Raw genomic sequence first — 41,609 nt, forward strand, 5'->3', positions numbered from 1 at the left:
CTGCCGCAAATCGGAAAAAAGCCAATTGGATTAGATTCCACATAGTTGTTGCCCTGGCCACGTCTGGTTCTTGAGCTCGGATATAGGGCTGAACCTCCTCCGAGCGGCTGTTCTAAAAGCGGGAAATTCTATCACGGAGCCGCTCGAAAAACAGAAAACCGTCCGTTAACTCAGCGGTCATCTTCTTGTGTGGGCCAGATGACAATGGTACTTTCCTGCTCTGCATTCCACTGATTGGATTCTTCCTGTGTCAGCCAAACTCATCGCCCTGTCTTTTAGCTTATTGTCCCAACTCAGTCTGCGCTGGGCACAACGCATTGGCCGTTTTCTCGGGGGTGTTGTGTGGAAGCTTGGTGGGCGTTCCGTGGAAACCACGCGTAAGAACCTTCGTGCCTGCTATCCGCATTTAACAGACTCAGAACGGGAAGAGCTGGGAAAGCAGAGTCTCCGAGAAACCGGAGCGACAGCGATGGAAATTCCGTTGATGTGGGAGTGGCCTGTTGAACGTTGTTTAGGTTTGATCAAGGAAATTGAAGGTGAAGAGCTACTTGATGACTACAAGGCCGACGGCAACGGATTGCTCCTGCTAGCACCGCATTTGGGCAACTGGGAACTGGCGGGGCTATTCTTCGCGTCCCGCTATAAGATGGCCGCGCTTTATAGCCCACCAAACCGTCCGGAATTTGAAACCTATATTAAAAATGTCCGTAGCCGCAGCGGTTCCGAGCTGGTTGCAACCGATCGGCGGGGTATTATGCGTCTACTTGCCATCTTACGCGGCGGAGGCGTGGTAGGCGTACTGCCTGACCAGACACCTAGACAAGAAGGCGGTGAGTTTGCGCCGTTTTTTGGCATTCCTGCGGTCACTATGACTCTCGCATCAAAGCTGATCCACAAAACGGATGCGCACCCGCTAATTACCTTTGCCCAACGGCTACCCAACGGTGAGGGATTCAAGATTGTTATCAAACGAGCGGATGACGGCATGATTTCAAAAGATATGGGTGAATCGCTTAGTGCACTGAATCGCTCTGTAGAGCGCTGCATTGAATTGGCTCCGGCCCAATACCAGTGGGAGTACAAACGTTTTCGCAGAACAGCGCCCGGCGAAACACCCGTATACTGATCAGGCCCCGCGGTAACCCGTCATAAATTCCTGCCAGAACTGATCACGCACGTTGCTATCCAGTTGCCCTAAGCACTTGTTCACTGAACGTTCGAGACGGCGGATGTTGCCTTTCTTCCAACGCTCTCCGGCGTGTTCAGGCATTATGCGGCCTCGGTCAAAATCAATCAGGTACACCTTATCTGCAACCAGAATATTCATGCAATTGAGATCGGCGTGGTACACACCTGCGTGGTGAAAGTTGCGCACACAGCTACCTGCTGCGCGCCAGATTTCTCCGCTCGAAGCCCCGACACATTCTGCGATAGGCTTTGCATCGGGAATCCGACGGACAATTAAAGACGCAGTGTAGAGCAGGGGCCCACGCATACGATAGCCTGCCGCGATGGGCTCAGGAACGGGCAAACCTTGTTTTAAGAGATGATTTAATAATCGGAATTCAACGACTGACCGAACGGCTTCCTCACGAGTAAACACGTAACCTCGCCGTATAAAGCGCCCGGGTAACCCACCACGGCAAAAGTGGCGCAAAACAAGCTCGCCACAAGGCGCGTGAATAAACCAGGCAGCGCCTCGACCACCTTGAGTAATTAAAACCGCCTGCTCACCCCAGAACTCCGGATCAAACCATTCTTCCCGGAAATGCTCTTTGGCGGCGAGGGACACCAAATAACCTCCGGTGCCCCCTTTATGCTGGATATAATCCGCCCCCACTGGGCAACTACCGCACGTGTGTCAGCCAGTCACTATGCTGCGGCAGCTTTCCCTTCACTGCGTCAAAGTACATAGCCTGCAATTTCTCGGTCACCGGCCCGCGCTTGCCAGCGCCAATCGCGCGGCCGTCCAGCTCACGAATGGGAAGAACTTCAGCGGCTGTACCGGTAAAGAATGCCTCGTCTGCGATGTAAACTTCATCACGTGTAATACGGCGCTCTTTTACCGGAATATTCAATTCTGCTGCGAAATCCAGAATAGTTTGGCGAGTAATACCTTCCAAACAGGAAGTTAGTTCTGGAGTATGCAGTACCCCATTGCGCATAATGAAGATGTTTTCGCCGGAACCCTCGGCCACATAGCCTTCGTTATCCAACAACAGGGCTTCTTCACAACCGCTGGCGATAGCTTCGTTCAGCGCCAGCATGGAGTTGATGTAATTACCATTGGCTTTGGCTTTACACATAGTGATATTAACGTGGTGACGGGTGTAGGAGGAGGTCCGCACCTTAATACCGATTTCCTTGGCTTCCGGCGACATGTAAGACGGCCAGCTCCAAGCTGCAATCATCACGTGCACTTTTAGGTTGTCTGCTCGCAGCCCCATGCCTTCAGAGCCCAAAAACGCCATCGGGCGCAGGTAGGCTTCATCCAGATTATTCTCACGAACTGCGGCACACTGGGCATCGTTCAACTCTTCCTTGGTGAACGGCATTTTCATATTCAGAATATGAGCGGATCGGAACAAACGGTCGGTGTGATCTTTCAGGCGAAAAATAGCCGGGCCATTCGCAGTGTTATATGCGCGCACACCTTCAAAACAGCCCATGCCGTAATGCAAGGTGTGGGTCAGGACATGGGTTTTGGCATCACGCCAGGGAACCATTTCTCCATCAAGCCAGATAACGCCATCGCGATCAGCCATCGACATGCTTCGTTGCTCCTAAAAAAGCGGTTTTGAGAGAGCTTGCATTCTAGCAGGAAATTTTGACGAAACGACAGCAGACACGCTATACCGCCATGACTTTCTGCCAGACAGACCGAATGTAAACCCGCTCGTCTACGAACGCATCGCCTGCCACCTGACTGTTGAGATTCTGCAGCGCCCGTCTATGAATGCTGGAGCGGAGCGCAATGTAGGCTTCCCGCAATTTCTCTGCATCGCTTACAGGCAATACACCTGCCCTACCCAACTCCTCCATCTGCCTAATATTGTCAGGCCACTGGGTCAACTCAGGGTGCAGCTCACACCAGGCGAGCATAAGGTATTGCACCATAAACTCCATATCCACAATACCGCCAGTGTCGTGCTTGATATGGAAAGTCTCTTCTTGCCTACTCTCCGGTGTGCCCATGTTGGCGCGCATTTTCTCTCGCATTTCTACTACTTCGTGGCGCAGCTTGTCTTTATCACGACTCTCGCAAAGTATGTTGTGCCGAACGGTTTCAAACGCTGAAATTGCTTCGGCACTTCCAGCAACGCCCCGGGCTCTGGCCAAAGCTTGGTGTTCCCAAGTCCAGGCGTCATTTCGCTGATACTTCTCAAACGCCTGTAACGTACTGACCAGCAAGCCGGAATTGCCTGAAGGTCGCAGGCGCATGTCGACTTCATACAGCTGGCCCGAAGGTGTTTGGGCGTTAAGTATGTGAACAATCCGCTGCCCAAGGCGCGTATAGAAAACCGCATTATCAATAGGCTTATCACCATCCGTTGTCAGCGCCGGATCAGCAGTGTGAATGAACACAAGATCAAGGTCTGAAGTATAACCAAGCTCGATCCCCCCAAGCTTGCCATAACCGATAACCGCGAAATCCGAGCCCTTATTTACACCTTCAGCCTGCCCGGGATAACCGTGGCGGGCGACCAGATTGGCAAAAGCAACATCCACAACGTGATCTAGCACCACCTCTGCAATCCAGGTTAGGTAATCACTCACCTTCATGAGAGGCAAGGTACCTTTGAGCTCAGAGGCAGCAACACGCAGAGTGTGAGCTTTCTTGAAGTGGCGCAGCGATTCCATCTGGTTTTCCAGATCGTCGTAGGAAATTCGCAGCATTTGCTGTCGCAAGTCATCCTGCAACTCGTCTCGAGCAGGCGGGCTGTATAGGCTTTCGGCGTTAAGCAGCTCATCCAGCAACAGCGGTGTTTCTGCCAGCTGCCGTGCAATCCATGGGCTTTCACTGCAAAGGCTTACCAGTTGTGCACGGGCGCCGGGGTTTTCCAGCAGCAGTACCATGTAAGCCGTTCGACGCAATATCGCTTCAACCAGCTGCAACACTCGAGACAGGGTCTCAGAGGGCTTATCTACTTCGGCCAGCGCCTCCAACAGTACCGGCATAAACTGGTTAAGGCGTTTGCGCCCTTGTGTCTGCATGGTTTGGACGGTGCGGCTATCACGCAAACTACTGAGGAGGCTGAGGCTGGCTGCCGGGTCTTCGTAACCGTGTTTTTCAAGCCACTGGGTGTCTGAAACTTCGTCAACCTCCGCCAGCCATAACTCGCACCAACCTTCGTCTAGTGATGACTGAGTGCTGCTATCATCCTCTTCGCTGGCGATGATGTTGGCAAAATGTGTGGCAACATTTTCCCGGTGCCGTGCCAGTTCCTGCTGGCAGCTGTGCCAATCATCAAACCCCATGATCAGCGCGACTCGTGCTCTTGCCAGGTCGTTTTCAGGCAACAACTGGGTTTGCTTATCCTCCATACCTTGCAGCGCATGTTCCAGATTGCGGAGGAAAACGTAGGCCTCGCGGAGCTCGTTGATTACCTGAGGCGGCAGCAACTCCAAGGCTTCAAGTTCTTTTAGGATGACCAACAATTCCCGCTGCTGCAGCTCCCTATCCCGGCCACCCCGGATAAGCTGGAACGCCTGGACCACAAACTCGATTTCCCGAATGCCACCGCTGCCGAGTTTAATGTTGTTCTCCAGCCCTTGCCGACGCACTTCACGACCAATCATGGCTTTCATACTGCGCAACGATTCGAAGGCACTGAAATCAATGTATCTGCGATACACAAACGGCCGCAGGCTCTCCATAAGAACCTGACCAGCTTTCAAATCCCCAGCCACCACTCGGGACTTGACCATGGCGTAACGCTCCCAGTCTCGCCCCTGATCTTGGTAGTAGGTTTCCAGCGCAGCAAAGCTCAATGCAAGCGCCCCGCTCTGTCCATAAGGGCGCAAGCGCATATCCACACGGAATACAAAACCATCGGCGGTGATCTGATCCAGAGCTTGGATCAGGCGCTGGCCAAGACGGATAAAAAATTGCTGGTTATCCAGTGAGCGGCGACTGCCCCGGGTTTCGCCCTTACCGGGAAACGCAAAAATCAGATCTATATCGGAAGACACGTTTAGCTCGCGCCCACCCAGCTTTCCCATGCCTATAACGACCAAAGATTGCGGTGCCTCTTCACCAGATACCGGATCCTTCCCCCAAGGCGTGCCATATTGCTCGCAAGCGGCTTCATGCAGCCAATCCAACGCACCCTGAATGCAAACCTCTGCAAACGCACTCGTCGCGGCCATGGTCTCCTCAAGGTCGGCCCAACGCATTAAATCCCGCCAGATAATTCGGAATTGCGTTTCCCGGCGAAAACGGCGTAAAGCTGCATGTAAGCTGGGTTCGTCGGTGACATCGGCAAGACACTCACCCCAACGTGCTTGCAGGTAGTCGGGGGTAGTCGGTTCACCCAGCACCCGCGATTGCAACAGCGCGCAGACCTGTTCCGGATGCCGCTCAAGGGTTTGGCGTAAAAAGAGGCTGCGGGCAACAGCCTGAGCAATTACCTCTTCCGATAAGCTGGCATCGTCCAGCAGCCAATCTGGCAAACCTTCCGGAAAAACCGAAGCCCAACTGGCAGCAACATCATCTGCCAAAGGTAACGGAAGGCAATTCCATGGCTCGGACATAATGCAAACCCCTGTCTCTCTGTTATATTTCCGCTACTGTATAACGAACTTACCCGAGACTGAACAGGCCGACACCGGATGCTGAGAAACCGCTTCCCCCTCAATGCGGAACATGAAAAAAGCAAAATCCCCATGGGAGGGCTCATTCGGAAGCGGGCAAAAAACCTATTCATGGTTTTGCTTGCGCTTCTGACCATCCACATACTGATAATCTGGGCAGTAGAAGAGCTGACTTTGTTCGAGTCGCTTTGGATGACCATGACCACCATCGCGACCGTAGGCTATGGCGACTTTGCCCCCGTAACCTACGTTGGCCGCCTAAGCACCATTCTGTTCATTTTCGTGGGCGCCATCACTTTAATGACGCTGATTGTTAGCGACTTTATCGAGTACCGGTTCTACCGCCGGGAACGCATTTTAACCGGACGTTGGATCTATAAAATGAACAACCACATTGTCATCATCAACACCCCAAAACACGGCGGAGTAACCTATTTCATGCGTTTTGCAACGCAAATCCGCTCTGTTCAGGGCTATGAAACCATCCCTATCATGTTGCTTACCCGGGAATTCCCCAGCGGCCTGCCAGCGGAACTGTCTGATTTGGGCATAGTGCATTTCCACGGTTCCGGCTTCGATCCGGAGGCCTTGAAGTCCGTGCACGCAGGAAGCGCAAAGCACATTGTTGTGCTGGCAGCAGACGAATCTGACCCCCACTCGGACAGCCTGACTTTCGACATCTCCCACCGCCTCGCCGAGCTCAACCTTGGCCAGAAAACCACAGTAGAGTGTGTTACGGACGCAAATCGTAGCCGCTACAAAGAACTCGGAGTACGGGCGGTTATACGCCCCGTACGAACCTACCCTGAAATCATGGTGCGTTCAGTGGTAGCACCCGGATCCGAAAAGGTGCTGGAAGACATGTTCAATTACGAGCAGGACCACCCCCACCGCTACGATTTAGAACTGGATGATCTCAACTGGGCGGACATTGTCAGCGCGTTGATCCGTCATGGCATTGGGACTGCTCTGGCGTACATCGATCACAACGACGAAGTTGTTTGCCACCCCCCCATAAGCAAAGAGATTGAGGGCAAAGGCCTTATCGTGCTGGTGAAATCCAGTGATACACCGGATCTTGAAGTGATTAAGGAAGCACTGGAGCGCTACCGTAAGTTTATGGAGAAATGGAGAAACATGCAGGAAGATGCGACCATTGCTGATCCACCCGCTTCCACTACCCACTAAGCAACTTCCCTAGGCGCTTTCTATGGAATCCGTACTTTTCCAGCCGCTGGTAGATGCGCTTGCATCCGGGCAACCTCAGGCCGTTATTGACGCTGCCAACTTGTTTAACGCCGCCGACCTTGCCGAGTTTATTGAACAAAACAGCGAGGGCGATGCAGGTATCTCCCTGTTTCAGAGTCTCCCGCTGGCCCAGCGAGCAAAGGTGTTGGGCTACACCAACCCGGAGACCCAGCTGGTACTGACACAAGCAACACCCCTAACAGAGCTTGCGCTGCTGACCGCCGAGATGCCATCAGACGATCGGGTTGATTTCTTTAACCTGCTTGAAGAGCCTCGCCAGAAACAGCTTATCCGAAAGCTCGACGAGGAAGATAGGGATGACCTAACGGCCCTTTTAGCCCACGCCGAAGGCACAGCTGGCGCGCTGATGAGCACGGACTACGCCGTGTTTGAGTCTGGCATCACGGCTAGTGAAGCCATAGATATTTTGCGCAAGACAGCAGAAGACAAAGAGACTATTTACCAATCGTATGTGATTGATGAAGAGCAGGTGCTATTGGGCGTGGTTTCTTTGCGCCGCTTGATTGTTGCCAAGCCAGACGCGGTCATCGATTCGCTGCTCGCAACCGGTTTGGTAACAACCCAAACCGACACTTCTCAGGATGATGTTGCCAGATTGATCGCGAAATACGATCTACTGGCTTTGCCTGTGCTGGATGAACACAACCGCTTGGCAGGTATTATTACTTACGATGATGCCATGGATGTTATCGAAGCCGAGGCCACAGAAGATATCCATAAAGGTGGGTCGGTCAGTAATCTGGATACCGGCATTACGACAGCCTCCCCCTTCTCCCTGTATCGCTCCCGGATTCAATGGCTGGTTATTCTAGTGTTTGCCAATATCTTTACCGGTGCAGGAATAGCACACTTTGAAGACATTATCGGTGCCCACCTTGCCCTACTGTTTTTCATGCCCCTGCTGGTCGCCAGTGCAGGCAACGCAGGCGCACAGTCTGCAACGCTGGTGGTGCGGGGGATTGCCACGGGAGACGTGGTAAACCGTGACTGGCTCCGCCTGTTCAACAAAGAATTGCTCGTAGCGACAGCACTCGGCCTGACCATGGCCTTGACGGTTTGGACTGTAGGCATATTTCGCACAGAAATGGTTATTGCCACCATCGTTGCCATAACCATGATAGCCGTCGTACTGGCGGGCGGGCTTATCGGCATCTTGCTGCCGCTACTACTTAACCGGCTAGGCGTTGACCCGGCTGCGGCGAGCATCCCGCTAATCACAACCATTGCGGACGTTAGCGGGGTGCTGATTTATTTCAGCATCGCCACAGCGATTTTAGGCACCTGACCCAAGACGATTCGCCAATAGAGCCAACTGGCACCGACCAATGTCTGGCTCGGCTAGTAAATCCTGCAAGGGCTTACCCATTTCTAGGGCTTCAATAACAGACGCAAAGGACTGCTCCAGCCCACAAGCCGCAGCTTGAGCACTCAGCGATTGAATATCCAAACCTGCAAGCGGGACGCTTGTCTGCTCTAGCCAAGCATTGCTGAGCCGCTGTAAAAAGCGATCAAGGTCATCCTGCTCGTCGGTGTTTTCAACAACGGCGGAACCGACCATGTGTATGCCCGCAAGATAGTAACCTTGCTCGGCCTTACTGATCAGGTTTAAAAAAACCGGACACTGCTGGGCAAGCCGTTCGGCCCAGATAAGCAGGCGTTTCGGGTCACCGGACACCAACTCAAACTCGACTTCGTGTAGCGGCTTTTCCCGACCACCGCCTGCGATAACACCCTCATCCAAAGCGCATTCAATCACGGCATCGCCATCGTCCAGCATGATCACTTGGCGGGTAAAGTTGGTTTCAAAAATAGGCGCCAACCGAGCTAAGTTCACCCTGCCTCCCAATGATGTATCCGCCAGCAACCCCAAGGATAAATTCGGCCCCGAGACTGGCCAATCCCGTTCTTCGCGGCGGTGAGCACCATTGACGAACTCACCACGTGTTTTAAGGGTTTGTATATACTGGTTGCCACCCTGACGCACACGCAAGGCGGCTTTTTGGCGATTAAGCTCCGCATCTGGCGTGTCATAGTAGCAGTTCACCAGTGACTTCTTACTCCCGTTTTCGGCCTCTGGCTGAGCCTGCAACCAACTGAATGCCTTCATTAGATTGTCAGGCGCAAGACTCAGTTTTATCTCTAGCTCTTCAGCCATATTTATTACACCTTTAAATTCCACGAACCAAAAACGCAAAAACCGGTGACCCTAGGATCACCGGTTTTTAGTACTAAACTAACTGATTAGCTGGTTGGCTGATCAGAAATAGTAGGTACCACCGACAGCCAAAGCAGAACGCTCGCTTTCGTTTGCAACGCCATAGGCGCCATCGTCACCGTTACCCAAATAACCTTCTACGTACACGTACATATGATCAGACAGGTTGTGCAGAGCTTGAACAGTAATGTTGTCGCGACTTAGGTCGGAACCGTCAATTTCTTCAATTTCGTAAGAGAAAGCGAACTGGTTTGCACCCAAAGCGTAAACAGCGTGAACACCGTAGTTATCACGTGCGTCTTTGCGAGTCTGGTATTGACCGGTCAAGCTCAAGCTGCCCATGTTGTATGTGGCACGTACGCCGTAAGTGTTTTCATTGCTGCCATCACCCTCGTTCGAGTCCATTGCAACAGCAAGCTCCAACGCATCAAGTGAGTAGGTAGCGGCTAGCTGGTACGGGTAGGACTTTTTGGTCGTCTGGGAGTCAAGATCGCCATTTACCTGAACGGCCGCACCAACAACCAGCCCGCCAAAGGAAGGCGATGCATATTGAATGAGATCGCCTTCACCTGTGGTGTAACCACCGCCAAAGTTGTAAGCGGCAAACTCGTAAAAGTTCGAAATCTTGTCAATCGAGCGCTCATAAGTAGAGTCATCGGAACCTACCCAAATCTGACCGAAGCTGTCTCCTTTTACACCGATGTAAGCTTCATCCAGACGAGCCTGACCGCGACCGTACGACTTGTCATCAGCATTAAAGCCGTCTAATTCCAGCTTGAAGAAGCCAGTGATACCCGGAGCGATTTCGTGGTCATGCAATACGCCTAGCGTAGAACCATTATCTGCGTGCTCGAGACCGTTAGCACCACCAGCAACATCAGCGTGATATGCAACATACTGAATATTGCCGTAAACCTTCGGCATATTGCTTTCTTGCGCCAGTGCAGTGCCGGAAATAGTGGCTGCCGCGATAGCAGATGCGATAAGCGTTTTTTTCATCTTGTATGTCCTTTTGCGAGTTATTTCAGGTTTTAACAACGGGTTAATCCCGATTTTGTAAGGTGCCCCAGAAAACCGGATGGCTCCTATTTTACGATCGCCACATGTCAAATACATGACATAACAGCAACTTTTCCTATAACAAAGATTCGCGGTTAGGCGTCTCTTTATAGTTCAGTCACTTACAGAGCCCTCTTAAAGCACTGCATGATGGCTTATCAATAATACAAATAAGCCAATTTTGCAAATATTTAATGTCTCTCTTCGCCCAATGCCAACATATCTACGGCATGCTTAGCGCGTTGAAAGCATGAAAGTTACCGGCCCATCGTTTACTAAGCTCACCTTCATGTCCGCGCCGAAGCAGCCTTCCTTAACACGTTCTACACCTAAACTCGTTCGGGCGAAATCAAGAAAGCTGCCATAGAGACTTTCGGCTAAATCCGGGCTAGCTGCGTGCGAAAAACCCGGTCGGGTTCCAGATGACGTATCGGCTGCGAGTGTAAACTGGGGCACTACGAGTAGAGCACCGCCAGTATCAAGCAGACTAAGATTCATGCGCCCTGCCTCATCGGGGAAAATTCGATAAGCGAGAATTTTCCTGCACAATTCCTGCGCTTCATTCTGCCCATCTCCCCGCTCTATGCCTAACAGCAAAAGAACGCCTGCATCTATGCACGAAACTTCATGCCCGCCAACTTCGACACCTGCTTTCAATACCCGCTGGACAAGCCCTTTCATGTGGCTTTTAACAACTCCCGAGGTGCAAGAAAATTACAAACAAGCAAGAGTGTATCCATGCATATAGGTTCCCGCAACCCCGATTAACGGATAGCCTCAGCCTGCAATTTGCTCTGCTTTGGCGATCACCTCGTCAACACCTCTCATTAGAGCATCCACAATCGCGGGCTCAGACGCAGAGTGGCCCGCTTCACGAATGATTCTCAAGTCCGCCTCCGGCCAGGCCTTGCTGAGTGCGAGAGCATTGTCTAAAGGGCAAACCATGTCGTAGCGCCCATGCACAATGATGCCGGGAATATCCCGGAGCTTATGCGCATTCCTTAGTATTTGGTTGTCTTCTAAAAAGGACCCGTTCATAAAGTAGTGGCATTCGATTCGCGCCAGAGCAATGGCTACATGGGGGTGGCCAAAATGCTCAATAACTCCCGGATTCGGGTGCAAAGTTGCGCAGCGGCCTTCCCATATAGACCAGGCTTTCGCAGCCTGTATCTGCTCCAGCTCGTTGCTACTGGTGAGCCTGCGGTAGTATGCGCTCACCATATCCTTGCGCTCATCCACCGGTATCGGCGCCTCAAAGTCCTGCCAATAATCCGGAAATACGCGGCTTGCGCCATCTTGATAGAACCAGGAAATATCTCGGGGCCGGCAAAGAAAGATACCTCTAAGAACCAGCCCCATAACCCGCTGAGTATGGGTTTGAGCGTATACCAAACTAAGAGTCGACCCCCAACTCCCACCGAACAGCAGCCAGCGTTCTATGCCTAAAAACGTACGAATTGTTTCCATATCCTGAACCAGCTTGCCTGTGCTGTTTCCCTTCAACTCCGCAAGGGGTGTTGAGCGGCCTGCTCCACGCTGATCCCATAGAATGATGCGAAAGCGCTCTGCATCAAAAAAGCGGCGGTGATAATCTTCACAGCCTCCACCCGGCCCCCCATGCACAAACAGCACAGGAATCCCTTCTGGATTGCCGCTTTCCTCGACATACAACTCATGGGGCGCCTCTACCGCCAGCCGGTGTTTTGCGTAGGGCTTGATATCGGGGTAAAGGGCAAGCATGTGTCACTCCACTGTTCAGATTGGTTACCTAGATAGTGTAGCGGAGTTGAACCAAGACGGGACCGCATTTGCAAAGAATCAAGACCAAAAAAAGGCCGGGGCTGTATTACCAGCGCCGGCCTGATTTGGAGCGTAAACCTTACTTCTTGTTCGCGCGCTTGCGCTCGTTCTCGGTAAGGTGTTTTTTACGCAGACGAATGGACTTAGGCGTTACTTCAACTAGTTCATCGTCATCGATAAACTCCAGCGCCTGCTCAAGGGTGAACTTGATCGGTGGCACCAAGCCAATAACCTCATCCTTGCCAGAGGCTCGCATGTTGTCCAGCTTCTTGCCTTTGGTAGGGTTGATCACCAAATCGTTTTCGCGGCTATGGATACCGCAAAGCTGTCCTTCGTATATGTCCTGACCCGGATCGAGGAACAGCTTGCCGCGGCTTTGGAGCGTTTCCAGCGAGTAGGTCAACGCTGTGCCTGTGGCCATGGAAACCAATACGCCATTTTGGCGACTAGTGACATCGCCACTCTTGATCGGACCATAGTGACTGAAGGTTGAGGTAAGAATACCGGTACCGGAGGTCATGGTCAGAAAGCTGTTACGGAAGCCGATCAACCCACGGGCAGGAATGGTGTACTCAAGGCGCATACGGCCCTTACCATCCGGCACCATGTTGGTGAGCTCGCCTTTACGCAGACCCATTTGCTCCATCAAAGAGCCCTGATGCTGCTCTTCAATATCAACAATCACGTTCTCGTAAGGCTCTTGCTTCTCGCCGTCAACTTCTTTGATAACAACTTCAGGGCGACCTACCGCCAGCTCGAAGTTCTCACGACGCATGTTCTCGATCAGAACCGACAGGTGTAACTCGCCACGGCCAGATACCTTGAACTTGTCTGCTGAATCACCTTCTTCAACGCGCAAAGCAACGTTGTGCAGCAACTCTTTTTCAAGGCGATCTTTGATATTCCGGCTTGTCACAAACTTGCCTTCCTTACCACAGAAAGGCGAATCGTTTACCTGAAATGTCATCGAAACCGTCGGCTCATCAACTGTGAGCGGCGGCAAAGCCTCCACGTTATTCATGTCGCACAAAGTGTCGGAAATATACAAAGCGTCCAGCCCACTGACGCACACGATATCGCCCGCCTGAGCTTCTTCGACTTCTACGCGCTGCAAGCCGGAGTGCCCCATAATTTTAAGGATACGACCTTGGCGTTTTTTACCATCGGCACCAATAGCAACGACCGGCGAGTTGGTTTTGATCTTGCCGCGAGCAATTCGGCCTATGCCAATTACACCTAGAAAGCTGCTGTAATCCAGCTGGGATATCTGCATCTGGAAGGGACCTTCTGGATCAACAGAGGGCGCAGGTACATGATCAACAATCGCCTGAAATACGGCATCCATGTTATCTGCAAGATCTTCATGATCCAGGCCAGCAACACCGTTCAGCGCGCTGGCATAAACGATTGGAAAATCTAATTGCTCATCTGTAGCACCAAGGCTATCAAACAGATCGAAAACCTGATCTACAACCCAGTCCGGGCGAGCGCCCGGGCGGTCGACCTTGTTCACGACTACAATCGGGCGCAAACCCGCTGCGAAGGCTTTTTGGGTTACAAAGCGTGTCTGGGGCATGGGGCCATCGATGGAATCTACCACCAGCAGCACACAATCCACCATGCTCATTACCCGCTCTACTTCGCCACCAAAATCCGCGTGGCCAGGTGTGTCTACGATGTTGATGTCGTAGCCGTTCCATTTCAGCGCGGTATTTTTAGCAAGAATGGTAATGCCCCGCTCTTTTTCCTGATCGTTGGAATCCATAACGCGCTCGTTTTCGAGCTCTTTGCGATCCAGCGTTCCAGACAAGCGCAGCAGCTTGTCTACCAGCGTGGTCTTACCATGGTCAACGTGGGCGATAATGGCGATATTACGAAGTTTTTCAATCACAAAATTAATCCTGCGGCATGCACTCAATGACCTGAGAAGGTCGTTCTCGGGCAAGGCCCGCACATGCCATCTCAAATCTGTAAAATGAACTCATCTACCGAAACCTGAAGGTCCGGCGCCTCACGTGTAACATCCGGATCGATGGCCCGGGCACACGCGGAGAAAATGAAGCGGCGCGCAGTATATCGAAAACTCTGCACCGTTTATATGAAGAAGAACGCCTATTTCTTAATCAGCTTTACCAAACCAAGCTTGGCGCACCAACTTGGCGCAACGCACCGGCCGGCTGCACCATAACGCACCAAATTAGTGCAGCCAGACAGCCCGGGACCAACCCGACTCAACCAACTCCGTTATATAATTGAGGCAGATAATGCGGCTTGCCGGCTGAAAACTTCCTAATTCGGGATATTCAAATCAAAACTGGCAAGCACCTTGCTTTAACCCTGCCAACAAGTTTTTAAACCTTCTGCGCATCTGAAATGTGAAGGTAAGAATCAACAGCTTTTGCTAAGCTGCGCAGACCTGTACACCAGACCGGAATTCGGCCCTGTAGAACGATCCGGAACACTGATCACGAATTCACCCGCGGTGCGGGATTACTTACGGAGCATACACATGTCCAAGACAGCTGATTTGATCAACGAGCACGAAGTGAAATGGGTTGATATGCGGTTCACTGACAGCCGCGGCAAAGAACAACACGTCACTATACCTGCGACCGAGGTCAACGAAGACTTCTTCACCGAAGGCAAAATGTTTGACGGCTCATCTATCGCCGGCTGGAAAGGCATCAATGAATCCGACATGATCCTAATGCCGGACGACAGTAGCTCCGTTCTTGACCCATTCACCGAAGAAAGCACCATCAACATTACCTGCGACATCGTTGAGCCATCAACCATGCAAGGCTACGAGCGCGACCCACGCTCTGTTGCCCGTAGAGCCGAAGAGTATTTAAAATCCACAGGCATCGCAGACGGCGCTTTGTTTGGCCCTGAGCCAGAGTTTTTCGTTTTCGATTCCGCGAAGTGGAAAACAGACATGCAGGGCTCCATGTATTCGCTGCACTCCGAAGAAGCGGCTTGGGTTTCCGGCGACGACTTCGACAGCAACAACATTGGCCACCGCCCCGGCGTTAAAGGCGGCTACTTCCCCGTACCACCGGTAGACAGCCTGCACGATCTGCGCGGCGCCATGTGCGCAGCAATGGAATCCATGGGGCTGGTTATTGAAGTGCATCACCATGAGGTAGGCACGGCAGGCCAGTGTGAAATTGGTGTTGGCCCGAACACCCTGACCAAAAAAGCCGATGAAGTTCAGATCCTTAAGTACTGCGTGCACAACGTAGCCCACGCCTACGGCAAAACCGCTACCTTTATGCCCAAGCCGGTTGTCGGTGATAACGGCTCAGGCATGCATGTGCACATGAGCCTAAACAAAGACGGCAAAAACCTATTTGCTGGTGACAGCTACGCGGGCCTGAGTGAAATGGCGCTGTTCTACGTGGGCGGCATCATCAAGCATGCCAAAGCCCTGAACGCATTCACCAACCCAGCTACAAACAGCTATAAGCGTTTGGTGCCGCACTACGAAGCACCGGTTATGCTGGCGTACTCTGCGCGCAATCGCTCTGCATCCATCCGCATTCCGTATGTCACCAGCCCGAAAGCCCGCCGCGTGGAAGTGCGCTTCCCCGACCCGGCGGCCAACCCGTACCTCGCATTTTCTGCGCTGATGATGGCTGGCCTTGATGGCATTCAGAACAAAATTCACCCAGGCGATGCCATGGATAAAGACCTTTATGACCTGCCGAAAGAAGAGGCTCTTAGCATCCCAAAAGTTGCTGAGACACTTCAGGAAGCACTGGACGCCTTGAAAGAAGACCACGAATTCCTAACCCGTGGCGGCGTGTTTACAGAGGATATGGTTCAGGGCTACATCGACTTGAAGCGCGGGGAAGTTGAGCGCATTAACATGACCACTCACCCGGTTGAGTTTGAACTGTATTATTCCTGCTAAAGTCTTTCAGTTGTAGCCGCTAAAGCCACACTGGAACTGAATAGCAGTCTCAAAAGCCCCGCTCTAAAAAAGCGGGGCTTTTTTGTAATTGTAGACACGACACCTTTGCCCTTAACGATATGTAACCATCATCGCCCCCTGTCACATTGAAAAGGTCCGCTCGGCCATTGATAATCACACAAAACAATACAGCGGACTGTACTTATGAGACTGAAACATGGAATAACCGCAGGGCTAATGCTACTGATCACGACACCGGTAATCGCAGAGGTTTACCGTAACGTGGATGCGCAAGGCAACGTAACCTTCTCCGATGAGCCGTCCAAAGGCGCGGAGACAGTGAAAGTGAAACCTGTAACAACCATAACACTCCCCAAACCGAACAATGTGCGTGAAACCGACAAATTGCGGGAAGAAGTGAAGCGGGAAGGGTCGATTTACGAACAAGTTTCATTCATCTACCCTGAAGATGAACAAGCGTTCCACAGCGGTAGCGGCGATGTGCACTTTGAAATGCGCAGCACCCCTGAACTTGAACCGGGGCACAAATACGAAGTAACGCTCGATGGCCAGCCCGTCGGCCAAAGCGCCTCAGGGTCGGTTACCGTCAACAATGTTTTCCGTGGAACCCACGATGCGGGCATTCACATTGTTGACCGAAACGGCGTTCAGATTAAAACCGGCAAGCCCATACGCTTTACCGTTCACCGCCCTTCTGTGCAAAACTAAATCTTCGGGCCGCACCGGTCTGGTGCGGTCGCACTCTTTTGGTGCAATAATGGCGTAGCGCCGATAGAGAAAACACCAAACCTACCTGCGCTGTTTGATCCCAGACGGCCCTGAACTGTTCCACTTGGCGTCTCTGCTGCTTGGCCCAAACTTCCGTTTACTGGCGCACCGAAACTGGTTCGGTTCTTGCTGAATTCTGTTACAGCGACAAAGGCAGATATGGGGAATTCCGTTTAGGCACCCTCCCACTTCTTTTGCCATAACCAACAGGATCCGCGCATGGCACAGTCATCAACCAGCGAAAACCACTTTAAGAACATGCTGGACAACCTCACCACATCGGTTGTTGTATTAGAGCGCAATTTGGTTATCCGCTACCTAAACCCTGCGGCAGAAAACCTGTTCGAAACCAGCATGACACGCAGCGCCGGGCTTGCGCTCAGCGACATCCTGTTGGATTCGGATGACGCCTTCAGAGCGTTGCGCAAAGCATCCGAGACTGGCCACTCATACACCCGCCGGGAGACCGAATTTCTGCTTGCCAGCGGCTCACAGCGCACCGTGGATTACTCCGTATCTCTACTTGACCAAGATCCAGCTGTGCTTTTGGTAGAGATTCAGCCCAGAGACCGTCTACTTCGAATAAGCCGTGAAGAAGACTTGATTGCCCAGCAGGAAACCACGCGTATTCTTGTAAGGGGCATGGCTCATGAAATCAAGAACCCGCTAGGAGGTATTCGCGGCGCCGCACAGTTGCTTGACCGGGAACTGGCTAGCGCAGACCAGCGGGAATATACGCGAGTTATTATTGAAGAGGCAGACCGTTTGCGCAGCCTTGTTGACCGCATGCTTGGCCCCAACAAAGCACTGAAGCTGGCCCCAACCAATATCCATGAAATACTCGAGCGTGTACGCACTCTTCTTGAAGCAGAAAGCAAAGGCAGAGTGCTATTCCAAAGGGACTACGACCCCAGTCTGCCCGAGCTTTCGGGGGACAAAGAACTCTTGATTCAAGCTTTCCTCAATATCGCCCGCAACGCAATGGAAGCGGCTTTTGAAAGCCCAACCAATCATTCTGGTGTCGAACAAGCTCCTCGCATTACATTCCGCACCCGCGCCCTGCGACAAGTATCCATTGGACCTAATCGCCACCGGCTTGTATGTCGAATAGATATCATCGATAACGGCCCTGGCATTACACCAGAGCTGCGCCAAAATATTTTCTACCCGATGATCAGCGGGCGCGCTAACGGCACAGGGCTGGGGTTATCCATTACCCAGAGCATTATCGGCCAGCACCACGGGTTGGTTGAGTGCGAGAGTGAACCCGGCCAAACGGACTTCATTATTTTCCTGCCTCTGGAGGGCACATCATGAGCCAGACATCCGCAAAAGTATGGATTATCGATGACGACCGCAGTATACGCTGGGTACTGGAGCGCGCTCTTGATCAGGCTGGCCTACAACCCACCGTATTCGAGAGTGGTGAGAACATTATGAAGCGGCTGGAACAGGAACAGCCCGACGCTATTATCAGCGACATCCGCATGCCCGGCATTGATGGTATCACCCTGCTATCACGGATTTCTGCATCTCACCCAGACATTCCTGTGATTATCATGACGGCCCATTCCGATCTGGAAAGTGCGGTCACCAGCTACCAGACCGGGGCTTTCGAGTATCTTCCGAAGCCTTTTGATGTAGACGATGCCGTTGCTCTGGCTGAGCGGGCCGTAGCCCATAGCCATGAAAAACGGGCGGGCTCGCAACCAAAGCAAGAAGCCCACCAGCACAGCACTGAAATCATCGGCGAGGCCCCTGCCATGCAGGAAGTTTTTCGCGCTATTGGCCGGCTTTCCCACTCAAACATCACAGTACTGATCAACGGGGAAAGCGGAACTGGCAAAGAACTGGTCGCTCAAGCTCTGCATAATCATAGCCCCCGCAGCAGCCATCCGTTCATCGCCCTAAATATGGCCGCCATTCCCAGAGACCTTATCGAATCCGAGCTCTTCGGCCATGAAAAAGGCGCCTTCACCGGAGCATCGGCAATACGTCAGGGACGATTCGAGCAAGCTAACGGCGGTACCCTATTTCTTGACGAAATCGGCGACATGCCGGGCGACACCCAAACTCGCCTGCTAAGAGTTCTAGCCGATGGCGAGTTTTATCGGGTTGGCGGCACTACGCCCGTTAAGGTTGATGTACGCATCATAGCCGCCACACACCAGAATCTGGAAAAGCTCGTTCAGGCTGGCGACTTCCGAGAAGACCTTTTTCACCGCCTGAATGTCATTCGCGTGCATCTGCCGAAGTTGGCTGAGCGCCGGGAAGACATTCCCCGGCTGATGCAACATTTCCTACAAAGGGCAGCTAACGAGCTCACGGTAGAGCCAAAAATCCTTCGCCCGGAAACCCAGAGCTTCCTTACCACACTGCCTTGGCCCGGCAATGTGAGGCAACTTGAAAACATCTGCCGCTGGCTCACGGTAATGGCCAGTGGCAGAGAGGTGCATATAAACGACCTGCCACCCGAACTGCGCCATCAAAGCGAACCCCGCAGTACCGGAACCACTTGGCAGGAAGGGCTGAAAAACTGGGCGAATCAGGAGTTGAGGCGAGGAGAAACAGCCATTCTCGAGTCGGCTATGCCGGAGTTCGAAAAGATCATGATCGAAACGGCCCTCGAATACACCGGCGGTAAGCGCCGCGACGCTTCCGTTCTTCTAGGCTGGGGCAGGAATACTCTAACACGTAAAATCAACGAGTTGGGCATGGACCGCGCAGGAGAGGAATAGCTTCTCCTTTCACGCCCCCGGCTCTAATCCACTCGGACCAACTGGCAATTGGCTACATTTGTGTTAAAAGGTACGTCACATTCAGGCTTGAGCTACCGAACTCATTAACATGGCGAAAATGCACTACAAAATTTTTCTGGCCGTTTCACTCACCATACTCGTGAGCGAAGCGATCTTCGTCATGATCAACTACTCGAGTGACAAAGAAGCCCTACAAACCGCGCTTGCCCAGAAAGGGCAACAGTCACAAAAAACCTTTGAGGTTGCTTTATCAACAACTCTAGACAGCATGTCTCAGTTGGCGACTTTTGTAGCCAACTCTCCCGATGTGCAGAGGTTGATGAACGAAGCTGAGCGCGCTACTACGGAAAATAGCAGCGGCAATGTCATGAAGCCTGACGACATTCGCGCACTGCTGTACGAAGCAGTTTCTCCAGGCTGGCAAAAAATGACGAAGGAGTATCAAGTGCGCCAGCTGCATTTCCACCTCGGACCTGGCTCCAATAGTTTTTTGCGCATCCACAAGCCTGACAAGTTCGGCGACAACATGGATAACTTGAGGCACTTGGTCGTAGATGTAAATCGTGACGGCCAGCCTCGCCAGGGATTTGAATTGGGCCGGGTATACGCTGGCCTGCGCGGTGTTGTACCCGTTTTCAGTTTCAGCGATCCCAAAAAACAGGTTGGGGCACTGGAGGTGGGCACGTCGTTCAGTACTCTAATTGAGTCGCTGAGCTCTGCAATCGGTTACGAGGTGGCAATCGTGATCCGCAAGGAGCGCGTGGACGAAGCTGTCTGGAAGCGACCAGCGGAATCGTTCACATCAAATTGCGGCTGTTTCGTTGAAGCCAGTTCATCCGACAATTTGAAAGCCGTGCTTGCAGCCCTTGAAAACAAGCCGGTGCACCACCCAACATCCGAAGGCCGCACTACCTTACTGAAAACACAAAGCGGCCCGATTACATTAACGGAGTTTGCTCTTCGTGATTACATTGGCATCCGTGACAAACATGAGCCACCACTGGGGCGAGTCATGATTTGGCAGCCCGCTGAATACGCGTTACAAGGGCTCTATCGAGACACCTGGGTCAATATTGTTTATGCCATCGTTGTTTTCATACTTATCGAACTTGCACTCTATTTTGGTATGCGTCTGGCAATGGGTAAATTGGAAGCCACCATCAAATCCCGAACCAGTGATATCAGAGCACTGAATTCCAAGTTGGAAGAAATGGCCAATAAAGACGTACTTACCGGTGTTTACAGCCGCCGCTACTTGATGGAACGAGTGCAACAAGAGCTGAACCGAGCGTCCCGAGGACAATATCCAGCTGTTATTTTAATGCTGGATGTAGACAACTTTAAACAGATCAATGATAACTGGGGGCATCAGACTGGGGACAGAGTGCTTACAAAGTTGGGAAGCATAATGATGGAGCATGCCAGAAACTATGATGTAGTTGGCCGCTACGGCGGAGAGGAATTCGCAATTTTGATTCCCGGTGCGAATGCAAAAACGGGTTATCAAGTCGCCGAAAAGCTACGCCTGCGCGCGGCTGAGGAAATCAAAATCCCCAGCAGTCCAGATCGTACCATCACTGTAAGCGTGGGGGTGGCTAGCTACAGAACAGGTTACCGACAAGAGGACTGGTTCGCAGCTGCAGATGCAGCCCTTTACGCTGCCAAGCGTGCAGGAAAAAATAGGGTTATAGTCAGCGAGCGGGATGAAAACGCTTCAGCCTAATATATTTTAAAACCAGTCGGCCCCGATTTTGGGGCCGACTGGTTTTAAACAGCTTTTCTGTAGTAGATAAACTCTAAAATGGAATATCGTCATCAAAATCATCCACTGGCTCGGGCATGCTGCTCCCCTGCTGTGGCTGGCCTTGATTTTGGCTCTGGTTGTAACCACCGGACTGTGGCGGAGGGCTATTCTGTGGCTGTGCTGGTGTCGATTGCTGCTGCGGACGCCCCGCGGGTGCGCCCTGACTCATACCACCGTCAGCACCACGGCTATCCAACATCTGCATCTGGCCGTTGATATCGACAACCACTTCAGTGGTGTACACGTCCTGACCTTCTTTGTTGGTCCACTTGCGAGTCTGAAGCTTACCCTCAATGTAAACTTTCGAGCCTTTGCGTAGGTACTGTCCAGCGATCTCGGCAATTTTCCCAAACATAACAATGCGGTGCCATTCGGTTTTCGGAACCATTTGGCCGGTTTGCCGATCTTTATAGCTCTCGTCGGTCGCAAGAGTCAGGTTCACCACGGCATTGCCGTTAGGGGTGTAACGGGTATCTGGATCCTGCCCGAGGTTCCCGATTAGAATAACTTTGTTTACGCCTCTTGCCATGTTCTGCTCCCGATTCTATTTTCAACGATACCCGCATTCCTTGCGAGCCTCCGGATTTCAAGAATTGCTACTGTGTCGAACGAATGGAAAGTCCGCAAGCAACGCCTCGTCAAAGTGCTGTCGGTCCACCTTTAAATACGCAGTGGCAGCGTTTTCAATAATGACCACATCTTGCACACCCGGCAAGCGTCGCAGGCGGCCATCAACGTCGTTATATTGGCCGCCGACCACATCTCGCAACTGTACCACGAAACCGGAGGTGTGGCCCGGCGCAGGCATTGTCAATGCGACCAGCAACCATAGACCGAGTACAGCTACCATAAACCAAACAACACCCTCAATTCCGACTTGTTGCAGTAGATAACCACCAAAGGCTCCGCCTAGGAAAGCCCCCATAAATTGGGAGGTAGAATACACGCCCATAGCTGTCCCCTTGCTGGCTGCCGGCGCCTCCTTACTGATCAAAGACGGCAAACTAGCTTCCAAAAGGTTGAAGGCCATAAAAAAGAAGAACATCACCGCCCAGGCAAAAATAAGACTAGCGGATATCCCCGCAAGCCCAGCCGTTGCGAGGGTGAGCAGCGCAATTGCACCGCAAAGCACTGGCTTCATCTTGCGCTTCTTCTCGCCAATGATGATAAAAGGCACCATGGCGAAAAATGAAGTGATCATCACACTAAGATAGAACCACCAGTGTGATTGACTGGCAAGGCCAAGCTGATCCTGTAAAACCGATGGAAACACCAGAAACAGCGACGTCAGCACTAAGTGCAGCGCGAAAATACCAAAATCCAGCCGCAACAAGCGTTTGTCTGACAACACTCGTCCCAGCATCGCTTTCGCTGGGTGAGTATCGGCACTGACTTTGTGTTGGTGTGGTGTAGGCACCACGCGGTTAACTATAAGCAGTGCAACTATCGCCAAGGCCGCAGTAACGTAGAAAATCCCCGAGAGCCCCCATGCCGCCCCCAGCAACGGCCCCAGCACTAGCGACACAGAGAAGGACAGCCCAATCGATATGCCCACCGTAGCCATGGCCTTGGTCCGTTCTTCTTCGCGGGTAAGATCGCTGAGCAACGCCATAAGCACACTGGCAATAGCACCAGCGCCCTGAAGGATCCGGCCAGCAATAACAACGTATATTGAGTCCGCAGAGCCTGCGAGCATGCTACCAGCAGCAAACAGAATCAGGCCGATATAGATCATGCGTTTGCGACCTACTCGATCAGAAAGCAGGCCAAATGGGATCTGTAGCAAGGCCTGACTCAAACCGTAAGCACCAATAGCGAACCCGAGCAGAGCAGGGGTCGCGCCTTGAAGGTCATCACCCAAGAGCATAAATACAGGCATGATCATGAACAGCCCGAGCATACGAATAGCGTAAACCGATGCCAACGCAAATACGGAGCGTTTTTCCAGCGCATTCATGGCAGTTGGCTCCTCTCCCGGGATTGAAAACGTGACCTTGCTAAAGAACATATGTTCCGCAGGCGGCGCATTGTAACAGAAGGTTCTTCAACGGGGGACCGGCACTAGTTAACCGGCATTTTCGCCGCGGCCGACGTAACGCGGTATAATTTCCGTTTTTTCTCCAAGCGAGGTGTTATGGATCATATCCAGATCAAAGGGGCACGTACCCACAACCTGAAGAACATCGACCTGGATATCCCAAGGGACAAACTGATCGTGATCACTGGGTTGTCCGGCTCTGGCAAGTCGTCTCTGGCATTTGATACGCTCTATGCCGAAGGTCAGAGACGCTATGTGGAGTCTCTATCCACCTATGCCCGCCAGTTCCTCTCGATGATGGAAAAGCCCGATGTCGATCACATCGAAGGCCTTTCACCGGCAATCTCTATTGAGCAGAAATCAACGTCTCATAACCCTCGCTCTACAGTCGGAACTATCACCGAAATATACGATTACTTAAGGCTGATGTTCGCCCGCGCGGGCGAGCCGCGATGCCCGGAACACGGCCAGCCACTGGAGGCGCAAACCGTTAGCCAGATGGTTGATCAGGTGCTCGCGCTGCCGGAAGACAGCAAACTGATGATTCTTGCCCCGGTGATTCGCGACCGCAAAGGAGAGCACCTGCAGGTTGTAGAGACTATGCGCAGCCAAGGCTTCATCCGACTGCGCGTAGACGGAACCGTCTATGACATCGATGACGTTCCAGTTCTCGACAAAAAACGCAAGCACCAGATTGATGTGGTCGTTGACCGATTTAAGGTAAAGCCCGGCCTGGAGCAACGATTGGCTGAAAGTTTCGAGACCGCGCTTGGGCTTGCCGAAGGGATAGCGCTTGTTGCGCCAATGGATTCGGAAACAGGAAACGAGAACCAGGACCAAACCTTTTCTGCGAAATACGCGTGCACTCAATGTGGTTATGCGCTGAGCGAACTTGAACCCAAGCTATTTTCCTTCAACAACCCCGCAGGCGCCTGCCCCACTTGCGACGGACTAGGTGTTAAGCAGTTTTTTGATTCTGAGAAAATCGTGCAACATCCTGAGGCAACAATTGCTGCTGGTGCGATCAAAGGCTGGGATAGACGAGCTGTCTATTATTTCCAAATGCTGGGTAGCATTGGCGAGCACTATGGCATTGATCTCGAAACCCCCTGGGAAGAACTACCGGAACACTTTCGAACAATGCTCCTTTATGGATCCGGCTCTGAAGAAATTCCATTTCGTTACGTGAATTCTCGCGGTCAAATCATGGAGCGGGCGCACTCCTTTGAGGGTATTATTCCAAACCTTGAACGCCGTTACCGCGAAACCGACTCCCAAAGCATGCGCGAAGAGTTGGCTCGCAACCTAAGCACACAGCCCTGCAAAGACTGCAAAGGTTCCAGACTTCGGCGCAGCGCCCGTCACGTTTTTATTGAAGAGCGCAATATTTCCGACATCACACGCCTTCCAATCGGCGAAGCATATTCCTACTTTGATGCGCTCGACTTGCCTGGCCGAAAAGGTGAAATTGCGGAGAAGATAACCAAGGAAGTTCGTCAACGCCTCCAATTCCTTGTGAATGTTGGGCTAGATTATTTAACACTCGAACGTAGCGCTGACACTTTGTCTGGCGGAGAAGCACAACGCATAAGGTTGGCCAGCCAGATTGGCGCCGGCCTTGTGGGTGTGATGTACATTCTGGATGAACCTTCCATAGGGCTTCACCAAAGAGATAACGACCGCCTTCTAAGTACCCTCACCCACCTTCGAGACTTAGGAAACACCGTCATAGTGGTCGAGCATGATGAAGACGCTATCCGAGCGGCTGATCATGTGATTGATATCGGACCCGGCGCTGGCGTCCACGGTGGCAACATCATCGCTCAAGGCACACCTGCTGACATTCTTGCAAAACCCGACTCCCTTACCGGCCAATATCTCAGCGGCGTAAAAGAAATCGCCATCCCGACAACCCGATATAAAGGGAATGGGGAAACTCTTACGCTGACCGGTGCCACTGGCAATAACTTGCAAAATGTAACGCTAACCTTGCCTTTGGGAATCATGACCTGCATAACAGGCGTGTCGGGCTCTGGCAAATCTACCCTAATAAACAGCACACTCTATCCAGTCGCAGCAGCCAAGCTAAACAAAGCCACCACCCTAAACACTGCACCTTACAAAGGGCTGACTGGCCTAGACAAGCTGGATAAAGTAATCGACATAGATCAAAGCCCCATTGGCCGTACACCCCGGTCCAACCCTGCCACGTACACCGGCCTGTTCACTCCCATCCGCGAACTTTTCGCCGGAACTCAGGAAGCCCGTTCAAGGGGCTACAAACCGGGGCGCTTCTCGTTTAACGTAAAAGGCGGCCGCTGCGAAGCCTGCCAAGGCGATGGCATGATCAAGGTAGAGATGCACTTTCTGCCAGACGTGTACGTTCCCTGCGATGTATGTAAAGCCAAACGCTACAACCGGGAAACGCTTGAGGTTCGCTACAAGGGCAAGAACATCAATGAAGTGTTAAGCATGACGGTAGAGGAGGGCCGGGAGTTCTTCGATGCAGTCCCCTTCCTCGCTAGAAAGCTGCAAACACTTATTGACGTAGGCCTCTCCTACATTCGCCTTGGGCAGAGCGCTGTCACGCTGTCTGGAGGCGAGGCCCAGCGAGTAAAGCTCGCCAAAGAGCTCTCAAAGCGCGACACAGGCAAAACCCTGTACATACTCGACGAGCCCACCACAGGCCTGCATTTCTACGACATCCAGCAACTATTGAATGTACTGCAGAGACTGCGGGACCACGGCAACACCATTGTGGTTATTGAGCACAATTTGGACGTAATAAAAACGGCAGACTGGGTCATCGATCTGGGCCCGGAAGGCGGTTCAGGGGGCGGTCAAATCATTGCGGAAGGCACGCCTGAGGAGGTTACAGAAAACCCCGAGTCCCACACAGGTCGATACCTGAAACCAATGTTGGGACAGAAACGAATCTAGCACCACAAATGTTCGGCCCGGGGTGGTGGGTTCATTTTCTGCCGGGAAAAGATGCCTGAGCGCAGCGAGGAATTTTTCCAAAGAAAATAAACCCACCACTCTGGAGCAGCCCCCCTGAGCAGGTACCGCCGAACCACACCCAAACTTTAGACACAAAAAAACCGGGAACCAACGGCACCCGGTTTTTTTAAGACTAGCCAACGATATTACTCGTCGCCTTCGCCCACTTCTTCTGCTTCGATGTCCAACGGACGACCTACCAGCTCAACAAATGCCATAGGGGCATTGTCGCCTGCACGGAAGCCACACTTCAGAATACGAAGGTAACCACCCGGACGCTCATTGTAACGGGGGCCAAGCTCATTAAACAGCTTAGCAACCGCCGCGTCGTCGCGCAGGCGAGAAAACGCCAGACGACGATTCGCTACCGAATCTACTTTGGCGAGCGTGATCAAAGGCTCAGCTACACGACGAAGCTCTTTAGCTTTCGGTAGCGTTGTTTTAATCAGCTCATGACCAACCAGTGACGCAGTCATGTTACGAAACATGGCCTTGCGATGCGCACTGGTCCTGCTGAACTTACGACCACTTTTACGATGACGCATTGCTCTGATTCCTTACCTTAAACTAATCGGCAATCAACCGCCCAAAACCCGATCGTCGCCACGAAGGCTAGCCGGTGGCCAGTTATCAAGACGCATTCCCAGAGACAAACCGCGAGACGCCAAAACGTCCTTAATCTCGGTGAGCGACTTCTTACCAAGGTTAGGCGTCTTCAACAGCTCCACTTCTGTGCGCTGGATAAGATCGCCGATGTAGTAAATATTTTCAGCCTTCAAGCAGTTAGCTGAGCGTACTGTCAACTCAAGATCATCGACAGGACGCAGCAGAATCGGATCAATTTCTTCCTCTTCCTCTACGCGCTCTGGCTCTTTCTCATGATCAAAGTCAACAAATACCGCCAGTTGCTGCTGGAGAATCGTGGCTGCCCGGCGAATTGCTTCTTCCGGATCAATAGTGCCATTCGTCTCCAGATCAATAACCAACTTGTCCAAGTCGGTGCGCTGCTCAACCCGTGCACTTTCCACGGAATAAGCTACACGGCGAACCGGGCTGAAGGTGGCATCCAATTGCAGACGGCCGATGGCGCGAGTTTCATCTTCCTCGAGACCGCGCTGATCTGCAGGCTCATAGCCCCGACCGCGTGCCACGCGCAAACGCATGTTCACTTCACCCTTTTCACTCAGGTGACAGATCACATGATCTGGATTGGAAATCTCGACATCATGATCCAGCTTAATATCGCCAGCTGTTACAACGCCCGGGCCTTTCTTACTGAGTGTCAGCTCAGTGTCGTCCCGACCGTTCATCTTGACCGCAACGCCCTTGAGATTCAGAAGAATCTCAATAACGTCTTCCTGAACACCCTCAATGGCGCTGTACTCGTGCAAGACACCATCAATCTGCGCTTCAGTCACAGCGCAGCCAGGCATCGAAGACAAGAGAATACGACGCAGCGCACTACCCAAAGTATGACCAAAACCTCTTTCAAGAGGCTCCAGCGTTACCTTAGCGCGCATTGCACTCGATTCTTTCACGTCAATGGTACGAGGTGTCAATAACTCATGTACTGAACGCTGCATAGACGCCCCTATCTGCTATCGTTGCTACTTACGTTGCAAATCAGGCTTTACTTAGAGTAAAGCTCGACGATGAGGTTCTCGTTGATGTCGGCCGGCAGTTCAGTACGCTCTGGCACTGACTTGTAAACGCCTGACATCTTATTGGCGTCAACCTCTACCCAGCTCACCGGTGCACGGCTTGCAGACAACTCAAGAGCGCCTTTAACGCGCAGCTGATTTCTTGCCTTCTCACGCACACTCACAACGTCGCCTGGCTTAACTTTGTAGGAAGGAATATTCACTACTTTGTCGTTAACCAGAATCGCCTTGTGTGAAACGAGCTGACGGGACTCTGCACGGGTAGAACCGAAACCCATGCGGTATGCAACATTATCAAGACGCGTCTCGAGAATCTGCAGCAGGTTTTCACCAGTTGCACCTTTCAGACGAGCCGCCTCTTTATAGTAATTGCGAAATTGCTTCTCAAGAACGCCGTATATACGACGAACTTTTTGCTTTTCACGAAGCTGGACGCCGTACTCAGACAGACGACCGCGGCGTGCACCATGCATGCCGGGCGGGGTTTCGATGTTGCACTTAGTATCAAGTGCGCGAACTCCGCTCTTCAGAAAAAGGTCTGTCCCTTCACGACGAGACAGCTTGCACTTCGGGCCTATATAACGAGCCATATTTCACTGTCTCCTGTGTTAGACGCGGCGCTTTTTGGGCGGACGACAGCCGTTATGGGGAATCGGCGTCACATCTGTGATGTTAGTGATCTTGTAGCCGCACGAATTTAAAGCGCGAACTGCAGACTCACGTCCGGGCCCGGGACCCTTAACCTCTACGTCCAGGTTTTTAAGGCCGTATTCAGCAGCCGCGTTACCGGCTCTTTCAGCTGCTACCTGCGCAGCAAAAGGTGTACTCTTACGTGACCCGCGGAAACCAGAACCACCTGAAGTGGCCCAGGACAGGACGTTGCCCTGACGGTCAGAAATGGTCACGATCGTGTTATTGAAGGACGCATGTACGTGTGCGACGCCATCAACAACGGTCTTTTTCACCTTTTTACGGGTACGTGTACCTGGCTTTGCCATGTTTGCCTACCTGTTACTTACGAATAGGTTTGCGTGGACCTTTACGGGTGCGTGCGTTGGTCTTAGTGCGCTGGCCACGGACTGGAAGCCCATGACGGTGACGCAGACCACGATGACATCCGAGATCCTTCAAACGCTTAATGTTCATCTGTACTTCACGACGCAAATCGCCCTCAACGACAACTTTACCCACTTCTGAACGAAGTGTTTCAAGCTGCTCGTCGGACAGGTCTTTGACCTTGACGTCCGGCTTAACGCCGGTTGCATCGCAAAGCTTCTGGGCTGTTGTCTTGCCAACACCAAAGATGTAGGTCAGCGAGATAACAGCATGTTTGTGATCGGGTATATTGACACCGGCTATACGTGCCATCCAAATTACTCCGCGTTCAAAGCTTTGCTGTGTGAATTTTCCGCCACAAAAAAGGGGCGCGAAATAATAGCGCCTGACCCGGCATCGAGTCAAGCGCTATCATTACGAACCTCGTTTTCAAGCCAGAGTGTTTCCCGAAGGAATCAGCCCTGACGTTGCTTGTGGCGAGGCTCCGAGCAAATGACTCTTACTGAGCCATTGCGACGAATTACTTTGCAGTTACGGCAAATTTTCTTTACCGAAGCGCGTACTTTCATTGTCGACTCCAGTTTTCAAGGGGAACGGTTTTAACCGTTCCGACCATAGCCCTTGAGATTGGACTTCTTCATCAGTGATTCATACTGATGCGACATCAGGTGTGACTGAACCTGCGCCATGAAATCCATCACCACGACTACAACAATCAGCAGTGAGGTGCCGCCCAAATAGAACGGAACATTCCCGGCCACCATCAAGAACTGAGGGAACAGAGAGACTGCTGCAATATACATTGCACCGAACAAAGTCAAACGAGTCAGAACGCCATCTATGTACTTGGCAGTTTGGTCGCCTGGACGTATGCCCGGTATAAACGCGCCGGAGCGCTTGAGGTTATCCGCAACTTCTTTTGGATTATACATCAGTGCTGTGTAGAAGAAGCAGAAGAAAACAACCGCTGCCGCAAACAGAATGATGTATAACGGCTGGCTTGGAGCCAAGGCCTGAGAAATATCACTAAGCCACTCCATCCCCTCACCCTGACCAAACCACTGCCCCAACGATGCAGGGAAAAGCAGTATGGACGAAGCAAATATAGGCGGGATAACCCCGGCCATATTGACTTTCAAAGGCAAATGACTGGATTGCTGAGCAAAAACCCGGCGACCTTGTTGGCGCTTTGCATAGTTAATGGTCAGACGCCGCTGCCCACGCTCCATGAAGACCACAAAGCCAACCACTGCGATGGCAAGGATACCGATACCCAAAACCACCAACAGACTCATCTCACCGTTGCGGGCCTGCTCCAGAGTCTGACCGATTGCGCCGGGTAGCCCGGCAACAATACCTGCGAAAATCAGCAGTGAGATACCGTTACCGACACCTCGCTCAGTAATCTGCTCACCAAGCCACATCATAAAAACCGCACCACTTACGAAAGAAACAACCGCCACAAAGTGGAAGCTAAAACTGTCGTTAAAGGTGACACCCTGAGAGGCCAGACCAACAGAAATACCGAAACCCTGAACCAGCGCCAGCAAGACTGTACCGTACCGAGTGTACTGGCTAATCTTACGACGTCCAGCCTCACCCTCTTTTTTCAGCTGCTCAAGCTGCGGACTTACCGCAGTCATGAGCTGCATGATAATCGAGGCCGAGATATACGGCATGATACCGAGAGCGAAGATACTCATGCGCTCAAGCGCACCACCTGAGAACATGTTGAACATACTCAGGATAGTACCCTGATTCTGTTCGAACAATGCTGCCAACCGGTCTGGGTTAATACCTGGCACCGGGATGTGGGCACCGATCCGGTACACCAACAATGCCAGAAAGACAAACCAGAGCCGCGATCGCAGCTCTGCTAGTCCCTTACCCGCGCCCGCAGGCAATGATGCGTTTTTGGCCATTTAGTCCTCGACTCGCCTTAGTCTTCGACTTTGCCACCCGCGGCAGAAATTGCCTCGCGCGCGCCTTTGGTTACACGAAGCCCCTTCACAGTTACTGCACGGTCAAGCTCGCCGGACAAAATAACCTTAGCTTCGCGAATTTCCTCACGGATAATGTCAGCCTTCTTAAGGGCTGCAAGATCTACGGTATCGCCTTCAACCTTGGCCAACTCATTCAAGCGAACCTCAGCAACATAGCGCTGTTGGCGCGATGTGAAACCGAACTTCGGCAGACGACGAGCCAAAGGCTGCTGACCACCCTCGAAACCGGGGGCAACGCTGCCACCGGAACGGGATTTAAGACCTTTGTGACCACGGCCACCGGTTTTACCGAGACCGCTACCGATACCACGACCGACGCGTTTCGCAGAAGGACGTGAACCAGGCTCTGGACTAAGTTCGTTTAGACGCATCTTAGTTCTCCTCAACCCGAACCAGGTAACTAACCCGGTTGATCATGCCACGAATGGAAGGGGTATCTTCCACTTCAACGGTATGACCGATTTTACGAAGACCCAAACCCTTCACACATAGCTTGTGCTTAGGCTGACACCCAATTGGGCTGCGGGTCAGAGTTACTTTGATCGTATTTGCGTTCGCCATGACTTCAACCCAGAATCTCTTCGACGGATTTACCGCGCTTGGCTGCAATATCTTCAGGCGCCTGAGTTGCCTGAAGACCCTTGATGGTGGAACGTACTACGTTCACCGGGTTGGTAGAGCCGTAACACTTTGACAGTACGTTCTGCACCCCTGCAACTTCCAATACAGCACGCATCGCGCCACCGGCGATGATACCTGTACCTTCAGACGCTGGCTGCATGTACACCTTAGAGCCGCCGTGCTGTGCTCGCACCGCGTACTGCAGTGTAGTTCCGTCAAGCGGTACGTCTACCATGTTTTTACGCGCAGCTTCCATAGCCTTCTGGATTGCGACTGGCACTTCGCGTGCCTTACCGCGACCGAAGCCGACACGCCCTTTCCCGTCACCTACAACGCTCAGTGCGGTAAACGCAAAAACGCGACCGCCCTTGACCACTTTGGCAACTCGATTCACCTGAACCAGCTTTTCCTGGAGCTCAGGCGCCTTCTGATCGTTAACGCTCATCTTCTCCACCTCTTAGAATTGCAAGCCAGCTTCACGGGCTGCGTCGGCCAGAGCCTGAACTCGGCCGTGATAACGGTAACCGGAGCGGTCAAATGCGACCTGCTCAACACCTGCCGCCTTGGCTCGTTCAGCAATTAGCTGACCAACCTTTTTAGCAGCATCCACGTTACCGGTTGCACCCTGGCGCAGTTCCTTATCCAACGTGGAGGCAGTGGCAAGAACTTGACTGCCATCTGCTGTCGTAACCTGAGCGTACATATGACGCGGAGTGCGATGAACGCACAAACGTGTCGTACCCAGTTCACGGATCTTCATGCGCACTTTGCGTGCGCGACGCAATCTTTCGTTATTCGCGCTCATAGTCCCGCCTTATTTCTTCTTGGCTTCTTTGCGTCTTACCTGCTCATCCGCATACCGAACTCCCTTGCCCTTGTAAGGCTCGGGTGGACGGAACGCGCGGATTTCCGCAGCGACGTGGCCAACCTGTTGCTTGTCGATACCGCGAATGACAACTTCCGTATTAGACGGAGTTTCAACGGTAATCCCCTCGGGCAGCTCATACTCAACCGGGTGAGAAAAACCCAGTGTCAGATTGAGCTTCTTACCTTGCGCCTGAGCCCGGTAACCTACACCGATCAGCTGAAGCTTACGCTCCCAGCCTGCGGAAACACCGGTCACCATGTTGTTGACCAGCGCACGGGTTGTTCCAGCAAGAGCGCGGGACTTTTGGGCACCATCACGAGCAGCAAAGCGAAGAACATTCTCTTCCTGCTTTACTTCAACCGCTTGGTGAATAGAAAAATCTAGAGCTCCTTTGGAGCCTTTTACACTAATTTCCTGTCCGTTCAGCTTAACCTCAACACCGGAAGGCAGCACGACAGGATTATTGGCAACCCTGGACATGTGATTCTCCTAGAATACGGTGCAGATGACTTCGCCACCCACGCCAGCAGCTCGTGCGGCGCGGTCTGTCATAACGCCCTTGGACGTAGAGACAATCGCGACTCCCAAACCACCGGATACCTTCGGCAGCTCGCTTGTACCCTTATACTGACGCAGACTTGGACGACTTACGCGCTTAATCTGCTCAATAACAGGCTTCCCACCAAAATACTTGAGCGTGATAGTAAGCTCAGGCTTTACATCGGCTGTAACGGAAAAATCTGCAACGTAACCTTCGTCTTTGAGAACCTGGGCTACAGAGATCTTCATTTTAGAAGATGGCATCGTAACATCTGCTTTCGATGCCATCTGGGCGTTGCGAATACGAGTTACCATATCCGCAAGCGTGTCTTGCATACTCATTAGTATGACTCTCCTGATCTTTTTAGTTGTGCAGCGGCGCGCCGCACCGCTTACCAACAGGCACCCTGACCTAAGTCAGGATACCTATCTTACCAGCTTGCTTTAGTCAGGCCCGGAACGTCGCCACGCATGCCGTACTCGCGGAGTTTAATCCGGGAAAGTTCGAACTTACGCAAAACGCCGTGGGGACGACCAGTCACCTGGCAACGATTACGAAGACGCGAAGGAGAAGCATCACGAGGAAGCTGCTGCAGCTTCATCTGTGCGTCCCAACGGTCATCATCGCTGGTATTTGGGTTCTTGATAATCGCCTTGAGCTCTGCACGCTTCGCTGCAAATTTTGCAACGGTTTGCTCGCGCTTGAGCTCACGGTTTTTCATTGAAACCTTAGCCATTACTCTCGTTCCTTTATTTCTTGAACGGAAAGCCGAAAGCTTTCAGCAGCTCACGACCTTCGTCGTCGGTAGCAGCAGTAGTGGTAATGGTGATATCCAAACCGCGGATCTTGTCGACTTTGTCGTACTCGATCTCCGGAAAGATGATCTGCTCACGCACACCCATGCTGTAGTTACCGCGCCCATCAAAGGACTTGGGGTTCAGACCGCGGAAGTCACGAATACGGGGAACCGCAATGTGAACCAAACGGTCAAAGAAATCCCACATACGCTCACCGCGCAGTGTAACTTTGCAACCAATCGGCCAACCTTCACGAATTTTAAAGCCCGCAACGGATTTACGCGCTGTAGTAACAACCACCTTTTGACCTGCCAGACGCTCTAGATCCGCCACAGCATTTTCAATCAGCTTCTTGTCACCAACCGCTTCGCCGACACCCATGTTCAGGGTAATCTTTTCGATACGCGGCACCTGCATGATGTTCTTGAAACCGAACTCTTTCTGCAGGGCGGGTACCACTTCCTTGCTGTACTGCTCTTTCATATTAAGCATCGTAACCACCACCGCTTACTGGTTATCGACAGCTTCTTTCGTAGCTTTGAAGATCCGCGTTTTCGCCCCGTCTTCCTTTGTCTGGAAGCCAACACGATCGGCTTTGCCGGTCTGCGGATTAAAAATAGCTACGTTGGAAGCCTGGATAGGTGCTTCTTTTTCGACGATGCCACCAGGGGTGCCCAACATCGGGTTTGGCTTAGTGTGCTTCTTCATCATATTGATGCCAGAAACAATCACTTTACCATCGTCCTGAACTTTCAGAACTTTACCACGTTTGCCTTTGTCTTTCCCCGTAGTGACGATTACTTCGTCATCTCGTTTGATCTTTTTCATAACCGGCCTCTGGTCCTTTAAAGTACTTCGGGTGCCAGTGAGATAATTTTCATGAACTTTTCATTTCGCAGCTCACGGGTAACCGGTCCGAAGATACGGGTACCGATAGGCGCGTCCTGATTGTTCAGAAGTACAGCTGCATTACCGTCAAAACGGATCAGCGACCCATCAGGACGACGAACACCCTTGCGAGTGCGTACTACTACAGCCTTCAGGACCTGGCCCTTTTTCACTTTTCCGCGGGGGATAGCTTCCTTTACGGTCACTTTAATAACATCCCCTACGCTGGCGTAACGCCGATGTGAACCGCCCAGGACCTTAATGCACATCACCTGACGCGCACCGCTGTTATCCGCGACTTCAAGCATTGTCTGAGTCTGAATCATGGTTGTTCTCCGGGCGATTTACACCTTGGATGCATGTTCAGTGACTTCCACCAGGGCCCAGCTTTTGGTCTTAGAGACCGGGCGGGTTTCCTGAATGGTCACAGTGTCACCGATATTGCACTGGTTGCTCTCATCGTGAGCATGGATCTTGGTTGAACGCTTCATGTACTTACCGTACAGAGGGTGCTTCACCTGACGCTCGACCAACACCACGATGGATTTCTCCATCTTGTTGCTTACGACCTTGCCGCTAAGAGTTCTGGCAGTTTGGGTAGCTTCGGTCATGTCACTGTCCTGCCTTTTCGTTCAATACTGTTTTCACACGAGCAATGTCGCGCTTCACCCCGACGAGAAGGTGAGACTGATTGAGCTGACCTGTCGCCTTGCGCATGCGCAGGTTGAACTGCTCCTTCAGGAGGTCGATCAGCTCCTTATTCAGCTCCTCGGCTGATTTTTCACGCAGCTCTGTTGCTTTCATCACATCACCGTCCTCGTTACGAAGGTGGTCTGTACCGGCAATTTGGCCGCTGCGAGTGTGAAGGCTTCGCGTGCGATATCTTCAGCAACACCTTCCATCTCGTAGAGCATCCGGCCAGGCTGAATTTCAGCCACCCAGTACTCGACAGAACCCTTACCTTTACCCATACGTACTTCAAGCGGCTTACCGGTGATCGGCTTATCGGGGAAAACCCGAATCCAGATCTTACCGCCACGCTTGATCTTACGTGTCATGGTACGACGTGCCGCTTCTATCTGGCGCGCAGTTATACGCCCGCGGGTTGTCGCTTTCAATCCGTATTCACCGAAGCTCACCTTGTTGGCGCGGTGAGCAAGACCAGTGTTACGGCCTTTCATTACCTTGCGAAATTTGGTGCGTTTTGGTTGCAGCATAAGATTGCCCCTTTACTTAGAACCTTTCTTCCCAGAGGCTTTCTTGTCAGCACGGACCTGTTCCATACCACCAAGAATCTCACCTTTGAAGATCCATACCTTGACGCCGATAATGCCGTAAGTGGTATGCGCTTCGTAGGTTGCGTAATCAATATCTGCACGTAGTGTGTGCAGAGGAACACGACCTTCACGATACCACTCGGAACGCGCAATCTCAGCACCCCCGAGACGACCACCAACCTGAATCTTGATGCCTTTGGCTCCCTGACGCATAGCGTTCTGCACCGCACGCTTCATAGCGCGACGGAACATCACACGACGCTCCAGCTGTCCGGCAACATTTTGCGCTACCAGGCGAGCATCCAGATCCGGCTTGCGGACTTCTTCGATGTTGATGTGCACAGGCACACCCATCATCTCGCCAACTTCGCGACGCAGACGATCAACATCTTCACCCTTCTTACCGATAACAATACCGGGGCGGGCAGTATGAATCGTGATACGGGCGTTCTGAGCAGGGCGCTCGATCACAATCTTGCTAACAGACGCCTTAACCAGACGCTTGTCGAGGAATTCGCGAACCTGGATATCGTTCAACAGGTTTTTTGCGTATTCCTTTTTATCGGCATACCAAACTGAGTTGTGCTCTTTAATCACACCCAGGCGGAAGCCGATTGGATTTACTTTATGACCCATCTGAGCATCTCCTACTTGTCGGCGACCTTGACGGTGATATGACAGGTGCGCTTCATAATTCGATCAGCGCGCCCCTTGGCTCGAGCCTTGATCCGCTTGAGCGTTGGGCCCTCATCCACCATAACGGTGGAAACCCGCAGTTCGTCAACGTCTAGACCTTCGTTGTGCTCAGCGTTAGCGATGGCAGATTCAAGAGCTTTCTTGATAATCACCGCCGCTTTCTTAGGGCTGAAAGTCAAAATATTCAGGGCGTCCTCAACAGCCTTGCCGCGAACCTGGTCGGCGACAAGACGCGCTTTCTGAGCTGAGAGGCGAGCGCCCTTATACTTGGCTGCTACTTCCATTTCTATTCCCCTCACAATCAGCGTTTAGCTTTCTTGTCGGCCGCGTGGCCACGATAAGTGCGCGTCGCCGCGAACTCGCCAAGTTTATGCCCGACCATATCTTCGGTTACATAAACCGGCACGTGTTGCCTGCCGTTGTGGACTGCAATGGTCAAGCCTACGAACTCTGGAAAAATCGTTGAGCGACGGGACCAGGTTTTGATCGGTCGCTTATCGTTTGCTTCCAGAGCTGCCTCGACCTTCTTCAACAGATGCAGGTCTATAAAAGGACCTTTCTTTAAAGAACGTGGCACAGCATTTACCTCTATGTGGTCGTTTACTTGGCTGAACGACGACGTACTATCATTTTGTCAGTACGCTTGTTCTTACGAGTCTTATGCCCTTTGGTCGGAACACCCCAAGGAGTAACTGGGTGACGCCCGCCAGAGGTACGCCCTTCACCACCACCATGTGGGTGGTCAACTGGGTTCATAGCCACACCACGAACCGTTGGGCGCTTACCGCGCCAACGTGATGCACCCGCTTTGCCAAGCCGCTTGAGACTGTGCTCACTATTGGATACTTCTCCCAACGTAGCACGGCAATCTACAAGCACCTTTCGCATTTCACCTGAGCGCAGACGGATAGTCGCGTAAGCGCCTTCCCGAGCTACAAGTTGCACGGATGCGCCCGCAGAGCGAGCCAACTGTGCACCTTTACCAGGCTTGAGTTCAACGCAATGGATCACAGAACCAACCGGCATGTTACGCAGTGGCAATGTGCTTCCTACCTTAATAGGCGCGTCGATTCCTGAGCGCACAGGCTCGCCAATCTGCATACCTTTGGGAGCGATAATGTAACGACGCTCGCCATCGGCATATTTGATCAGCGCGATGTGCGCAGAGCGGTTTGGATCGTATTCAATGCGCTCGATTGTCGCAGGAATACCATCTTTAGTCCGCTTGAAATCTATTATGCGGTAGTGCTGCTTATGGCCACCACCAATATGACGGGTAGTGATACGGCCGTTGTTATTACGACCACCCGACTTGCTTTGAGATTCGACCAACGGTTCGTAAGGGCGCCCTTTGTGTAAATCTGGGTTGTACAGCTTTACAACGTGACGGCGTCCGGCTGATGTTGGCTTGGTTTTGACGATCGGCATATTACGACCCCTTTACCTTATTCCACATCCAGAAAATCGATGTCCTGACCTTCAGCCAGCTTTACATAAGCCTTACGAATGTCATTACGCTTGCCGAACCCGCGGGCTGTGCGCTTAAGCTTGCCCTTACGATTCAGAACTTGAACACCTTCTACGGTGACGTTGAACAGTTGCTCAACAGCCTTCCTGATCTCCGGCTTGGTGGCGTCCGGGGCTACCCGAAAAACAACCTGACCATGCTCGGCAACCATTGAGGCTTTCTCCGATACGTGAGGCCCAAGAAGGACCTTGTAAATACGTTCCTGATTCATCCCAGCATCTCCTCGATCTTCTTCAGAGCGGGAACAGTCAACACAACCTTTTCGAAGGCGACCAGGCTAACCGGATCCAGACCTGCAACATCACGCACATCGACGTGAGGAACGTTGCGAGAGGCCAGATGCAAGTTCTGCTCAAGACTTTCTGTCAGAATCAGGGCATTGGAAACACCTAGATCTGCCAGCTTGGCCGTAAAGGCCTTGGTCTTTGGTGCGTCTACTGCGAAATCGTCCACCAAAACCAGACGCTCTTGACGAACCAGCTCGGAGAAAATAGAACACATCGCAGCGCGATACATTTTACGGTTAACTTTCTGCTCAAAACCGCGAGGCTTGGCAGCAAACGTTACACCACCGGAGCGCCAGATAGGGCTACGGATTGTACCAGCACGGGCGCGACCTGTGCCCTTCTGACGCCAGGGCTTCTTACCACCACCACTGACTTCTGAACGGGTTTTCTGAGCCTTGGTTCCCTGACGGCCAGCTGCCATGTAGGCAGTTACTACCTGATGAACCAGAGCTTCGTTAAAATCTTTGGCAAATGCAGCATCGGAAACAGAAATTCCCTTGCCACTACCTGTAATAGTCAATTCCATCGAACCGCTCCTCAGGCTTTAAGTGCAGGCTTGATGACAACATCACTGCCAGTTGCGCCGGGGACGGCACCACTAATCAACAGGAGGTTGCGCTCGGCGTCGACACGGACAACTTTCAGGTTTTGCACAGTTACTTGCGCATTACCCATCTGGCCCGCCATCTTTTTGCCCTTGAATACCTTGCCCGGAGTCTGGTTCTGACCAATAGAACCCGGAGCACGATGCGATAGGGAGTTACCATGCGTAGCGTCCTGCATGGAGAAGTTCCAGCGCTTAACGCCACCCTGGAAACCCTTACCCTTGGATCGACCAGTAGCGTCTACAAGCTGACCATCTTCAAAGACGGTTGCAGCAATTTCGCCGCCTGCGGCCAGGTCTTCACCTTCGCCGTCAGCCAATCGAAACTCCCAGACTCCTCGACCGGCCTCTACGCCAGCTTTAGCAAAATGACCTGCTTCGCCTTTAGTAACACGAGACGCACGACGCGTACCCACCGTTACCTGTACAGCGCGATAGCCATCATTCTCAAGCGTCTTGAGCTGAGTGATGCGATTAGGATCAACCTCAATTACGGTCACAGGCAAAGCCCGTCCGTCTTCCGTAAAAATACGGGTCATACCAGCCTTACGGCCGACAACACCAATTGCCATGTTTCACCTCTAAGTGTACGGGGCTCTCACCCTCTATGGCCTTAGGACAGTTACACAGGTTAATACCGGGTGGCATTAACCGAGGCTAATCTGAACGTCTACACCTGCTGCCAGGTCCAACTTCATCAAAGCATCTACTGTCTTTTCCGTCGGCTCAACAATGTCGAGCAAACGCTTATGAGTACGAATTTCATACTGGTCACGCGCGTCTTTATTGACGTGCGGAGAAACCAGAATAGTGTACTTCTCCTTCCGCGTCGGCAGAGGAATAGGTCCACGCACTTGAGCGCCGGTCCGCTTTGCGGTATCGACAATCTCCTGCGTTGACTGGTCGATAAGACGATAATCAAACGCCTTCAACCGGATTCGAATCTTTTGGCTTTGCATGATGCACCAAACTCCACTCGTAGCAGCTACTAGTTAGCCGACCTTCAAAAAAAGGAGCCGCATTGTATGCATAATACCCAACCCTGTCAACAACCTTAGTTATCGACGAGATCGGGAGAAGCGGTTGCGACCGAAACGGAAAAAGGGGCTGACAAAATCAGCCCCTTTTCCTGATGCAACGAGCGTATTACTCGAGGATCTTAGCGACGACGCCGGCACCAACAGTACGGCCGCCTTCACGAATCGCGAAGCGCAGACCATCTTCCATGGCGATCGGAGCAATCAGCGTGACTTCCATCTTCACGTTATCACCTGGCATAACCATTTCCACGCCTTCCGGCAGTTCACAGGAACCAGTTACGTCAGTGGTACGGAAGTAGAACTGTGGACGATAGCCCTTGAAGAATGGGGTATGACGACCACCCTCATCCTTGCTCAGTACGTACACTTCACACTCAAACTTGGTGTGCGGCTTAATGCTGCCCGGCTTACACAGAACCTGACCACGCTCAACGTCGTCACGCTTGGTGCCGCGAAGCAGTACACCTACGTTCTCACCTGCACGACCTTCGTCTAGCAGCTTACGGAACATCTCAACACCGGTGCAGACAGTCTTGACGGTATCCTTGATACCAACAATCTCGACTTCCTCACCCACCTTAACGATACCGCGCTCTACGCGACCGGTTACAACCGTACCACGACCAGAGATAGAGAACACATCCTCAATCGGCAGCAGGAACGGCTGATCGATTGCACGCTCAGGCTCAGGAATGTAGTCGTCCAGAGCTTCTACCAGCTTCTTAACAGCGGTGGTACCCATTTCGTTGTCGTCTTTGCCCTGCAAAGCCATCAACGCTGAACCGGTAATGATAGGGGTGTCGTCACCCGGGAAGTCGTACGCGCTCAACAGCTCGCGAACTTCCATCTCTACCAACTCAAGTAGCTCTTCATCGTCAACCATGTCCGCTTTGTTCAGGAACACAACGATGAAAGGTACACCCACCTGACGAGACAACAGGATGTGCTCACGCGTCTGCGGCATGGGGCCGTCAGCTGCAGAACAAACCAGAATCGCGCCGTCCATCTGAGCCGCACCTGTGATCATGTTTTTAACATAGTCAGCGTGGCCCGGGCAGTCTACGTGTGCGTAGTGACGGGTTGGAGAATCGTACTCAACGTGGGAGGTCGCAATGGTAATACCACGCGCACGCTCTTCCGGTGCGTTATCGATCTGATCGAATGCACTCGCAGAACCCGTACCCCACACTTCGTGACATACACGAGTCAGAGCAGCGGTCAGAGTCGTTTTACCATGGTCAACGTGACCAATGGTGCCCACGTTCAGGTGTGGCTTAAGACG

48 protein-coding genes are annotated in these 41,609 nt (G+C 52.3%); 9 read left to right on the plus strand and 39 right to left on the minus strand.

What is annotated here, in order from left to right; all coding sequences use genetic code 11:
• Window positions 1-247: 247 nt before the first annotated feature.
• The gene (locus tag MWU62_RS14475; RefSeq protein WP_247115576.1) at window positions 248-1,126 is read left to right on the plus strand and encodes a lysophospholipid acyltransferase family protein; all 879 of its coding nucleotides are present in this window, start codon (window positions 248-250) and stop codon (window positions 1,124-1,126) included.
• On the opposite strand, the gene MWU62_RS14480 is transcribed toward MWU62_RS14475, so the two are convergent.
• From MWU62_RS14480 to glnE, 3 genes are all read right to left on the minus strand, one after another.
• Window positions 1,127-1,792, minus strand: a complete 666-nt coding sequence (locus tag MWU62_RS14480; protein ID WP_247115577.1) for a 3-deoxy-D-manno-octulosonic acid kinase — start codon at window positions 1,790-1,792, stop codon at window positions 1,127-1,129.
• 55 nt (window positions 1,793-1,847) lie between these two features.
• On the minus strand, window positions 1,848-2,771 hold the full coding sequence (locus MWU62_RS14485) for a branched-chain amino acid transaminase (protein ID WP_247115578.1): 924 nt from the start codon (window positions 2,769-2,771) through the stop codon (window positions 1,848-1,850).
• Between the two features lie 79 nt (window positions 2,772-2,850).
• Window positions 2,851-5,754 carry a bifunctional [glutamate--ammonia ligase]-adenylyl-L-tyrosine phosphorylase/[glutamate--ammonia-ligase] adenylyltransferase gene (glnE, locus tag MWU62_RS14490; protein ID WP_247115579.1) on the minus strand — a complete coding sequence of 968 codons (2,904 nt, stop codon included), beginning with the start codon at window positions 5,752-5,754 and terminating at the stop codon, window positions 2,851-2,853.
• A 78-nt stretch (window positions 5,755-5,832) separates the two neighbouring features.
• On the opposite strand from glnE, the gene MWU62_RS14495 reads away from it, so the two are divergent.
• Together MWU62_RS14495 and mgtE are read left to right on the plus strand one after the other, a co-directional pair.
• Window positions 5,833-7,002 carry a potassium channel family protein gene (locus tag MWU62_RS14495; protein WP_247115580.1) on the plus strand — a complete coding sequence of 390 codons (1,170 nt, stop codon included), beginning with the start codon at window positions 5,833-5,835 and terminating at the stop codon, window positions 7,000-7,002.
• Window positions 7,003-7,024: 22 nt separating this feature from the next.
• On the plus strand, window positions 7,025-8,368 hold the full coding sequence (gene mgtE, locus MWU62_RS14500) for a magnesium transporter (RefSeq protein WP_247115581.1): 1,344 nt from the start codon (window positions 7,025-7,027) through the stop codon (window positions 8,366-8,368).
• On the opposite strand, the gene MWU62_RS14505 is transcribed toward mgtE, so the two are convergent.
• From MWU62_RS14505 to typA, 5 genes are all read right to left on the minus strand, one after another.
• Window positions 8,357-9,238, minus strand: coding sequence for a CYTH domain-containing protein (locus tag MWU62_RS14505; protein ID WP_247115582.1), 882 nt, complete (start codon window positions 9,236-9,238; stop codon window positions 8,357-8,359). The genes mgtE and MWU62_RS14505 overlap by 12 nt on opposite strands.
• A gap of 102 nt (window positions 9,239-9,340) precedes the next feature.
• Entirely contained in the window at window positions 9,341-10,297 is a 957-nt protein-coding gene (locus MWU62_RS14510; RefSeq protein ID WP_247115583.1) for a porin, read from the minus strand.
• 294 nt (window positions 10,298-10,591) lie between these two features.
• Window positions 10,592-11,038, minus strand: a complete 447-nt coding sequence (gene dtd, locus MWU62_RS14515) for a D-aminoacyl-tRNA deacylase (protein ID WP_247115584.1) — start codon at window positions 11,036-11,038, stop codon at window positions 10,592-10,594.
• A gap of 96 nt (window positions 11,039-11,134) precedes the next feature.
• Window positions 11,135-12,097: a prolyl aminopeptidase gene (pip, locus tag MWU62_RS14520; RefSeq protein WP_247115585.1), complete on the minus strand. Its 963-nt coding sequence runs from the start codon at window positions 12,095-12,097 to the stop codon at window positions 11,135-11,137.
• Window positions 12,098-12,236: 139 nt separating this feature from the next.
• Entirely contained in the window at window positions 12,237-14,048 is a 1,812-nt protein-coding gene (typA, locus tag MWU62_RS14525; RefSeq protein WP_247115586.1) for a translational GTPase TypA, read from the minus strand.
• Window positions 14,049-14,666: 618 nt separating this feature from the next.
• Between typA and glnA the strand changes: the two genes are divergently transcribed.
• The 5 genes from glnA to MWU62_RS14550 all read left to right on the plus strand — a co-directional run bounded on the left by glnA (window position 14,667) and on the right by MWU62_RS14550 (window position 21,341).
• Window positions 14,667-16,070: a glutamate--ammonia ligase gene (gene glnA / locus MWU62_RS14530; protein WP_247115587.1), complete on the plus strand. Its 1,404-nt coding sequence runs from the start codon at window positions 14,667-14,669 to the stop codon at window positions 16,068-16,070.
• A 204-nt stretch (window positions 16,071-16,274) separates the two neighbouring features.
• Window positions 16,275-16,799 (plus strand): DUF4124 domain-containing protein, encoded by a 525-nt coding sequence (locus tag MWU62_RS14535; protein WP_247115588.1) that lies wholly within the window; start codon window positions 16,275-16,277, stop codon window positions 16,797-16,799.
• 279 nt (window positions 16,800-17,078) lie between these two features.
• Window positions 17,079-18,176, plus strand: coding sequence for a nitrogen regulation protein NR(II) (glnL, locus tag MWU62_RS14540; protein WP_247115589.1), 1,098 nt, complete (start codon window positions 17,079-17,081; stop codon window positions 18,174-18,176).
• Window positions 18,173-19,597, plus strand: a complete 1,425-nt coding sequence (gene glnG, locus MWU62_RS14545; RefSeq protein WP_247115590.1) for a nitrogen regulation protein NR(I) — start codon at window positions 18,173-18,175, stop codon at window positions 19,595-19,597. The genes glnL and glnG overlap by 4 nt, the downstream gene beginning before the upstream one ends.
• Window positions 19,598-19,706: 109 nt before the next feature.
• Window positions 19,707-21,341, plus strand: a complete 1,635-nt coding sequence (locus MWU62_RS14550; RefSeq protein WP_247115591.1) for a diguanylate cyclase — start codon at window positions 19,707-19,709, stop codon at window positions 21,339-21,341.
• Window positions 21,342-21,414: 73 nt separating this feature from the next.
• Here the strand turns inward: MWU62_RS14550 and ssb are convergent, their stop codons facing one another.
• Together ssb and MWU62_RS14560 are read right to left on the minus strand one after the other, a co-directional pair.
• Window positions 21,415-21,951 (minus strand): single-stranded DNA-binding protein, encoded by a 537-nt coding sequence (gene ssb, locus MWU62_RS14555; protein WP_247115592.1) that lies wholly within the window; start codon window positions 21,949-21,951, stop codon window positions 21,415-21,417.
• A gap of 57 nt (window positions 21,952-22,008) precedes the next feature.
• Entirely contained in the window at window positions 22,009-23,379 is a 1,371-nt protein-coding gene (locus MWU62_RS14560; protein WP_247115593.1) for an MFS transporter, read from the minus strand.
• 177 nt (window positions 23,380-23,556) lie between these two features.
• Here MWU62_RS14560 and uvrA point away from each other — a divergent pair, with 177 nt between their 5' ends.
• Window positions 23,557-26,400: an excinuclease ABC subunit UvrA gene (uvrA, locus tag MWU62_RS14565; RefSeq protein ID WP_247115594.1), complete on the plus strand. Its 2,844-nt coding sequence runs from the start codon at window positions 23,557-23,559 to the stop codon at window positions 26,398-26,400.
• A gap of 206 nt (window positions 26,401-26,606) precedes the next feature.
• Here uvrA and rplQ read toward each other — a convergent pair whose 3' ends face one another.
• The 29 genes from rplQ to tuf all read right to left on the minus strand — a co-directional run.
• Window positions 26,607-27,005, minus strand: a complete 399-nt coding sequence (gene rplQ / locus MWU62_RS14570; protein WP_247115595.1) for a 50S ribosomal protein L17 — start codon at window positions 27,003-27,005, stop codon at window positions 26,607-26,609.
• A gap of 33 nt (window positions 27,006-27,038) precedes the next feature.
• Entirely contained in the window at window positions 27,039-28,043 is a 1,005-nt protein-coding gene (gene rpoA / locus MWU62_RS14575) for a DNA-directed RNA polymerase subunit alpha (RefSeq protein WP_200366562.1), read from the minus strand.
• A gap of 47 nt (window positions 28,044-28,090) precedes the next feature.
• Complete coding sequence (gene rpsD, locus MWU62_RS14580; RefSeq protein WP_247115596.1) at window positions 28,091-28,711, minus strand: 30S ribosomal protein S4; 621 nt, start codon at window positions 28,709-28,711, stop codon at window positions 28,091-28,093.
• Between the two features lie 18 nt (window positions 28,712-28,729).
• The gene (gene rpsK, locus MWU62_RS14585) at window positions 28,730-29,119 is read right to left on the minus strand and encodes a 30S ribosomal protein S11 (RefSeq protein WP_100641182.1); all 390 of its coding nucleotides are present in this window, start codon (window positions 29,117-29,119) and stop codon (window positions 28,730-28,732) included.
• A gap of 13 nt (window positions 29,120-29,132) precedes the next feature.
• Window positions 29,133-29,489, minus strand: coding sequence for a 30S ribosomal protein S13 (gene rpsM, locus MWU62_RS14590; RefSeq protein ID WP_200366551.1), 357 nt, complete (start codon window positions 29,487-29,489; stop codon window positions 29,133-29,135).
• Between the two features lie 143 nt (window positions 29,490-29,632).
• Complete coding sequence (gene rpmJ, locus MWU62_RS14595; protein ID WP_008174902.1) at window positions 29,633-29,746, minus strand: 50S ribosomal protein L36; 114 nt, start codon at window positions 29,744-29,746, stop codon at window positions 29,633-29,635.
• Between the two features lie 30 nt (window positions 29,747-29,776).
• Window positions 29,777-31,099, minus strand: a complete 1,323-nt coding sequence (gene secY / locus MWU62_RS14600; RefSeq protein WP_247115597.1) for a preprotein translocase subunit SecY — start codon at window positions 31,097-31,099, stop codon at window positions 29,777-29,779.
• Between the two features lie 17 nt (window positions 31,100-31,116).
• Window positions 31,117-31,551: a 50S ribosomal protein L15 gene (gene rplO / locus MWU62_RS14605; protein ID WP_200366543.1), complete on the minus strand. Its 435-nt coding sequence runs from the start codon at window positions 31,549-31,551 to the stop codon at window positions 31,117-31,119.
• A 1-nt stretch (window position 31,552) separates the two neighbouring features.
• Complete coding sequence (rpmD, locus tag MWU62_RS14610) at window positions 31,553-31,741, minus strand: 50S ribosomal protein L30 (protein WP_247115598.1); 189 nt, start codon at window positions 31,739-31,741, stop codon at window positions 31,553-31,555.
• 4 nt (window positions 31,742-31,745) lie between these two features.
• Window positions 31,746-32,246 carry a 30S ribosomal protein S5 gene (gene rpsE, locus MWU62_RS14615; protein ID WP_071267330.1) on the minus strand — a complete coding sequence of 167 codons (501 nt, stop codon included), beginning with the start codon at window positions 32,244-32,246 and terminating at the stop codon, window positions 31,746-31,748.
• A 12-nt stretch (window positions 32,247-32,258) separates the two neighbouring features.
• Complete coding sequence (gene rplR, locus MWU62_RS14620) at window positions 32,259-32,606, minus strand: 50S ribosomal protein L18 (RefSeq protein ID WP_100641175.1); 348 nt, start codon at window positions 32,604-32,606, stop codon at window positions 32,259-32,261.
• Between the two features lie 9 nt (window positions 32,607-32,615).
• Window positions 32,616-33,149 carry a 50S ribosomal protein L6 gene (gene rplF / locus MWU62_RS14625; protein ID WP_216007889.1) on the minus strand — a complete coding sequence of 178 codons (534 nt, stop codon included), beginning with the start codon at window positions 33,147-33,149 and terminating at the stop codon, window positions 32,616-32,618.
• 9 nt (window positions 33,150-33,158) lie between these two features.
• Entirely contained in the window at window positions 33,159-33,551 is a 393-nt protein-coding gene (gene rpsH, locus MWU62_RS14630) for a 30S ribosomal protein S8 (protein ID WP_200366539.1), read from the minus strand.
• An 89-nt stretch (window positions 33,552-33,640) separates the two neighbouring features.
• A complete protein-coding gene (rpsN, locus tag MWU62_RS14635) occupies window positions 33,641-33,946 on the minus strand; it encodes a 30S ribosomal protein S14 (protein ID WP_041341451.1) in 306 nt (101 codons plus the stop codon).
• A 13-nt stretch (window positions 33,947-33,959) separates the two neighbouring features.
• A complete protein-coding gene (gene rplE / locus MWU62_RS14640) occupies window positions 33,960-34,499 on the minus strand; it encodes a 50S ribosomal protein L5 (RefSeq protein WP_200366530.1) in 540 nt (179 codons plus the stop codon).
• Window positions 34,500-34,514: 15 nt separating this feature from the next.
• Complete coding sequence (gene rplX, locus MWU62_RS14645) at window positions 34,515-34,835, minus strand: 50S ribosomal protein L24 (RefSeq protein WP_247115599.1); 321 nt, start codon at window positions 34,833-34,835, stop codon at window positions 34,515-34,517.
• Between the two features lie 17 nt (window positions 34,836-34,852).
• The gene (gene rplN, locus MWU62_RS14650; RefSeq protein ID WP_012139776.1) at window positions 34,853-35,221 is read right to left on the minus strand and encodes a 50S ribosomal protein L14; all 369 of its coding nucleotides are present in this window, start codon (window positions 35,219-35,221) and stop codon (window positions 34,853-34,855) included.
• Window positions 35,222-35,239: 18 nt separating this feature from the next.
• On the minus strand, window positions 35,240-35,506 hold the full coding sequence (rpsQ, locus tag MWU62_RS14655) for a 30S ribosomal protein S17 (protein ID WP_071267344.1): 267 nt from the start codon (window positions 35,504-35,506) through the stop codon (window positions 35,240-35,242).
• Between the two features lies 1 nt (window position 35,507).
• Complete coding sequence (rpmC, locus tag MWU62_RS14660) at window positions 35,508-35,699, minus strand: 50S ribosomal protein L29 (protein ID WP_200366854.1); 192 nt, start codon at window positions 35,697-35,699, stop codon at window positions 35,508-35,510.
• Window positions 35,699-36,112 (minus strand): 50S ribosomal protein L16, encoded by a 414-nt coding sequence (gene rplP, locus MWU62_RS14665; protein ID WP_200366518.1) that lies wholly within the window; start codon window positions 36,110-36,112, stop codon window positions 35,699-35,701. The genes rpmC and rplP overlap by 1 nt, the downstream gene beginning before the upstream one ends.
• Window positions 36,113-36,124: 12 nt before the next feature.
• The gene (rpsC, locus tag MWU62_RS14670; protein ID WP_200204922.1) at window positions 36,125-36,808 is read right to left on the minus strand and encodes a 30S ribosomal protein S3; all 684 of its coding nucleotides are present in this window, start codon (window positions 36,806-36,808) and stop codon (window positions 36,125-36,127) included.
• An 11-nt stretch (window positions 36,809-36,819) separates the two neighbouring features.
• Window positions 36,820-37,152: a 50S ribosomal protein L22 gene (gene rplV, locus MWU62_RS14675; RefSeq protein WP_096784144.1), complete on the minus strand. Its 333-nt coding sequence runs from the start codon at window positions 37,150-37,152 to the stop codon at window positions 36,820-36,822.
• A 17-nt stretch (window positions 37,153-37,169) separates the two neighbouring features.
• Entirely contained in the window at window positions 37,170-37,445 is a 276-nt protein-coding gene (gene rpsS, locus MWU62_RS14680) for a 30S ribosomal protein S19 (protein ID WP_100689245.1), read from the minus strand.
• A 23-nt stretch (window positions 37,446-37,468) separates the two neighbouring features.
• Entirely contained in the window at window positions 37,469-38,296 is an 828-nt protein-coding gene (rplB, locus tag MWU62_RS14685) for a 50S ribosomal protein L2 (RefSeq protein WP_200366507.1), read from the minus strand.
• A gap of 17 nt (window positions 38,297-38,313) precedes the next feature.
• Complete coding sequence (gene rplW / locus MWU62_RS14690) at window positions 38,314-38,607, minus strand: 50S ribosomal protein L23 (protein ID WP_200204925.1); 294 nt, start codon at window positions 38,605-38,607, stop codon at window positions 38,314-38,316.
• Window positions 38,604-39,209 (minus strand): 50S ribosomal protein L4, encoded by a 606-nt coding sequence (rplD, locus tag MWU62_RS14695; RefSeq protein ID WP_247115600.1) that lies wholly within the window; start codon window positions 39,207-39,209, stop codon window positions 38,604-38,606. Before rplD ends, rplW begins: the two co-directional genes overlap by 4 nt.
• A gap of 11 nt (window positions 39,210-39,220) precedes the next feature.
• Window positions 39,221-39,859, minus strand: coding sequence for a 50S ribosomal protein L3 (gene rplC, locus MWU62_RS14700; protein ID WP_247115601.1), 639 nt, complete (start codon window positions 39,857-39,859; stop codon window positions 39,221-39,223).
• Between the two features lie 75 nt (window positions 39,860-39,934).
• Window positions 39,935-40,246: a 30S ribosomal protein S10 gene (gene rpsJ / locus MWU62_RS14705; RefSeq protein ID WP_041341420.1), complete on the minus strand. Its 312-nt coding sequence runs from the start codon at window positions 40,244-40,246 to the stop codon at window positions 39,935-39,937.
• A 187-nt stretch (window positions 40,247-40,433) separates the two neighbouring features.
• A partial coding sequence (gene tuf / locus MWU62_RS14710) for an elongation factor Tu (protein WP_247115602.1) occupies window positions 40,434-41,609 on the minus strand: 1,176 nt, incomplete at its 5' end.

Origin of the sequence: Marinobacter sp. S6332 (genome assembly GCF_023016045.1) — a bacterium.
GTDB lineage: Bacteria > Pseudomonadota > Gammaproteobacteria > Pseudomonadales > Oleiphilaceae > Marinobacter.

Coding starts and splice junctions, on each gene's coding strand:
- MWU62_RS14485 (WP_247115578.1), bottom strand. CDS start 2,771: ATGTCGATGGCTGATCGCGATGGCGTTATCTGGCTTGATGGAGAAATG.
- glnE (WP_247115579.1), bottom strand. CDS start 5,754: ATGTCCGAGCCATGGAATTGCCTTCCGTTACCTTTGGCAGATGATGTT.
- MWU62_RS14495 (WP_247115580.1), top strand. CDS start 5,833: ATGCTGAGAAACCGCTTCCCCCTCAATGCGGAACATGAAAAAAGCAAA.
- mgtE (WP_247115581.1), top strand. CDS start 7,025: ATGGAATCCGTACTTTTCCAGCCGCTGGTAGATGCGCTTGCATCCGGG.
- MWU62_RS14505 (WP_247115582.1), bottom strand. CDS start 9,238: ATGGCTGAAGAGCTAGAGATAAAACTGAGTCTTGCGCCTGACAATCTA.
- MWU62_RS14510 (WP_247115583.1), bottom strand. CDS start 10,297: ATGAAAAAAACGCTTATCGCATCTGCTATCGCGGCAGCCACTATTTCC.
- dtd (WP_247115584.1), bottom strand. CDS start 11,038: ATGAAAGGGCTTGTCCAGCGGGTATTGAAAGCAGGTGTCGAAGTTGGC.
- pip (WP_247115585.1), bottom strand. CDS start 12,097: ATGCTTGCCCTTTACCCCGATATCAAGCCCTACGCAAAACACCGGCTG.
- glnA (WP_247115587.1), top strand. CDS start 14,667: ATGTCCAAGACAGCTGATTTGATCAACGAGCACGAAGTGAAATGGGTT.
- MWU62_RS14535 (WP_247115588.1), top strand. CDS start 16,275: ATGAGACTGAAACATGGAATAACCGCAGGGCTAATGCTACTGATCACG.
- glnL (WP_247115589.1), top strand. CDS start 17,079: ATGGCACAGTCATCAACCAGCGAAAACCACTTTAAGAACATGCTGGAC.
- glnG (WP_247115590.1), top strand. CDS start 18,173: ATGAGCCAGACATCCGCAAAAGTATGGATTATCGATGACGACCGCAGT.
- MWU62_RS14550 (WP_247115591.1), top strand. CDS start 19,707: ATGGCGAAAATGCACTACAAAATTTTTCTGGCCGTTTCACTCACCATA.
- ssb (WP_247115592.1), bottom strand. CDS start 21,951: ATGGCAAGAGGCGTAAACAAAGTTATTCTAATCGGGAACCTCGGGCAG.
- MWU62_RS14560 (WP_247115593.1), bottom strand. CDS start 23,379: ATGAATGCGCTGGAAAAACGCTCCGTATTTGCGTTGGCATCGGTTTAC.
- uvrA (WP_247115594.1), top strand. CDS start 23,557: ATGGATCATATCCAGATCAAAGGGGCACGTACCCACAACCTGAAGAAC.
- rplQ (WP_247115595.1), bottom strand. CDS start 27,005: ATGCGTCATCGTAAAAGTGGTCGTAAGTTCAGCAGGACCAGTGCGCAT.
- rpoA (WP_200366562.1), bottom strand. CDS start 28,043: ATGCAGCGTTCAGTACATGAGTTATTGACACCTCGTACCATTGACGTG.
- rpsD (WP_247115596.1), bottom strand. CDS start 28,711: ATGGCTCGTTATATAGGCCCGAAGTGCAAGCTGTCTCGTCGTGAAGGG.
- rpsK (WP_100641182.1), bottom strand. CDS start 29,119: ATGGCAAAGCCAGGTACACGTACCCGTAAAAAGGTGAAAAAGACCGTT.
- rpsM (WP_200366551.1), bottom strand. CDS start 29,489: ATGGCACGTATAGCCGGTGTCAATATACCCGATCACAAACATGCTGTT.
- rpmJ (WP_008174902.1), bottom strand. CDS start 29,746: ATGAAAGTACGCGCTTCGGTAAAGAAAATTTGCCGTAACTGCAAAGTA.
- secY (WP_247115597.1), bottom strand. CDS start 31,099: ATGGCCAAAAACGCATCATTGCCTGCGGGCGCGGGTAAGGGACTAGCA.
- rplO (WP_200366543.1), bottom strand. CDS start 31,551: ATGCGTCTAAACGAACTTAGTCCAGAGCCTGGTTCACGTCCTTCTGCG.
- rpmD (WP_247115598.1), bottom strand. CDS start 31,741: ATGGCGAACGCAAATACGATCAAAGTAACTCTGACCCGCAGCCCAATT.
- rpsE (WP_071267330.1), bottom strand. CDS start 32,246: ATGAGCGTTAACGATCAGAAGGCGCCTGAGCTCCAGGAAAAGCTGGTT.
- rplR (WP_100641175.1), bottom strand. CDS start 32,606: ATGAGCGCGAATAACGAAAGATTGCGTCGCGCACGCAAAGTGCGCATG.
- rplF (WP_216007889.1), bottom strand. CDS start 33,149: ATGTCCAGGGTTGCCAATAATCCTGTCGTGCTGCCTTCCGGTGTTGAG.
- rpsH (WP_200366539.1), bottom strand. CDS start 33,551: ATGAGTATGCAAGACACGCTTGCGGATATGGTAACTCGTATTCGCAAC.
- rpsN (WP_041341451.1), bottom strand. CDS start 33,946: ATGGCTAAGGTTTCAATGAAAAACCGTGAGCTCAAGCGCGAGCAAACC.
- rplE (WP_200366530.1), bottom strand. CDS start 34,499: ATGCTTAATATGAAAGAGCAGTACAGCAAGGAAGTGGTACCCGCCCTG.
- rplX (WP_247115599.1), bottom strand. CDS start 34,835: ATGAAAAAGATCAAACGAGATGACGAAGTAATCGTCACTACGGGGAAA.
- rplN (WP_012139776.1), bottom strand. CDS start 35,221: ATGATTCAGACTCAGACAATGCTTGAAGTCGCGGATAACAGCGGTGCG.
- rpsQ (WP_071267344.1), bottom strand. CDS start 35,506: ATGACCGAAGCTACCCAAACTGCCAGAACTCTTAGCGGCAAGGTCGTA.
- rpmC (WP_200366854.1), bottom strand. CDS start 35,699: ATGAAAGCAACAGAGCTGCGTGAAAAATCAGCCGAGGAGCTGAATAAG.
- rplP (WP_200366518.1), bottom strand. CDS start 36,112: ATGCTGCAACCAAAACGCACCAAATTTCGCAAGGTAATGAAAGGCCGT.
- rpsC (WP_200204922.1), bottom strand. CDS start 36,808: ATGGGTCATAAAGTAAATCCAATCGGCTTCCGCCTGGGTGTGATTAAA.
- rplV (WP_096784144.1), bottom strand. CDS start 37,152: ATGGAAGTAGCAGCCAAGTATAAGGGCGCTCGCCTCTCAGCTCAGAAA.
- rplB (WP_200366507.1), bottom strand. CDS start 38,296: ATGCCGATCGTCAAAACCAAGCCAACATCAGCCGGACGCCGTCACGTT.
- rplW (WP_200204925.1), bottom strand. CDS start 38,607: ATGAATCAGGAACGTATTTACAAGGTCCTTCTTGGGCCTCACGTATCG.
- rplD (WP_247115600.1), bottom strand. CDS start 39,209: ATGGAATTGACTATTACAGGTAGTGGCAAGGGAATTTCTGTTTCCGAT.
- rplC (WP_247115601.1), bottom strand. CDS start 39,859: ATGGCAATTGGTGTTGTCGGCCGTAAGGCTGGTATGACCCGTATTTTT.
- rpsJ (WP_041341420.1), bottom strand. CDS start 40,246: ATGCAAAGCCAAAAGATTCGAATCCGGTTGAAGGCGTTTGATTATCGT.